Here is a 40,923-nt window from a genome sequence, read left to right as displayed (position 1 = left end):
CCGCTGCTGTTGACGGTGTAGGTGACGGTGCGGACCGAGCCGTCCGAGGCGGTCTGCTTCAGCGTCGTCACATGACCCGACGCATTGGCGTACACGCCGGTGCGCTGACTGGTGGTGCCGCGGGTCGCGATGATCGAGGCCGGCAGGCTGCCGCTGTAGCCGAGTGTGGTGGTGTTGCCGTTGCGGTCGGTGATCTTGGTGAGTTTCCCGGCGGAGTCGAAGGTCTGCTTGGTCTGGCTGGAGTGGTCGGTCAGCGTGTAGGTGCCGTCGCTGTTCTTGACCAGGTCCGCCTTGAAGCCGCCCGGCGCGGTGAAGCTGCTGCCGGTGGACACGAACAGGCCCGTTACACCGGCCTGGCCGCGGTAGGTCACCGATCCTTCCTCATGCACCGTCAGCGAGATGTCGTACGGCGTCAGGAGCCACCCGTACCCCGCGGCGGCCGAGGTCGAGGTGAACCCGGATCCCACCGACTCGCTGTTGTACGACGCGCCGAGACCGACATCGCCGTTGATCCCGGGCAGCGTCAGATCGCTGGTGGACACCAGTACATTCCCCGAGCCCACGTCGACCTGCGCCGAGACATGGTCGCCGGCGGAGAACGACAGCCGCGTCGCACCCGGCCGTGCACCCGCGCCCAGCATCGGCGAGACATGCGTGTCCTGAAGCGTCGTCAACGCCGAGCAGGTGCCGCTTTGGCAGGCCTGCACCTGCCAGTCGAACTCCGTACCGATCGGCATCGACGTCGGCAGCGTCAGCCGGGCCACCGAGCCCGACGCCACCGTGACCGTACCGCCGTTGACCAGGTCCCACGCCCCGTTCGCGGCGTAGGTCCCGGCGAAGAACTTCGCCGTGACCTGCCCGCCCGACGGGCTCGAGACCTTCGCGGTCAACACCGGCTTGACACTGTCGACCAGCGCCACCGCCTGCGTCGGAACGTCCGGCGCGGCAGCCACCGCCGGCGCACCCGCCGCGATGACCACCCCCGTGGTCGCGACGCCGAGCACCGAGCCCCAGCGTCCGAGTATGCGTTTCCGCACTTGCAGTCCACCCCCATCACAGTCCGTGCCGCACCAGTCGGCGGGCACGCCTGAAACATCCTGGAGGGGCCCGGCAGTGGAACGTTGTCCTCCGGCAAACGAATGCGATGCGTGACAGCGATGGCGTTCGGTCACCTCAAGATCTTTCGCGCGATGCACCGCGGTTTCGACGGAGCAATGGTGCTCCAATCCAACATGTCGCAGCGCTAATTGGCGTGTCGACCGAGGATTCGACCGCGTCATCGCCCGGGGTGACGTTCTTCACGGCATAAGCCCACTCAATCCGGGAATCGCACGCGATTGCGATTCTCTTGAGGTTTTGTGCACAGGAGTGGGCTAGTTCAAGAAGAACCCGCCCGGGTGGTACGAGGAGATGCACGAGCGTCAGCGCAAGGCCCATTCTTCACGCCGCATCCGAGTCCAGCACGGCATCGGCCATATGAAGAACTGGAGATCCCTCGCCCGCCACCACGGCCGCCGCGAAGACATGAGCGACATCATCCAAGCCGTCGCCGCACTGCTCTCCCACCAGCAGGCCGCCACGTCGGCGATCAGCACGCAAAGGTGAGCACAACCGCCGACCCACGGTCCTCGACGCGCCACCGCCAACCATGCACGAGCTCGTAAGGGTTGTCCCGCTATTTGTGCGTCCGGCCCATCGTGTGGTGGCGCGGACACTGACCGGGCGGCCGACTGGCCAGATCGGGCTCTAGGAATCCGGTTGGGCCCGCCCGCGGACGATGCGTATCCTCTCGGACCATGTGCTACCACGCGTTCAACGGTGCCTTCCGGCACTACGTATGCATCGCGTGCCGGCTCTCCTTCAAAGGCACCACATGGCCGATCCGGAAGCGCATCTGTCCTGGCTGTCGTGAACAGCTCGTCTTCGCCGGCTACGACTTTGCTGCGCCCCGGCGACGCGACACGAAGGCATGGTCAGTTGTTGCGACTGTGCTCGCGGAGGGGCTGACCTACGATCACCGCCCCGGCTGCGGCTGCTCATGGCTCCCCTCTTTCCGGCCCCGGACCCGAGCTCAGGTGCGTGTCCGGCGCCGCGCAGCCGAGCGGCTGGGCCTGCCTCTGTCGGTGACTCTCGCTCGACGCGACGCCTTCACCTCAGAGAGCCGCGACGAGCAACCGCCCTCTCCGTCGGCCGCGAAGCGCGATACGACCTGAGCGCCGCGGCGACGCGGCAAGCCGCGCTGGCCATGTGAGCGGTCAGGGCGTGGTTCGCCTTGAGAAGATCCCGCTGTGGCTGGAATGATCACGGCAGCGGAGCCGTCCTGGATACCCCCGTTCACCGGGCTGCGCTCGCGCGACTTTCGAAAGCTGGTCACGCTGTTGCGCCGAGAAGGCGCCGATCGAACTCGCCGCGGGCGTCCCTGGTCACTGCCGCTGGAAGAGCGGGTACTCCTGGTCACCGCGTACTGGCGGACCAACCTGACGTTGCGGCAGCTCGCTCCACTGTTCGGTATCTCCAAGTCATCCGCCGACCGGATAGTCGGCCACATCGGGCCGCTGCTGGCACTCAAGCAGCGGCGGCGGTTCCACGCCGGCACCGTGCTCATCGTGGACGGCGCACTGGTGCCTACCCGCGATCACAGCATCGCCGAGCAGTCCAAGAACTACAGGTACTCGACCAATCACCAAGTGGTCGTCGACGCTGACACACGGCTGGTCGTTGCGGTCGGACGACCAGTGCCGGGCAACCGCAACGACTGCAAGGCATGGGCAGAATCGGGTGCGAAGGCAGCCGTCGGCAGGACCACGACCATCGCCGACGGCGGCTACCAGGGCACTGGCCTGGCGGTCCCGCATCGTCGGCCCGCGGGCGGCGAACTGTGCGGATGGAAGCATGAGCACCACCGCTCCCACAAACAGGGCAGGGCTCGCGTAGAGCACGTCTTCGCGCGCATGAAGACCTGGAAGATCCTTCGCGACTGCCGACTCAAGGGTGACGGTGGCCACTACGCGATCTTGGGTATCGCCCACCTGCACAATCTTCGTCAGGCCCGCTGATCGGACGGCCGACCGGCAACCAGGAGCGCACAAGATCAATTGCGGGACAGCCCTTACTCCCTGAGTGTCGGCGTTCCGCCTCGATGCGCGCGATAGGGGCGCTGCTGCTGATGATGGCCGCGGCCCGGGGCAAAGGGCCGGAGAAACTTCCCCTCTTGCGAGTCTTCTTCCCGCTTCCCCCGGGAACGTTGCTGTGCTCATCGGTGTACTCGCGCCCGGTGTTGCGGCGGTCACGGCGTTTGGGAGCGGGTGGAGGTGATCACGATGGATGTGTAGGGCATGGTGGCGTGGCCGCCGAGCTTGTCGATCGCGGTCCCGGCGCTGTCCAGGACCTCCGCCATTTTGTCTGCGGGGAGTTGGGTGAGGCCGCCGAAGGTGGGGAGCTGGTCGAGCCACTCCTCTCGGGAGTAGGTGCGCTCCCAGGCGAAGCGCCACTGTTCGGGCTCGCTGAAGCTGCCAGTCTGCCGGATCCCGTCGGCGATTTTCGCGAACAGCGGCTGGTAGGCGTCCACGGCCGAGCCCCTGAGCAGGCCGGGGTTGAACGGGGAATCGGGGGCGACCCGTTGGAGTGCTTCTGCGAGGGCGTCGATCACCTCGGCCGGGAGCTGGGGGACGTGGTGGAAGGGGGCGAGTCGGCCGCCGGGCTTAAGCACCTGGGCCGCCTTGGCCGCGCCGGCGACGGGGCCCACCCAGTGCCAGGCGGTGCCGGCGATGACCGCGTCGAACTGCCGCCCGGCCGGCTGCCAGTCCTCGAACCTGGCGACCTCGACCTCGATACGGCTGCGTCGTGCGAAGGCGGCCATCCGCTCGTCGGGCTCGACACCGAGCACCGTGCAGCCGGCCGCCTGGAACTGCCGGGCCTCGATGCCGGTCCCGGCTCCGACGTCGAGGACGTGCCGGCCGGGGCTTGCCGCGACGATCCTGTCCACCAGGGCCTGGGGATACGGCGGTCGGGCGCGGTCGTAGCGTTCGGCGTCCACTCCGAACGACTCGGCTGTCTGCCGGTGGCGGTGGGGCTCGGGGCCGGACTCGGCCGACTGTCCCTGCGATAAAGTGGGCATGCGCCCACACTAGTGGGCGCATGCCCACTTGTTAAGGCAGAGCGGCGCGGAGAGGGAGACAATGCCGTCAGGGGTGCACATCCACAACGTGCGCGGTCAGCTGTTCGAAGCCGCCGAGCGTGTCCTGCTTCGGGACGGGCCCTACGCGTTGACCAGCCGGGCGGTCACGGAGGAGGCGAACTGCGCCAAGGGTGTGTTGCACCGGCACTTCACCGATTTCGACGCTTTCCTGGCAGAACTGGTCCTCGACCGCGTCCGCGACATCGAGGACCGGACCACGACTCTGCGCGCGGCCGCCGGCACCGGGAGCGTGGTGGACAACCTCGCCGACGCGCTGCAGGATCTGTTCGGGCCGGTCACGGTGGCGATCGTCGCGCTCATCACTTTCCGTGACGGCCTCCGCGCCCGGCTGCGCGAGGCCGGTCTGACCGGCATCCCACTCGCCATGCAGGGCACCGCCATGATCGCCGCATACCTCACCGCCGAGCGGGAGTCGGGGCGTCTGGCCGGTGACGCCGACATCGACACACTCGCCCCCACCCTCGTCGGGGCCGGGCACCTGCTATTCGCCGACCGGACAAGCGCCCCACCGCAGACCGCCGCCGTCCACAAGATGGTGACCACCGTCATCGCCAGCGCCTTGCGACCACTCCCATCGTGACCTGAGCGCACAGACCGCACGTCGCCGCCAGCGGCAGACAGCTCCCAGAACAGGGCACATAACGGTCAGCTACTAGAGGCTTACCCAATCGTCGTCTCGGTGTCTGACGGGCCGGCTGCGTAGGTGTAGCGCAAGCTGGCCTGGGCGCTGAGGTTGAACATGGTGGCGATGCGGAGGGGATCGGGTCCGGCGGCGGTCGCTTCTTCGAGGGCCCGGTCCTGGCGGAGGCTGTCGGCCGTGGCGGGCAGCCCCTTGAACAGGCGCTTGAGCCAGAAGTCGCTGACCGGACTCTTCCTCTTGGCTGTCTGCTGGGTGCGGACGAGATACGGGCTTGCCATCGCCGCTGGGCGAGGCAGCAGGCCGCAGACCGAGACGCCGTCGATCTGCCGTGCTCGGCGGCCCAGCGGCCCTTCGGGCGCGGTCAGCGTCCAGACGAGAACGGAGCTGTAGAAGGCTGCGCTCACCTGCGCGTCGTCCGTGATGAGCTCGGCCCAGGCGAACGTGCTGGGCTGGTCGCTGCGGCCTGGCTCCGCGGCGTCCCCTGCCTCCCGGAGCGAGAAGCGCGTGCCCGCGGAGTCGGCGACGAGCGCAGTGACGGCGCCGGTGCTGTCGGGGGACGGAGGCAGCAGCACGGATCCGCCGACCGCGGCGACCTCGTCGACCCCGACATGGAGCACCCAGCCGGGTGCGGGCGCGTCTTCGCCGGAGGCCGCGCCGATGGGCGCGACGGGGGCGCTTACCCACTGGGACTTCGGGCCCAACAACCTTCCCGTGGACCGGGTGGCCTTCCAGGTCACTGCCGTGGTCGACTGGGGGTTCGCCCACTTCGGCGGCCCCCTCGAGGACCTGTCCCGATGCGAGCAGATCGTCGGGATGCACCACGCCGAGCACCGCCAGGGGCCCGACCGCCTCTTCCGTGTCTATGGCGGGCGGGTGGCCGGTTCGCCAGGCGGCCGGGTGCGCCGACTTGGAGCGGTTCTGCTGCCAGTGGACGCTCCACGGTCACCCGGGCCGTCCACAAGATCCGCCCGTTGCTGGCCGCTGTAGCCGATCACCCACCGCGCCAGCCAGGCATCGTCGGTACCCGCAACGGACCCGCTCGGACATACAGCTGCAGTCCGAACAAGGAGCCTGCCGTGTCCCGGTCCGCGTAGTGATGGTCACCAGGTCCTGCGTCATGGCCGCCTCCTCCACGGCTACTGGATCCAGGCGGGAAATGGACACGTATGACGACGAACTGAGTCGCAAGGTGGACGCCTGGGTCCGGGAGCAGCTCACTGCCTCGCCGGAGTGGGCACCCGAGCAGTACGTCAGCCTTCGTCGCCATCTGAAGGCTGACCCGCCTTCTGTCGACACAGTGAAACCGCCCGCCGTGTCCCCCTCATCGAAGAAATTCGGCCCATGGTCGCCCGACGCCTGCTGACAATCGGCGACCAACCCGACGCCCGCGTCTTCACCGGCCCCCGCGGCGGACGGATCACCACCGCCGTCCTGCGCGACGCCGCCCACTGGGACGACGTCGTCCAGACCCTCGGCTACGAACACCAGCGCCGACACGACCCGAGACGCACCGGCCCGACCTGGACGGCGGACGCCGGAGTCCCCCTGCACGTCCTCCGGTTGATCGCCGGCCACGGCTCCCTGCAGACCACCCAGCGCTACCTCCACCCCGACCTGCAGTCCGTGATCCACGCCGGCCGCACCCTCAGCAACCACCTGAGCACTACCCCCGGCCTCCCGCCGCCCTCCCCCGGCATGTCCGCGACCCTGCGGAGATTGTAGGAACCAGACAACTCCGCGTAGGGCTGAGATGAACATGGCCCCCGGCGAAATCACGCTGACCTGCGGCTTTTCCACGACCGTGATCCCCAGGTGGTCCCCAGGAACCTGACGCTCCATCACATGGAAACGGTTGCCAAAAACCCGAAGGGCCCGCTGGCCTGGCTAAATGCCAGTCCAGCGGGCCCTTCGTGCACCGTCGGGACGACAGGATTTGAACCTGCGACCCCTTGACCCCCAGTCGCGAAGATCAAGGGGATTTCCCTGCCATTCGGGACCAATACCCCGCGCATAACGCGCCGTTATGAGTGGATCGCTCACCAACGCGCACCGCGTGTGGTCCCCACCTGGTCCCTGACAACCTGGGTCCAATACATCACGAGACGTCTCTCATTCAGTCTGCCTCGCCTGGCGGCATCTGACAATCGAACACTGGGACAGCGAAGCCTTCCCCAAGTGGTGTCGGCGACGGGTGAATGTGGAACGAAGGCGAGAGGGCGCCGGGCTCATGGTGCGCGGGTCACCTCCGCTCGCGCGGAGGTGACCCGCGCATCGGCATGAGGCTCAACCCCGCAGTGATCGGCAACTCCATCAAACGATCGCGTTAGGCGGCGGACGGCGCTAGGTTCGCCGACATGAGTGAGGACAGTGGGGACGATCGAACACCAGTCGACCTGTTCGGCAGCACCTCCCGTGTGGGGATTGCCGGTGAGCTGGTGGTCGGGGCTCAACGGCTGGCTCTTCGGGCCTTGAAGGCGTACGCCCAAGACGACCATGAGGTGTCCGCTCTGCTTGCAGGGGTGAGTGTGGAACGGCTCACCAAGTGGGCGCTCGCCTCCCGGAACCCGGTGCTGATCGTCGACACTCAGCAGAAGGACACGACCTTCAAGCACCTACTCCACCTCAGCGGAATCCGGGAGCAGCCCACAAAGGATCTTCGGACCGTGGGCCTCGGCGGCGCCCTGGACCGGCTCCGGGACCTCGGTGTGTTCACGCCGAAGGAGCGAACTGAGCTGAAGGGGCTGGTGGACCGACGCAACGGCGTCGTTCACACGGCCGCTCTGGATGAGGGCGTGGAACTCGTGATGGCGGAGTTCATCGAGACCGCGGAGCGTCTACTCACCGACCGTGGCGAGAGCCGGACGTGGTTCTGGGGTGACCAGTTGGCATTGGTCGACGAGGTTCGTGCGCAGGCAGACAGAGCCATTGAGAGGGCTGTCCACCTTCGCATCCAGCGGGCGAAGTCGCGATACAGCGACCGGGTGCGGGGGATGGACCAGCTGGTGGTCGCCAGCTTGGCGTCCTCCGCCATGGCGAGGATCGACCGTCTGGTTTTCGCGGGCAAGAAGCTCGGCGTTGTGGTCGCGGCCTGCGAGTGTCCCGCCTGCAACTGCCCGGCTACCATCATCCTGGACCGCGCCTTCCCAGTGACCCTTGAGAATCTCCGGCCCGTTGAGACTTTCCGACAGCTCACGTGCCCAACGTGTGGGCTTGAGATCACTGGGAAGGCTGAGCTGTCCTCGGCTGGGGTCGATCTCGAAAAGCTGGACGTTCCTGGCATCTCCAGACCCGCGCGAGGGACCAGGATGCTCCCCGACGACCTGGCGAAGGCGGAGGTCGACCTGTTCATGATGCTCGTGCCCGACAGGGACGAGGAGATGTTTCCGGACTGGGAGCCCGACTTCGATGCGGCCGAGGGGCCTAACGACGATGAGGCCGAGTCCGAGGGGGAGAGCTACGAGCCGTAGGCCGGCCAGCTTCCAAAAAGGTCGTGCTTTCACTGTCCTCGCGGGCTAACGTCCCGGTATGGCCCGTACCTGCGTCTTTTGTGGCGCGACCCCGCTGACGAAGGAGCACGTCCTTCCTCGCTGGCTCAAGGACGCCTTTGAGCCGTCGATGCTGCCCCGCGTCCGCTACGTGACGATCAGCCAAAAGGGTCGCCGGTTCCGGGAGGCCCCGCTGCTCGATCAACAGGTCCGAGTGGTCTGCGCGACGTGCAACAACGGTTGGATGAACAACCTGGAAGAGGGCGTCCGGCGGTTGCTGCCCGCCGTCATCCGTGGTGAGGTCAGGGTGCTCAGCCTCGACGACCAACGCGCTCTCGTGACGTGGTGGCTCAAGACCATGCTCATGTTCCAGCACACGCACCCTGCTGAGGACCAGACCGCCATTCCTGCCGAGGACTACGCGGCTTTCCACACGGACCGGGCACCGAGCCACCTCATGACCGCCCGCTTGGCCCTCATGCCCTACCTGGCGGACGACTCGATCCCGATCGTGGACACCCGATACCAGGGCTACGGTGACGAGCTGGGACGCGGGTGGGTGGGCACCCTGAAGATCGGTTGCGCGGTGATGCAGGTACTGCGTCTCGGACCGGTGGAGGACGGTCTGAGACCGGCCCCGTTTCCGAACACGGCCAAGGCTCGGGTCGTTTGGCCGCCGGTACGTCCCGTTGGTTGGCCGCTACGGGACACCTTGGCGCACCCGGAGATGGATGACTTCGCCAGGCCGCTGAATCTGGACTGGCCCAAGGTGTTGGCCTGAGTCTGGAATCAGGGTGCGACGGTGACGAATGCGGGGCTACGGTCCTTACATGGATGACTCGCTCTCATACGGGAGCCTCTTCGCGGGCGCCAAGAAGTTTGCGTTCAGTGCCTGGACCTCGCACAACAGGCACAGCGGTGATCGGGAGTTGTTTCTGCTGCATGCGGGTGTCAGCATCGAGCGGCTCGCGAAGGCCACACTGGCGAAGCAGAGTCCCATTCTCCTCATGGAGACGAACGCAAAAGAGGACCTGCTCCTGTACTTCGCTGGAGCCGTGCCGTCCGTTGAGACCCGCATTCGAACCATCGGCGCCTCGGTGGCCATCAGCCGCCTTCGCAAGCTCGGTGTCCTCCGGCCCAAGGACACTGACCTCGACGGCCTAATCGAGCTCCGAAACGGTGTCGCTCACCTGGCAGCGGACACAAGCGAGGAGTTTGACCCGGTCCTGACGTTCGCCAGGACAACAACTGAGCTGCTGCGGCACCTGGGCGAGGCGCCGGGAGACTACTGGGGCCGGATGACCTCGCTCGCCAACGTGGTCCTCAGCGAGGCCAGTTCACAGGTCGAGCGTGAAGTGGCCATCCAGATACGAGGCGCTAGGCACCGGTTCGAGGAGCGCTTCTTGGGGCTTCAAGCGGACGCCATGGAGACCTATCGGGCCGCCGCGAAGGGAATCCTCCCGACACTGAGGCAGCTCGACGACGACGTGTACTTCTCCCAGTCCCGCAGGTGTCCCGGCTGTCGGTGTCCCGGAATTCTGGACGCCAAGGTGCTTCCGCTGAAGGAAGGATCGAAGGAGGAGATCTTCTTCGAGGTGCTGGTTCTTTCCTGCAAGCACTGCGACCTCGTTATTGAAGGACGCGAGCAGCTCGTGGCAGCTGAGGTGGAATACGCCTTCAGCCTTCCACTTGAGAGCATGCAGCGTCGCCAGCTCTTCCACCATCTCACGCGAGAGGACACCCCGAGCGGGATAGAGGTGAGCCTTGCTGCTCACCTCTTCAAGGGACCCTGAAGCGCCTTGCCGCCGTCGGTTCGAGGACTTACCGAGTGACCGTTAGGACCCCTGACCACCCTGCGGGATACTCAGGCTGAGCAGCGACGACGAACTGCCGCGTGGTACGGCCTGCGGCCTGCTGCTCGACCTGGCACGCGGCGAGATCATCGGGGTACCGAAGGCTCGTCGCTCCGGGCAGGACGGCGGCCTGGCCATCGGGATCCAGCAGTCACGGAGACAGCCGGTTGCCGAGGACTCGTACGACGACCTGTACCGGCAGGTGATGACCGCGCACGACCTCTACCACGCCTGCCGGCACGACGGCCTGCGCGACTATGAGGCCATGAGGACCGACGCACAGGCTGGCGTCGGCAGCGCGCTCAATGCAGGCCAGCGCACCCGGCTGCTCGGTATGCTCGCCCAGTTGCCGCCCCCGGCCGATACGGGCAGTCTGCTGGACATTGTCGCCGAAGTACGCGGCCGCCCCACCCAGGGCACCGTGCAGGCCCCGCGCGCCTGGCACGACCCTCGGCTGCTCTACGACATACGGCGCGGCACCGCGAAACTAGAGGCGGTCCTGCGGTACGCGGTGTACGTCGCCAGCACCGGGCCTGGATCACCCGCCGCCGACGGCATCGAACTTGCCCTAGTGCCCAGGCCAGTACCAGCAACCGCTGACCCGAAGAAGGATTAACAGTCCTTGCCGCTTGGCCGCTTACGCCGATCTGTCAGGTGCGGTGTTCAGGTGGGGGAAGGGCGCTCCCTCTGGCCTGGTGCCAGGCGGCCAGCGCCGAGGGCCCGTTCGGTGATGGCAAGGCGGAAGGCGTCCGTTTGCCCAGCGGCATAGATGATCGTCGGCACGCCGTTGACTGTGGCGAACCACGCTTGGGCTCCGTGCGGCATCGGGCCTTCGGCGGGGGCCTCCATCGCATCTACGCCATGGGTAGCCAGCAGCTCGTTGAGGGCATCGTGGGTGGTTGTGTCGACGATCATGCCGACGCCTCGTGCTTGCGGCGAGTCTGCTCGCGTTCGAGAATGCCGAGGATCTGGTGGAAGACACCCTCTGGATTGTCGGTCTCCGCGATTGAGTCCACGACGGCGTCCCAGAAAGCGCGGACGGCGGGCGATCCCTTAGCGTCGCGGACACGTCCGATGTCCGTCAGCCATCGCTGGGTCTCGGGGTTGGGCACTCTGGGGGTGGCAGCGCCGCACGCCTTCATTCCGTCACCAACATTCCCGCTACAGCGGCCGCCAAGTGTGCGCGGACCCGAGTGAGGTCGGCGAGGAGCTTGTCGAGACCGACCAGTTCGAGTTCGGTGTCGTCAATCTCCAGGAACGGTGCTTCGTCGCCCCACTGCGAGAGTCGAAACTGCAGCGAGCTGTCCTTGGGGGTCTCTACATTCAGAACCGCGCTATGGTGAATGACCGTGCCGTCAGCGTCGACGAAGTGGTCGACGCACTGGCTGTTGAGGTGACCGCAGCCCAGGGGTCGAAGGTCAGATGGGGTGGGCGGCGCTGCCGCCCCGAGTTCGATGCCGTGCATGGTCGGACCGGATTCCCTACTTGGTGGGGTGGAGGACTGGTGTGCTGCAGGACATGACGACCCCCTCGGGCAGCGGCCCGGGCCTCGAGGGCAGGGCGATGCTGGTCAGGCCGTGGCCTCTCCGCGTTGCCGTAAGCAGGTCAAGAAGCAGAACGGCTTCAACGGCGCCTACACGGAGACGCAAATCAGGCTGCCCTATGACCGTACAAACGAGTCAGGCAACAACTGGTCACACGTCCGTCAGGATCAATCCTGGGCGAGCAGGGTCGACTCCGCATTTCAGCCGCACTGGGGCCTTCCTGCTCCGTGCGTGCCGAGGTGCTCAGACGACGTCGTGGATGGTCCAGCCTCGTTGATAGAGAGTGTCGACGTAGGGCTCTGCCCGCTCGCGGTGAGTGGCGAATGCGAGGAGGTGGGTGGGGCGGGTCGCGCCGACGAAGACGAGTTGGGCTGCCTTCTTGATCGTGGGCAGTGCCTGAGTCAGCGGGTCTCCCGCGGCCCATCGGCTCAGCACCTCGTGCACGTCAAACTTCTGCCCGGTACTTTCCAGGCAGTCGAGGATGAGTGAGGCGCAGTGTGTTTCGCCCTTGGCTGCCTGGATCGTACCCGCCAGGGCAGGGGTGTGCGTGTAGCCCGCCTCGCGGGCATGGCTTGTTGCGTCTCGGGAGGCCGCCAACGGGCTGGGCCGAAAAACGAAGGATTCATCGGAGAGTGCCGGAGTCCGACCCGGCTCGTGTGCCAGGCGCAAGAGCGCTGCACGAGTCCTGTCGGTCAGCGCTTCCCATCGCGCAGGGTCATCCACGGGGGTGAACAGCAAGTCGCGCAGGACGGATCGCACCTGGGCATCTGGCGTTCCCCCTTGGCGGTCGAGTAGACGCAGGGTTGGGAGAGGTTCGCGAGAGCGGTCCCGGATGAGGCCCCTCAGTGCGTTCCAGACTGCTGTGCCTGCGGAATGGCCGTCTCCCACCGCGAGGTCCTCCTGCGCTTGGCGCACTACGTCGATCAGCAACGCGGGTCCCGCTGCCTTGGGTCGGACGTAGTCGGGCAAGTAGCACTGGAGGGACTGTGGAACGGCCTGCGCGCCACCGCGGCTGGTGCGGGCGGCCAGCACCCGGGGCGGGCGCGCCTTAAGTAGTCCCTCGGGCACGAGCGCGGCCGCCAGGCGTTCGAACGCCGGCACCACGCGCTGGTAGTTGCTCTCGGAGAAGAGCAACAGGGCCAGGGTTCCCTGGGGCCCGGCACCGATGATGTCCTGCGGCCGCTGGAGGGTCAGTGCGCTGGCGAAGTCGGCGATGTCTCTGCCGAGCCTGCGGCTGACGGGCAGTTGAGACGCCAGGGAGTGTGGGAAGGGGAAGGGGTAGCCGGGGTCCTTCGAACCGCCGGGCTCGGTGTAGATGCGCTGGTTGACGTCGCCAACCCGCTGTACCACTGCCGCTCCGGGCGGGAACAGGGCGGCGAGCAGACGCTGCTGGTAGGCGGCGGTGTCCTGCATTTCGTCCAGGAGTACGAACGGAAAGCGATGTGCTGCGGCCTGGGCGAGTTGGGGATGGTGGGCAAGGTGTATCTCGGCGATGGCGAACATGTCGTGGTAGCGGAAGATGCCCTGCTTGGTGAGTCTGTACTTGAGCTCCGCGTACTGCTTGCCGCTGGGCGAATCGTCCTTGAAGGGCAGACGCTGCGTGGCTTGTGCGCGGAGGCTGCCGGCCTCGCACACGTAGGTCGCCTGGGCGACAAGCTCTCGGCCGTTCATCCTCCGGCTCAGGGAGCTACGGAGGGTCCTGTAGGCCGGGTTTCGGTCGAAGTGCCACAGCGCGGCTTCCTCGTAGGCGTCGTTGTCGATGCTTCGGACGTCTATGCCACGGGCGCGCAGGGCCGGCAGGGCGAAGAAGGTGTTGGTGAAAGCCTGGATGGTTCCGATGAAGTGCGGGTACCCCAGGAGGCGTCGTCCCTCGGGGACGCTGCTGAGCCGAGTGATGATCTCGTCTTTGGCAGTGTTGGTGTGGGACAGGACGCACACCCCGCGGGTGGTTGACTCCCAACTGTCGGCGAGCAGCGCGAGCTTGAGGCCGACGAGGCTAGTCTTGCCTGAGCCCGGGGCTGCTTGCAGGTCCATCGAGTGCATGCTCTGCAGGAAGTCCCACTGTTCCTGGTGGGGCAGCGCCAAGCCCATGGGAACGGATAGTCTGTCGATCTTGTCTTTGGACAGGGCGTCGGGTGCGAAGGGTACGGTCACCGGTCAGACCTCGCCACAGAGGTGGTCGAAGGCCCTGGTGAGGTATGTCGGGATGTCCGCTGGATCCACCGGGGTGGTGGCGAGCAGCCGGGCGGCGTGTTGCGCGGCGATGGACTTGCTCGCTTTGTTGAGGCGCAGCGGCTTGTAGATGTCGAGGGCCATGTGTTGCAGCGACTTACCAGCGTCTTGCCAGGAGCGGACCTGCTGTTCTGCCGCTTTCTCGATCTCTTCGAGTCTCCCCGGGGCTGGCCATTTGGTCTCCGCGGCTCTGGCGCAGAGGACTGCCTTGTGCATGAGGGTGGCCATTATCCAGGATGCGGCTGCGAGGTCGTACTCAAGAGTCCAGTGCTCGGAGACGAACGTGCGAACGTGACCGTCGTCTTCTTTCGTGAGCCCGTTCACGTGGCCATCGATCTCGGCTGGTGTCATCTCAGCCGAGCAGCGGAGTTTCTTGCGCATCTCGTCCGACGTGCCTTCGGGAACCAGGTCACGGTCGCGGATGCAGGCCACCGCCACGGGAATCTGGGCTCCGTCGCGTTGGAAGACGCGACTGTAGCGGAAGAGGCCGGTGTGCCCGACGTTGACAACGCTGACACCGCAGGCGTGGAAGGAGCGGCCGATCGCCAGAGCAAGGGCGGGCAGGAAAATCGCTTCGGCGTCACCCTCGACGACGGCCACGGCGCGGGCGAAGAACATGTTCGCCTTGGTAGTGTCGAGGAACCGTGACAGGAAGGCGTAGTCGCCAGCTTCCAGGCGGGTCTGGTCCGGGGAGAGGCTGAACGTGCGGCCGCGGGCCACCATGGTCAGGCAGTACACGGGCAGGGCGGAGGCGAGGTTCGGGCTGTGAGTGGTTAAGATGACCTGCACCGGAGCCGAGTCCACCTGGGCGGCCCCGCTGGCCGCGTCGCCGGCGCGTTCCTTGAGGAGGTCCATTACTCGGGCCTGCAGTTGCGGATGCAGATGCGCCTCTGGCTCTTCGATAAGCAGGAGGGGCGCGGTCACCGCCCCGGAGTTTCCTAAGAGAAGGAGCTCAGCGGCCATGAACAGGGCGTTGTCGTAGCCGAGACCGCGTTTGGTCGGGTCATCGGATCCCGTGACCAGGCGCAGTTCCAGGCGCTCCAATGCTCGCGCCAGCGACGTGTGGCCGTCGGAGACACCGATTTCACCACGAAGCTCGTCGGTGCCGATGGCGAACTTGCTGAGGTAGCCGGTGTTGATAGCGTCTCGGGCGGCGGCAACGGCCTCGTTGTTCCTGATGTGGTGTTCGGCGCGGCGAAGGATGCCGACCAGTGTCTCGGCGGTGTCGGCTTCCTCATCGAAGTCGCTCGTCTCCTGGGCGCGCATCGCCGGGTAGCCGGCCAGGATCTGGGACAGCCGGGATCCGCGCCCGGCCCTCAACTCGGCTTCGGCGTCACGCAGGGGTTTCAGATAGGTCGCCTTGAGGTACTCCCGGGCCGCTCCGTCCAGGGCAGGGCCCGTGCCGTCCGGCCCCGTCCGGGTCGTGACGGAGACGCGTGAGTACTGCAAGGGGTCGAGCAGTTGGGCTTTGAGCGTGACGAAAAGGCAGGGCTTGCCGTCCACCATCGTCAGCATCTCGAGAAAGACGGCTTGCTCCTCCATCGTGAGGTCCTCGAACCCGCAGGTGAGGGTCAGCGTGGTGACCCGTCCCCCAGCCCCCGAGTGGAAGTCGTCCTGGGTGATGCGCGTGTAATCAGCTGCCCTGGTCAGCAGGCACAACCTGATCGCATCAATGATGGCCGTCTTGCCACTGTCGTTCTCCCCGACCAGGACGTTCACGCCCCGCGAGAGACGAACATCCAGGGACGGTTCGTCGGCGACCCCCGCCTCGCCCGACCCACTGTTCGCACCGAAGATCCGGAAATTCTCAGCACGCAACCGCGCCAGGTACATCTAACCCCCACAGCGACGCAGCCCGGATCCGGTCGATCCGAGCTCCAGAACCGCCGTCAAGTACCCCACCCACGCGCGGTTTCGGCCTAGAGCATACGACTACGGCCAGTGAATCCAGGCAGTACGAGGAAGTCAGCTTGTACTAGATTAAGTCATCTCGAACACGTGCTCGGGTACCGTGGCAGGCCCCACCGACCACTGACCGTGACCACGCCAGCGCTGACTTCCACGTCGTTCACTGGACGGGCTCTGGCCAGCCATCGTCGGCTGGTTTCACGCCAACGATCCTTACGCCAAACCTCCTTGGGAGTTCGGTGCAGGTGCCGGGCACTAGTCTCGTTCGCCCGGCAGGGAGCCGGTGAACCGAGAGGGACGAGACCGCCATGCCCAACAACGACACCGGATTCCTGGTCTCCTTCGTCGATGAAGATCCGCTACGCGCCCGCAAGGACGCGCGGGAACTGCTTGCCGTGCTCGGCGAGGTGGACCCCACGGCAAGGCTGGATCTGCCCGAGACCGGCAGCCCAGTGGGAGCCGGCCACAAGGGCGGGCCGTCCGCCGACACCGTAGGGCTGCTGCTGAGCGCCGGTTCGTTCGTCGTCGCGCTGGTACAGACGTGGCTGGCGCGAGTCCCGCAGCGCACCATCGTGGTCAAGCGGCCCGACGGGGCAACCCTACGCATTACCGGCAAGGAAGCCCGCGAAGACGACACGCTGGTCGAACGGTTCCTCGCGGACGACGGCGACGGCGACACGACGGCGACGACGGCGGGCTGAGCAGCGATGACCGACAACGACCGGCACGCGTTACTCGTCGGCGTCTCCTCGTACGACAGCGAGACGTACGCCGATCTCCCGGCGGTGCGCGCCGATCTGCACTACATGCGGGCGGTGCTGGAGAACACCGAGATCGGCATGTACAACGAGTGCGCGGTGGCCGCCGAGCCGACGCGCGCTGAGATGCTGCATGCGGTCGAGACGTTCCTGGAAGTGCGGCAGCCCAGCGAGACCGCGCTGCTCTACTTCAGCGGGCACGGCGAGTACTGCGAGCAGGACGGCCAGTTGTACTTCCTGACCCGGGACACCGACCCGGCCGACCTGCCGGGCACAGCCGTACCGGCGGAGTTCCTGGAGCGGATGCTGCAGTCCTGCCGGGCCGCCTCCAAACTGGTGCTGCTGGACTGCTGCTCCAGCGGGTCCGTGGTCCAGGGTTGGACCGCAAAGGGCCCGTCGGGGGAACCGGACCGGTCCGCGCCGAGCACCCTGCTGCGGCCGACCGGCGTGTACTTCATCACCGCGTCCGACGCCCTGCAGGCGGCCTCCGCGATGGCGCCGCCCGGGTCGGACCTCGGCACCTCCCGGTTCACCGGGGAGATCGTCGAGGGGCTGCGCAACGGCCGGATCAAGGAGGGCGGGTGGATCACCCCGGACGACCTCTTCGACTACCTGACCGCCCAGATGTCCCGCAACGGCGTACCGGAGGAGCAGCGGCCCACCAAGTCCACCATCAGGGCGACGCGGAGCCTCCCCTTCGCACGGTCGGTGGCGCGGCCGGTGCATCTCCCCGCGCACCCTCACGACGCCGCCACCACCGTCCAGCGCTCCCCCGCACTGCTGAAGGCCCGGCAGCTGGCGGAGGCGGACGAACGGGACGGCGTCGACCGCGAGCGGCTGCTGCGGTACTACGCGGACTGCCTCACCGCGCAGGCAGCGGCGGGAATGCGGCCGGACCGGGACGGCGGCCGGAACAAGAAGTACTTCCTGCTGGCCCAGGGCGAGGAGACCATCCAGTCGGGGCGCGGACCGCACATCGTCGCTCCCGGAGCGCTGCTCCGACCGGAGGGACGGAACGGCTCGGACACCGAGGCGGGGACGCGACAGGAGTACTGGTACGGCTACCCGGCGATCACGCTGCCCGCGCGGGACGCCGTCCGGGGGCGGCGCGGGCCGGTGGAGCTGGCGCCGTTGCTCATCCAGCAGATGGAGCTGGCGCCGGACGAAGAGGGTCGGGACGTGCTCCGGCCAAGCGGTGTGCCGTCCCTGCACAGCGGCGTCGTCTCCGAACTCCTGGACGCGGGTGACGCGGCCGACCTGGTCGCGCGCTGGCAGCCGGCCTGGCAGGAGGGCAATGACGCCCAGATGCTGCGTGCCGTCAGGGAGTTGCTGGACGAGCTGGGGCTGCCGGAACTCGAACCGCTGGACCCGTCCGCGCTGAGCGAGCGCACGGTGATGCAGGCGTTGCGGCCCGGCGCGCACAACGCGGCCGTGCTGCTGGTGCCTTCGGGCGCAGAGGCCATGGCCACCCAGGCTCTGGTGGAGAACCTGCTCCAGATATCCACGCGGACCCCGCAGATCGCGGGCACCGCCCTGGACGCGTTGCTGGACAGTGGGGCTCGGCAGGTCCCTGCGCCCACTGCCGTCGCGGCCAGCCCGGTGACGCCCGTCGCTACGGGACCGTGCAACGAGAGCCAGGAGCTTGTGATTTCATCGGCGATGACCCAGCCGCTGACGGTGGCGACCGGGCCACCCGGCACCGGCAAGAGCGAGGTCGTCACGGCGGTCGTCACCACCTGTGTCGCCGCGGGGCAGTCGGTGCTGGTCGCCTCCACGAACAACGAGGCCGTGAACGTCGTCGCCCGGCGCTGCGACGACATCGCGCCCGGGCTGCTGATGCGGACGGGCAACGCGGAGGCACTGGAGCGGGAGGCGGCCAAACTGGAACGGCTGCTCGCCGAACCGGCCGGGGCGCCGCGGCGCGGGTCGGCCACCGTGGGCGGCGAGCTGCGCAACACCAGGGGAACGGCCGACCGACTGCGGGCACAGTCGGCCCACCGCGTCGGCGAGGAAGGACAACTGCTGGAACTGTTCCGCGACCGGGAGGAGCAGGCTGCGGCCCTGGAGCTGCCCCTGTCCCTGCTCGAAGGGTTCTGGGCTGCCGACGCCGACGGCGTGGCAGCGCTGGGCCGGTGGGCGGAGCGGGCGCGGAAGACGGCCCGGGCCCGCTGGTGGCAGCTGGGGCCGTGGCGGCGCGGGCGCGCGCTCGCCGCGCTGGTCGCGGCGGGGGCGGAGCGCCCGGACGGTACCGGACCGGCATGGCCGCAGTGGGCGACGGGACGACCCGTGCCGCCCGATCTGCTGGAGTCCCTCGCCGGGATTATGTCCGTGGAGCGGGAGGTGCGGGAACTCGCCCACCGGCACGGGGAATGGGACGAGGACGGGCTCAAGCGATCCCGGCTAGCGGCGGCGGAGGCACTGTCCGGGCTGTCGGCAGAACTGTCCCGCGCGCTGTCTGTCGAGGCCCTGGGCCGGGCCAGCGGGCTCATGAACCAGCGGCTCCAGGCGCTCCGCCGCCGCTCCGGCTACCAGCGCAGCCAGAAGAACCTCATGACGCACATCAAGGGATGGGCCGTCACCACCCACGCGGTGCGACAACTGGAACTCGCCCCGAAACTGTTCGACCTCGTGGTCATCGACGAGGCCAGCCAGTGCTCCATCCCATCCGTGCTGCCGCTGCTGTTCCGGGCCCGCCGGGCACTGATCATCGGTGACCCCATGCAGCTCGGGCACATCCCCGGCGTGTCACCGCAGCAGGAACGTCAGGCACGCCTACGGGCCGGGCTGAGCGCCGCGCAGCTGGAGCACCACCGCCTCACCTACCACGTGCATTCCTCATACCACGCGGCCGAACAGCATGGCGACAGCGCGCTGCTCCTCGACGAGCACTACCGCTGCCACCCGCGGATCGCGGATGTCGTCAACGGCCACTGCTACGGCGGCCGGTTGCGGGTGCTGACCGACGTGCGACGGCAGGTGCCGGCATGCGACCCGGTGGGAGCGGCGGACCCGGCACCGGTGCTCGGCTGGATCGACGTGCCGTCCGGGGAATCGGCGCGTGGCGGCGACGGGCAGTCCTGGCGGAACGAGGAGGAGGCGAAGGCCGTCCGTCGCGTGGTCGACGGACTGCTGGCGGGACTTCCACCGGACGCGACGGTGGGAGTGGTCACGCCATTCCGGGCTCAGAAGGAGACACTGGCACGGATGTGGCGGGACGACGACCGCGTCCGGGTCGGCACCGTCCACACCTTCCAGGGCGGCCAGCGGGACGTGATGGTGCTCAGCCCGGTGGCGACGCGCAACACACCACCGCGGACGACCCACTGGGTCGCCAGCCAGGTCAATCTGTGGAACGTGGCGGTCACCCGCGCCAAGTCGCAGCTGATCACAGTAGGTGGGCGTAGCTTCTGGCAGGACCAGAGCGGCCTGCCCGCCCTCCTCGCCGCACGGTCAGCGCCGCTTGGAGCGGGCGACGGCGGCTTGGCAGCCGTGGCCTGCGCACACGGCCCGCAGACCGAGACCCTCGACGACCTCGCCGACCGCTTGCAGCAGTACCTGGCCGGACGGGGCATCACCGATCTGGAGCGCGCCGTGCTGGTCGGCGGCCACCCGGTGGACCTTCTGTTCACCGACGCGGGTAAGAACACTGCGGTACTGATCGACCCCGGCCCGGGGCCCGATGCGGACCCCGCACGGCACCTGCGGCTGACCCACGCGCGTAGCGACCTGCTCACCGGGCTGCCCTCCGGAGGCCACGGGGCCAAAGCCTGCCCCGTGAGCCGGACAGTGCGGGTGCCCCACTGGCGGATCGTCGCGGGCGAGAGCGCTCTGGCGCCGCTGTTCGGCTGATCACCCGGCAAGGCGGCCAAGCCCGATGGCCCGACAACTGCCGGGCAACTCTTCACGACGTAGTTCATGACGCGCGGAGGTCTTCTGCCCGCACCACCCGCGGTCGTGGCCTGCCCTCTTAGCACGCAGCTTCTAGGCCCTCGGCAGCGGAGCTGTGCGTGGATCATTGTGCCCTCGGCGGTGGCGGCAGCCCTTAAAGGTGATCACGGCGGTCAGGGTGCACGGATACCGCAGCGTGACGGCAATCTCGATGGCTCAGACGTCGGAGAAGGTCACGGCACAGTCGATCCCGGCGGGTGTGGCCTCACCGCGGTTCTACGACAGTCCGACCTGCCCGTCCGAGCCGTTTCGAGCGCCCCTGCGCACTTGCGTGCGCTCTCACCCGCGGTCGTACGGTGCGGAACCATGTCAGCATCCACGGAAGAGGTACTCGCCCGGCTCAGCACAGAGATCCCCGTCCGCGTCAGCTCGACCGCCTCTCTGATCAGGGACACAGACAAGGCGGCCGCCGCGATCGATCGACAGCGCGCGCGAAAGAACAAGGACGAGAAGGAGCCGAGTTCCCGCAAACCCGTTCTCGGCCCGTTACTAGGCGCCGACGGGCAGGACCTCGTCACCACGCCCTGGGCACTGCTCGGCACCTTCGCACGGGCGACCGCACTCGCCCGCCAGGGACGCGGCAGAGGATTGGCCGAACACTGGCAGGGCCTTAAGTACTGCCAGGCCCTAACGACCGGTCCACGGGGTTACCTGGCCCTCTCAGAGGAGGGCCAGAGTCCGGAACTCTCCTACAGAGCCATGCAAGCACGGGAGTTGGGGCGGGCCTTCGGACTCGCCGTCGCGGAACGCGCCGTGCAGAACCGCTTCCCGGATCACATGATCTCCACCTTGGACGCCGAGGCCGTGCTGCTGGCAGGTTTCGCACGCTCCGGCCCGCGCCCATCTCTGGGCGCCAGACCACGACCCGACTACTTCATCGAAGCGTGGTGCCCAGGCGAGCCATCACATGTCTTCGCCATAACGGTGAACGGTAACCATCAGAAAGCCACCAAACGCACGGCCAAGGCCGACCGCTCAGCGTTCAAGCAGCTAGCCAGAGGAAGCGAGCGCGCCGAGTACTTCCACCTCGCCGATTGGAACACCACGCCATGTCTCTTGATGTCTACCGAACTGCTGGCGCTGGAAGGCATCACCGTCAACGCTCTCCAAGCCCACGGCGAAGGGCTGCTTCCCGTGCGGCCAGCGACAGGGCGTGCGAGCGCCGATGCGATGCTCTCAGAACGGAACCCCAACTACATCGGCGCGGTTACGGTACCCGCGGTCAGCGGCCGTAAGGCACGAGTCCAGGACGGCTTCCTCATTCCCTACAAGGACCTCGGCTGGTACGGCCAACTGCTTGCGCGAACCGGAGCCGCCAGCCAGCTGGCACTCGCTGGAGCGGGCACCGAGATCGCCCAATACCTCACCAACAATCAGGGCCACAAGCACTACAAACAACAGACATTCGCTGGCTCCTCCAGCGTCCGCGACGCACGGCACAAGATAGGCCCGACGGTATTCGTCGGAACCGATCAGGTGTTCCGCGTCAACGGGGTCCGCGTGGAGGCGTTCTCCGGCATCGCCGAAGGCTTGTACGAGCGGCTGGCCAGGGCGCAAGTTGAGGACTACCGGAACCTTGCGTACGACCTGCGCAATACTCACCCGATCAGCACCACGGTCCCATCGTGGGGCCCAGTCTCCTTCGGTAAGGATGGCACCGTAATGGCCCTGCGTGTCCTACCCAAGAAGGACGACGAGATAGGCCCCTAATCAGCGGCCCGTTACCGACCAGCGGTACGCGCTTGGCGGCCCACGGCTGAGAATACCAGCGGGTACGGAAGTGATGCTGGAGGAGCCACCTGAGGCGCACGCGGCGACATCGCGGACGGCAGGAGGATCTGAGGGTCCTCCGCCCCCGCTGGGGCGACGGCGACGCTTACATCGATCAGCGACCACGCTGTCGTCCGGGCGCTGCGGTCCTCCGCCGCCCCGAGGACGGCGGCCACTAAGGTCCGGACGCTATCCATATGACAAGGGAAGCACGCCGGTCCGAATACCGATCGAAGCGCACGTGATGGCACGGTGATGGCCTTCGCCCTCGAACCGCCAGGTCACGCCACCTATCGCACCACTTTGAACTTCCGTCACCTTGGCAGCCATGAAGCAGACTGATGGCAGCGCCGCTGCACATTCCGATCCTGTGATTCCGCTCCGAGGACGCATCTACCGCAGATGCGGGTGCCGCCGACCCAACGGGCGGCAGTTCGGGGCAGCCTGCCCGAAACTTCAGGGCAGAAAGCGTCACGGCTCCTGGGCATTCGCGGTCGATCTACCCTCGGTCGACGGACGGCGCCAGCCCCGCTGCCGCAGCGGCTTCCCCACACGCACCGCGGCGGCAACGGCGCTGCGACAACTGCTCGAAAACGAGGAGAGCGGACTCGAGACGCAGGCCGATCTCACGGTCGCGGCCTATCTCACCGCCTGGCTGCGCTCGAAGCAGGAGCCGCTGCGTCCCACGACCTATGCCCGCTACCGTGACAACGTGCGGCGGGATCTGATTCCCGCATTCGGACCGATGCGTCTGGTCGACCTGCGGTCGCGGCACATCGTGGCGTGGTCGGATCGCGAACTCGCCCTCGGCCGGGGGCGAACGGCCGTCTACCGGGCTGGCGCCGCCCTCTCCAGCGCCTTGGGCGCCGCGGTTCGCACCCGGCTCATCGCCGACAACCCGTGCCGGTACTCGCTCATCCCGCGCCCGGCGGCCGGCGAGCGGATCTGCTGGAATCCCAGTCAGGCTGCCGCCTTCCTGCGCCACAACCACACCCGCTACGCGGACCAGTTCGCCGACCTGTTCGAGGTGCTGCTCGGCACCGGCATGCGCCGCGGCGAGGCGCTCGGACTGCACTGGACTGACGTGCACCTGGCCGAGCACGTGCTGCTGGTCCGGTGGAACCTCACCGCCGTCGACAACAACCAGCTCTTCCTCGGCCACCCCAAGACCAAGGCCAGCCGCAACTGGGTCAGCCTGTCCCCACGCGTCACCGCCGCGTTGGAACGCCAGCAGGCCCAGGCACGCGCGCGCCTGCCGGAAGGGGCCGCTCTGGACGGGCTGGTGTTCTGCCGCGAGGACGGCTCGCCGTTGCGGCCGCAGTCGGTGCTCACGGAACTGCGCCGCCGCTCAGCCGAACTCGGACTGCCCCGGATCGGAGTACACGACCTGCGGCACACCGCAGCCACCATCATGATCAGCTCGAAGGTGCCACTCGCCGTGGTCTCCAAAACGCTGCGGCACTCGACCCTGTCGACGACCGTGAACCTCTACGGTCACCTGCTCCCCCACGCGGCCCGCGAGGCCGTCACCGCATTGGGGGGAAGCCTACAAACAGGCAGATGTGGCAGCCGACAGCGACGGCAGTGACACAGCGGCCTGACAGGCGCACGCAGCGATACTGAGCCGCGCCTACAGTCGGGAGCGAACAGGACTGCCGTCACCGTGCCATCACGTGTACTTCCAACGGATTCAGCGGGCCCGTCGTTGCCGACGAACCCGCTGTTCGCACCGTCGGGACGACAGGATTTGAACCTGCGACCCCTTGACCCCCAGTCAAGTGCGCTACCAAGCTGCGCCACGTCCCGGTGCTTGGTCGGTCGGGGTGGTGGCCCCGGGTGACCGTGCACGAGAACGATACCGCACCTCGGGGGGTGTTTGTGCGCAGAGGGGGTGGGGGCCGGGGCGGGGGGAGTTGAGTAGGGGTACTCATGTGGGGTGGGGCGGGGCGGGGGGAAGGTCGGGGCATGACGAAACCGATTCAGCAGGAGACGACGGCGGCGTATGCGGCGCAGGCGGCGATCTCGTTCGCGGTGGCGCTGGGGGCCATGGTGGTCGGGGTGGCGTATCTGCCGGTGGGGGGATGGGAGCGGGCGTTTCTGGGGCTGGGACTGCTGTATGTGGTGACGGCGGCGTTCACGCTGGCGAAGGTGGTGCGGGACCGGCAGGAGGTCGGGCAGGTCGTGAGCCGGGTGGACCAGGCGCGGCTCGACAAGCTGCTCGCGGAGCACGACCCCTTCAAGATGGAGGGCATCTAGTCGGTGGCCCGCGCGTGACGCGTGCGGGTGAGGAACTTCCGACGGTCGGGGGCCTCCACGGGGATCGCCCCGGCGGGGGCCCTCAGGGCGTAACGGGGGCGTCGGACGCGTCGCACGGGGAGGGCGCGGCAGAAGGAGGGGGCGCGGAAGCCGTTTCGGGAGGCGTGTCGCCCAGCAGATAGCGGGCTCCGGGGCCCGCCGCCCCCGCCGCGTCGTCGACGTTGTAGAGACCGCAGCGCGTCAGGGAGAGGCAGCCGCACCCGACGCAGCTGGTCAACTTGGCCTTGAGGCGTCGCAGCTCGGCGATCTGGTCGTCGATGCGCTGCTCCCAGGACCGGGCCACGCCGTTCCATTCGGCGGTGGTGGGGACGTGGTCGACGGGGAGCCGGGCGAGGGACGCGCCGACCTCGTCGAGCGAGAGCCCGATCCGCTGGGCGGCGCGGATGAAGGCGAGCCGGCGCAGCGTGGAGCGGCGGTAGCGGCGCTGGCCGCCCGAGGTGCGCTCGGAGTGGATCAGCCCGAGGTCCTCGTAATAGCGCAGCGCGGAGGCGGCGATGCCGCTGCGGGCCGAAAGCTCGCCGATGGGCAGCAGGTCACGGGTGGAGAGGGTCACATCGGCCCAGCATACGCTTGACTTCAAGTCGGCTTGAAGTTGCAAGGTCGTCCCATGACGATGACGCACCGCACCGGGCCGTCCGGCCACTCAGAACAGCCCGAGCGCTACGGGTACGACGACCTGCGCCACCTGATGTCGCGGATGACCGGCGACGAGAAGCACGACACCGCCGCCACGTCCACCCTCGACGTCCTGTGGGTGCTGTACGACCGGGTACTGCGGGTCGGGCCCGAGAGCGCCGACGCCCCGGACCGGGACCGCTTCCTGCTGTCGAAGGGCCACGGCCCGATGGCGTACTACGCCGTTCTCGCCGCCAAGGGCTTCATCCCGTACGAGTGGCTGGCCGGTTTCGGGACGTACGACTCCCCGCTCGGCCACCACCCGGACCGCACGCTCGTACCGGGCGTCGAGATCGGTTCCGGGTCGCTCGGGCACGGGCTCGGTCTGGGCGTCGGCAGCGCGCTGGGGCTGCGGGCCCAGGGGCTGGACGAACCGGCGGTATGGGTGCTCGTGGGCGACGCCGAGATGGACGAGGGCAGCAATCACGAGGCCGTGCAGTACGCGGGGGCGGTCGGCCTCGACCGGCTCCACGTCGTCGCGGTCGACAACGCCTCGGCCACGTACGGCTGGCCGGGCGGGCTGGCCTCGCGGTTCGCCGCCGAGGGCTGGTCCGCGGTGACCGTGGACGGCCGGGACCACGCCGCGCTGTACGAGGCGTTCACCGCACCGCATCCGGGGCGGCCGCACGCCGTGGTCGCCCGCGTCGAGCCGAAGTGACGGCCGGGTCCACGGGCGACGACAAGCGACGTCACCCAAACGTCGACACCCGAGCGACAGCGGCCGAGACCGCGACCGACGCCGAGGCCGATGCGGAGACCGAGGCCGAGGACAGGCCGACACCGCGACCGCGACCGAGACCGCAACTGAGGGCAGGCGAAGAAACGACATGACTGGGGATTCCATGGACACCATGCGGGAGCGGTTCGCCGCCGTCACCACCGAACTGCTCGACTCCGATCCGCGGCTGGCCGTCGTCCTCGCCGTGATCTCTTCGGACCGCTTCAGTGACGCCGCCCGCGCCCACCCCGACCGGGTGATCGACGTCGGGATCAGGGAGCAGTTGCTGGTCGGCGCGACGGGCGGACTGGCGCTCGCCGGGCTGCGGCCGATCGCGCACACCTTCGCGAGCTTCCTGACCGAGCGGGCCTTCGAGCAGGTCAAGCTCGACATCGGGCACCAGGGCGTGGGCGCGGTCCTGGTCAGCGCGGGGGCCTCGTACGACGTCGCCGCGGGCGGGCGTACGCATCAGGCGCCGGGCGACGTCGCGCTGCTCGACACGCTCGACGGCTGGACCGTCCATGTGCCGGGGCACCCCGACGAGGCCGACGCGCTGCTGCGGCACGCGGCGGCGGACGGCGACAGCCGCGTCTACGTACGGCTCAGCGATCACTCGAACGTGGCGCCGCGACCCGTCTCGCCCGGCCGCTTCCAGGTGCTGCGCGAAGGGCGCGCCGGGGTCGTCCTGGCCGTCGGGCCCATGCTGGACGCCGTCCTCGACGCGACGGCCGGGCGCGATGTGACGGTGCTGTACGCCTCGACGGTACGGCCGTTCGACGCGGCGACCGTACGGGAGGCGACCGCTCGGACCGATGCGGCCGACCTCGTCGTCGTAGAGCCCTACCTCACCGGTACGTCCTCGGCGCACGCCGCCGAGGCGCTGGCCGACGTCCCGCACCGCGTGCTCGCGCTCGGCACCCGCCGCGCCGAACTGCGCCATTACGGCACCTGGCAGGAGCACGTGGCCGGGCACGGCCTGGACGCGCAGTCGCTACGGACCCGGATCGACGCGTTCCTGCGGGTCTGACCCGCGAGGGGGCGTGGCGGAGGGCGGCACCGCCCGCATGCGGGCCGGGGCCGGAACCGTACGACCGGGGCGCGGGCGGCAAGGCCGGGGGCGCGGTCCGAATGCCTGGAGCTGAGGGCCGTTGACCCCGGCCGCGGTCGGAAAATTCGGGGCCCCGTACCGCCCCGGCCGCGGTCGGGAAAGCCTCGGTGCCCGTACGCGCCCGGCCTCGGTCCCGGGCCAGGCTCCGCTCCCGGCTCCCGGCTCCCGACCTAGAGCCGACTCGGCGAGAACCCCTCAGGCCCCGTGCCCGCCGTCCGGCGCCGGTACGGCCCCCTGCCGCGGTACGCCCGCCGGGTGCGTCGGCTGCGCGGCCGCGGGTCCGCCCTCGAAAGCGCCAGCACCCGCCGGAGCAGCCGGACCGCCAGGAGCCCCGACAGCGCCCGGACCACCAGGCGCGCCCGGCCCCGGCGCGGGCGGCACCGCCCCCTTGCCGCTCCCCCCGGCGGCACCCCCGCCGGAGGCGCCCGGCTTCGGCGGCGCCGCCGAGGACCGCCCCACCTGCCGCCGCGCGTCCTCCGCGCTGTTCTGCGCGCCGAGCGAGCCGAAGTAGAAGCCGGAGACGGTGGCGAGGACGGTCATCAGCGAGGTGACGATGGTCTTACGGAGGTCGCCGGAGTCGGCGCCCGACGACAGCATCGCGACGGCCAGCGCGAAGGCGACGAGCGCGAGGATGAGGACGGCGATGACGCTGCGGGTCAGACCGCGGACGCCGCGCGGCTCGCGGAGGTCGCGCAGCAGGTCGCGTACCTCGTGGTCGCGGGCCGCGTCCTCGAGCAGCCGGTCGGTGATCTGCTGGCGCCAGGCCGTGGCCCGCCGCACATCCATGATCAGCGGTATCACCGCGACCGCTGCGACGGCCACGACCACCACCGAGATGAGGACGAGCGCGGAGCCGCCGTTGAGCCCGCTGATCGGCTCGGCCGCCGCGGCCGGCCCCCGGCCGGTCCCGGCATTCGCCGCCGCGACGTGAACGGTCGTGAAGTCCGTCATGGTGAAGCGCCCCCCTCGTCCGCACCACGGGTCCGCCCCCCGCGCCCCGGGCGGGCATGCTCCCAGCGCCGCCGTACGCCGGTCAAATCGGCAGGTACCGCCAACTCCCTTACGGCGGACGGCAGTACATCACCGCCGCGCCCGGCGCGGAGCCGACCCGCTCCCCCGGACAGGCCCTAGCCACGCGGGCCCTCACCTCAGGAGAATCATCCGTGACCGACCAGGCCACCGGCATGTCCCAACGCCGTTGGGGGCCGCGGAGCCTGGCGGCCATACAGCCCGATACCGCCCCATACCCGTACAGCCGCAAGCGATACAGCGGGCACACCACCAGCATCCTCATGAGGAGCAGCACGATGCGCGACGCGTCACAGTCCGGGGTAGTTCCGTACTACGAGGATGTGTCGCCCGGCACCGGCGCGCTCGCGCCGCGCGCGTGGTGGGCGGTGTCGGACGCGCGGCGGGTGAATCTCGGCGGTGCCTGGCGCTTCCGGCTGTCGGCGACGGCGGACGCGGAGGACGACTCCTTCGCCCAGCCGGGGTTCGACGCGACGCGCTGGGGCGCGGTGACGGTGCCGTCGCACTGGCCGCTCCAGGGGCACACCCATGAGCACGAGTACGGGCGGCCCGCGTACACCGACGTCCGTTTCCCGTTCCCGGTCGACCCGCCGCACGTGCCGACGGAGAATCCGACCGGTGACCATCTGCGCGCCTTCGACCTGCCGGACGACTGGCCGGGCGGCGCGGCGGTGGTGCGTTTCGACGGCGTCGACTCGTGCGCGCGGGTGTGGCTGAACGGGCAGGAGCTGGGGACCTTCAAGGGCAGCAGGCTGCCGGTGGAGTTCGAGGTCGGCGAACTGCTGCGCCCGCGCGGCAATGTGCTGGCGGTCCGGGTCCACCAGTGGTCGTCCGGCAGCTACTTGGAGGACCAGGACCAGTGGTGGCTGCCCGGCATCTTCCGCGATGTGACGCTGATCGAGCGGCCCGAGGGCGCGGTGACCGACTTCTTCGTGCACTGCGGCTACGACCACGCGAGCGGCACGGGCACGCTGCGGGTGGACTGCGAGCCGGGCGGGACGGTGACCGTACCGGAGTTGGGGCTCGACCTGGCGACCGGTGAGGAGGTGACGGTGCCGGTGGAGCCGTGGTCGGCGGAGGTACCGCGGCTGTACGACGCGGAGTTGGCGACCGAGGGCGAGCGGATACCGCTGCGGATCGGCTTCAGGACCGTCGCGGTGGAGGACGGTGTGCTGAAGGTCAACGGCCGCCGGATTCTGCTGCGCGGGGTGAACCGGCACGAGTTCGACCCCGACCACGGCCGGGTGGTGGACGGCGAGACGATGCGCCGCGACCTGCTGCTGATGAAGCGTCACAACATCAACGCGGTCCGCACCAGCCACTATCCGCCGCATCCGGCCTTCCTCGACCTGTGCGACGAGCTGGGCATGTGGGTGATGGACGAGTGCGATCTGGAGACGCACGGTTTCGAGGTGGTCGGCTGGCGCGGCAACCCGGTCGCCGACGAGCGGTGGACGCCCGCGCTGCTGGACCGGGCCGCGCGGATGGTGGAGCGGGACAAGAACCATCCGTCGGTGGTGATGTGGTCGCTGGGCAACGAGTGCGGCACGGGCGCCGGGCTCTCCGCGATGGCGGACTGGATCAGGCGCCGTGACCCGGCCCGGCCGGTCCACTACGAGGGCGACCTCACCTGCGCCGACACCGACGTCTACTCCCGGATGTACGCCAACCACGCCGAGACCGAGCTGATCGGCCGCCGCGAGGAACCGCCGCTGGCGGACGCGGAGTTGGACAAGCACCGGCGCGAACTGCCCCTCATCCTCTGCGAGTACGCGCACGCGATGGGCAACGGGCCCGGCGGACTCAGCGAGTACCAGCGGCTGTTCGAGGCGTACGAGCGCTGCCAGGGCGGCTTCGTCTGGGAGTGGATCGACCACGGGCTGCGGCAGCGCACCGCGGACGGGACGTCGTACTTCGCCTACGGGGGCGACTTCGGCGAGGAGATGCACGACGGGAATTTCGTCTGCGACGGGCTGGTCTTCCCCGACCGCACGCCGTCACCGGGGCTGACCGAGTACAAGAAGGTCGTCGAGCCGGTGAGGATCGAGGGCGACGCGGAGCGCGGCACGGTCACGGTGACCAATCTGCACGACTTCACCGACCTGTCGTATCTGGCGTTCCGCTGGTCGTACGAGGTGGCGGGCGCGCGGAGCGACGTGGGCCGGTTCGAGGTGCCGTCGCTCGGCCCCGGGCAGAGCGCGGTGCTCGAACTGCCGCGGGCGGCGCGGACGGTGGGCCGCGGCGAGGGGTGGTGGACGGTGCGGGCAGTGCTCGCCGAGGACACCGCGTGGGCGCCGTCGGGTCACGAGGTGGCGTGGACGCAGTTCGCGGCCCCCGCGCCGGCGGACGCGGCCACCGCGCGCGTCGGCGATCCGCACTCCCCGCGGCTCGCCGAGGGCGGTCTGATCGTGCTGGGCCCCGGCGTCTTCGACGCGGCGGACGGCACGCTGCGCTATCTGGAGGGCGCGGCGGTCACCGGACCCGTGCTGGACGTGTGGCGTGCCCCGACCGACAACGACCGCGGCGCGGACTGGAATCCCGAGGGTCAACTGGACCGGCTGTGGCGGGAGTTGGGTCTCGATCGGATGCGGCACCGGATCGTCTCCGTGGCCGTCGGCGGTGACGCGCTCACCGTCACCACCCGGGTCGCCCCGGCCTCCTCCGACCTGGCGCTGCGTACCGTCTACACCTGGACGGCCACCGGGGACCGGCTGCGCCTGGGCGTCGAGGTCACGCCCGAGGGCGACTGGACGCTGCCGCTCCCCCGGCTCGGGGTACGGCTCGGGCTGTGCCAGACCCTGGACCGCGTCGAGTGGTACGGCGGCGGGCCCGGCGAGGCGTACCCCGACACGCGCGCCGCGTCCCGGATCGGCCGGTACACCGGCACCGTGGACGGGCTCCAGACGCCGTACGTACGCCCCCAGGAGAACGGCGCACGCGCGGACGTGCGGTGGGCGCGGCTGCGCCGCGCGGACGGCACCGGGCTGCACGTGGAGGGCGAGCCGCCGTTCTGGTTCACCGCCCGTCCGTGGAGCACCCGGGAACTCGACCGGGCCACGCACACCCACGAGTTGACGCGTTCCGAGGTGCTGTGGGTGCACCTCGACCACGCGCTGCACGGCATGGGCAGCGCGGCCTGCGGCCCCGACGTACTCCCCCGGCACCAACTGCGCGCGGCGCCCGCCGCCTTCGCGTTCACCTTCATGAGCCTGCCCGCCGCCGCGGACCCCGAGGAGCCCGCGGACCTCCCGCTTCTGGAGACCGAGTGACCACCGCGATACGCCCGTTCAGGCCGGAGGACCTGCCCGCGCTGTACGACATCTGCCTGCGCACGGCTGACGCGGGCGGGGACGCGAGCGCGCGGTATCCGGAGCGGGACCACGAGCTGCTGGGGGCGATCTTCGCGGCGCCGTACGCCGTGCTGGAGCCGGAGGCGGCCTTCGTGCTGGACGACGGGTGCGGCCGGGCGGTCGGTTACGTGCTGGGCACCGGTGACACGGCGGCCTTCGTCGAGCGCTTCCGCGACGAGTGGCTGCCGACGGTCGCGGACCGCTTCCCCGAGCCGGCCGGGGAGCCGGGGACGCCGAGCGAGGCGATGGCCGTGCTGCTGCACCACCCGGAACGGATGGCGCGGCAGCCGGAGTTGGCCGCGTATCCGGCACATCTGCACATCGATGTGCTGCCGGACTTCCAACGCGGCGGCCACGGGCGGGCGTTGATGGAGGCGTTCCTCGGCGCCCTGGCCGCCAGGGGCGTACCGGCGGTGCATCTGGGGATGCTCACCGCCAACGCTCCCGCGCGGGCCTTCTACGACCGGCTCGGCTTCCACGAGATCGCGGTGCCGGACGCCGGGGAGCTGACCTACTTGGGCCGCGCCACCTCGTAGTCGCCGCTGTCCGTACGACCGGCGTCCTCGGAATCGGAGCCGGAAGCGGACCCGGAAGCGGAGCCAGAACCGGAGCCGGAAGCGGACTCGGACCCGGAGCCGGACTCGGCCGCCGCGTCCCCGTCCACGCTTCCGGCGGCCTCGGGAGCCTCGGCGGTCTCCGACCCGTCCGGTGCGTTGATCCGCTCGGTCCCCTCCGCGTGCTCCGGCCGCTCGGGCCAGCCGCCCGCGGGCGGCATGGCGACGGCCCGCCACCACCAGTCCTCGGGCTGTTCGTCGGCGGGCTCGAAGGGCGCGCCGGGCCGCGGGGTGGCGATCTTCGCCCCGGTCTCGCGCGCGGCGGCGACGCTGCCCTCGGCGGGCACCGCCCAGGAGTGCATGGCCAGGTTGAAGGTGGCCCAGTGGATCGGCAGCATCGTGCCCGCGGGCGTGCCGCCCGACAGGTCGCTGTGCGCCAGCAGCCCCTCGGCCGGGGTCATGTGGATGTCGGGCCAGTACTCGCTGTAGGCACCGATCTGGATCATCGTGGCGTCGAACGGGCCGTGCTGCGCGCCGATGTCCGCGAAGCCGGGGAAGTAGCCGGTGTCGCCGCTGTGGTAGATGCGGTGGGTGCCGTCGGTGACGGCCCAGGACGCCCACAGGGTCTGCTGGCGACCGCGCAGGCCGCGTCCGCAGAAGTGCCGGGCCGGGGTGGCGGTCAGGGTGAGCCCCGCGATCTCCGTGGACTCGTTCCAGTCCAGCTCGCGCAGCCGCTCGGGCGGTACGCCCCAGTGCTCCAGGTGCGCGCCGACGCCCAGCGGCACCGCGAAGACGGCGTCGCTGCGGACCAGCGCGACGATGGAGGGCATGTCCAGGTGGTCGTAGTGGTCGTGCGAGATGACGACCGCGTCCAGGCCGGTCAGCGACTCCAGCGGGACCGGCGCGGGGTGCACGCGCTTGGGGCCCGCGAAGGCGAAGGGCGAACAGCGCTCGCCCCACACCGGGTCGAACAGCACGCGCCTGCCGCCGATCTCGGCGAGCACCGTGGAGTGCCCCATCCAGGTCAGCCGCAGCCCGGAGGCGGGCGGGCGCGCGATGTCGGCGAGCGTGGTGGGATGCAGGGGCACCGGCCCCGCGGGCTTGCGCGGCTGCCTGGCCTCCTTGCGGAAACTGGCCGGAAGCGCCTTGAACATGCTGCCGCTGGGGACGCTGCGGGCGCCGACGGGGTTGACGAAGGCGCCGTCCGCGTAATTCGGTGAGGAAAGGATGCGTTCCAGCCGGGCGCCCGTGGGGTCCGCGCCGAACGACGGGGGGCGCATCTTCACGAGGCGGGACGGCTGTCGGCCGGCGCCGGTCACGGGTCCTCCAGAGCAGATGACGACGAGCGGCGGGGTCCCGCCACCACCCATTATGCGGCGGTCCGCCGCGCCCGCCGGGGCGCCGAGGCCCCGGGCCGGGCCGCCTTCACCGGTTCTCCCCCGTCCCCGGTGTCACATCTGCCGTCATATCCGCTTACGGTGGCCCGGCCGCCGCGACGGCCGTTTCGCGTCACTCCCCCGGTTCGCCGCTCCCGCCGCCGGCCAAGGCCCCGCCGCCCGACACGCCCCCGCCGCCGGCCAGCGCCCCGCCGCCCGACACGTCCCCGTCCCCGTCCCGATCCCCGTCACCGAAGGCCAGCGACACGTGGTCGCGGACCGGCCGGAACCCCAGATGCCGGTACAGCGCGTTGCTGACCGGATTGGCGAGGTCGGCGAAGAGCACGACATCGCGGGCGCCCGCGTCGAGCGCGGCGCGCGAGACGGCCGCGGTGGCGCCGCCCGCGTACCCGTGGCCCCGGTGCGCCGGCGGGGTGTAGACGGCGACCACCCGGACGGTGCCCGACGGGTCCGCCGCGTCGGCGGCCCTCCCGGCCATCGCGACGGGCTCGCCGTCCCGCTCCCACAGGGTGCGTCCGCCGAGCGCGATGGCGTCGTCCATGGCCCGCTCGTCGTCCACGGGCGGCTCGCCGATGTCGACGGTGAAGGCGCGGTGCCAGCGCAGCAGCAGCTCGCGGTCGGCGGGGCCCGCGACCCTGGCGCGGCCGGGCGGCGCGGGCCTGCGCGGGGTGAGGTCCCCGAGCCGGTAGAGCCGCATGGCGCGCTCGACCGTGACCTCGGCGCCGGTCCTCGCGGCCCAGGCCGCGCCGAACGCCTCGGCGCTCTCGCGCTCGCCGCGCACCCCGCCAGGGGCCTCGCCGGGCCAGACCTCGGCCAGCTCACCGGCCGCGGACGGAGGGCCGCCGGTCAGCAGCGGCGGATGCGGCGGCGTACGGAGGAAGGCCGCGGCGACCGCGGCGCCGGGTTCGGGGCGCCACCAGCCGAACAGCGGCGGCTTCCCGCCGTACGCGTCGAGCCCGCGGCGGCGCAGCGCGGCGGTGACGGTGACCGGCACCGAATTCTCCACAGGGCGCTCCCGCAGGAACGGTCCCGCCTCGGTCTCGAACGCGGTCAGGTCCGCGGTGATCGTCCAGCTCATCGGCCCATGGTGGCCCCGCGCCCGGGCGGCGCGCACGCCGTTTTCCGGTGTCGGCCGCGCGGGGCGGTCACGGCGTCAGCAGCCCCCGGCGCTCCAGCAGCGGCTCGGTGCGCGGCGGCCGGCCGCGGAAGGCGGCGAAGGCCGCCATCGGGTCGACGCTGCCGCCCCTGGAGAGCAGCGCGCGGCGGAAGGTGTCGCCGTTGGCGCGGCGCAGGCCGCCGTTGTCCTCGAACCAGGTGACGGTGTCGGCGTCCAGGACCTCGCTCCAGATGTAGGAGTAGTAGCCCGCGCTGTACTGGCTGGCGAAGACGTGCTGGAAGTACGTGGTCCGGTAGCGCGGCGGGATCGCGGGGTGGGCCAGTCCCGCCTTCTTGAGCGCCGCCGCCTCGAACGCCAGCGCGTCGCCGGGGTCGGTGCCCGCGGGCAGGGTGTGCCAGGCCCAGTCGAGCAGGGCGGCGGCGAGGTACTCGACGGTGGTGAAGCCCTGTCCGAACCGGGCGGCGTCCCGCATGCGGTGGACGACGTCGGCGGGCATCGGCTCGCCGGTCTCGTGGTGGACGGCGTAGCGCTCCAGGACCGAGGGCCACAACGACCACATCTCGTTGACCTGGGAGGGGTATTCGACGAAGTCGCTCGGCACGCTGGTGCCGGAGAAGTACGGGTAGCGGACGGCGGAGAACAGGCCGTGCAGCGCGTGCCCGAACTCGTGGAAGAGCGTGTCGACCTGACTGAACGTCAGCAGCGCGGGCTCACCGGCCGCGGGCCTGGCGATGTTGTGGTTGTTGACCACCACCGGTCGCTTGCCGAGCAGTTCCGACTGGCTGACCAGGGAATTCATCCAGGCCCCGCCGCGCTTGGACGCGCGGGCGAAGAAGTCGCCGAGGAAGAGGCCGAGGGGGCTGCCGTCGGCGTCGAAGACCTCGAAGACCCGGACGTCGGGGTGGTAGCCGACCAGGTCGGGGCGTTCGGTGACGGTGATGCCGTAGACCTCGTGGGCGGCGTGGAAGACCCCGTCGTGCAGCACCTTGTCGAGCGCGAAGTACGGGCGCAGCGCGGCCTCGTCGATGTTGTGGCGCTCCTTGCGGACCTTCTCCGCGTAGTACGACCAGTCCCATGCCTCGACGGGCCCGCCCGCCAGTTCCGCGAGGGCGTCCGCCTCACGCTCGGCGTTGGCCAGAGCGGGCGGCACCAGGCGGTCGAGCAGGTCGGTGACGGCCTGCGGGGTGCCCGCGGTGCGGTCGGCGACGACGTACGCGGCGTGGCTGGGGTAGCCGAGCAGCGCGGCGCGTTCGGCCCGCAGGGTGGCGATGGTGACGGCGAGCGGGCCGTTGGTGTCCTGGGCGCGGTTCAGGGACGCGGTGAGCAGGCGGCGGCGCACGTCGCGGTCGTCCAGCGAGCCGAGTTCGAGCTGGTTCGAGAAGTTGCGCAGGCTCAGTACGTAGGAGCCGTCGTGGCCGAGCGCGGTGCCGTTCTCGGCCGCGGCGGCGATCGCGCCCGCGGACAGGCCGGAGAGCTGGGCGGGGTCGTCGAGGACGAGGGCGGCGGCCTTGCTGGCGGCGACGATGTTCTGGCCGAAGGCGGTGGAGGCGGCGGCGATCTCGGCGTTCAGCTCGCGCAGCCTTCGCTGGCCGTCCGCGTCCAGCTCCGCGCCTGAGCGCTGGAAGGCGGTGCGGTAGCGCTCCAGCAGGCGCAGCGACTCGGCGTCGAGGCCGAGGGAGTCGCGGGTTTCGTACAGCGACGTGATCCGGGCGTAGAGGCCGGGGTTGAGGCGGACGGCGTCGTTGTGCGCGGCGAGCAGCGGGCTGATCCGTGACTCGGTCTCCTGCACGGCGGGGGTGATGTGCGCGGACGCCTGGTTGAAGAAGGCGGCACTCACCCGGGCGAGCAGCGCGCCCGAACGCTCCAGCGCGACGAGGGTGTTCTCGAAGGTCGCGGGCTCCGGGTCGGCCGCGATGGCCTCGACCTCCGCGAGGTGCTCCGCCAGGCCCTGCTCGAAGGCGGGCAGGTAGTGCTCGTCCCTGATGTCGGCGAACGGCGGCAGCTCGTACGGCAGCGGACTCGGGCTGAGGAACGGATTCGTCGTCACCCCGTCGACCCTACGCGGCGCCCTGCCCGCCGTCAGGCCGTGACGAGCGCTCGCGCGGATCGTGAAAAGCGCCCGCACAGGTCACTGACCTGTGCGGGCGCCGATGTGATGCCGGTACGGCGGCGGGACGGTGATGTGCTGCCGGTACGACGGTGGGACTGCGGTGCCGTGCGGCTACGGTCCCGGTGTCAGCCGCCACTCTTGCGACGGAATTCCCGCTGTCCTCCGGCCTTGCCGTGCGCGCCATGGATCTTGGACTGGTTGTTGCCGCCCGAGGCGGATCCCTTGCGCGCGCTCTGCTTGCGCTCCAGTGCCTCGCGGAACTTCCGCTTCACCTCGTCCTCGTCCGGCGCCTGCGCCTCGGCGTCCGAATCGGTCTCCGGTTCCGCCGCGGCGTCCTGCGGTGCTGCTTCAGCGGCCACGGTGGCCTCCTGCTCTTGGTCGGTCATGCCACCAGAGTCGCATGCCGGACGGCGTCGGCCCACCCGATATCGCCGGGGCACACGGCGCGTGTACGGTTCCGTTCACCACTTCCGGGGAGGATCAGACTGATGACCTGGCTGTTGTACGGCGCCACCGGCTACACCGGCCGCTTGATCGCCCGCCGCGCCGCAGCACTGGGACAGCGCCCTGTGCTGGCCGGTCGCAACGCCGCGAAACTGGTGCCGCTGGCCGCCGAACTGGGCCTGGAACACCGGGTGTTCGGTCTCGGTGACCCGGCCGCGATACGCCATGGACTGGACGGCGTGGAGACGGTGGCGCACTGCGCGGGCCCCTTCGCGCGCACCGCGCTGCCGATGGCGACCGCCTGTCTCGACTCCGGTACCCACTACGTGGACATCACCGGTGAGATCGATGTCTTCGAGTCGCTGCACGCGCTCGACGCGCGCGCGGAGAAGGCCGGGATCACCCTGCTGCCCGGCGCGGGCTTCGACGTGGTGCCGACCGACTGCGTCGCCGCGCTGCTCGCCGCCCGGCTGCCGGACGCGACCCAGCTCGACCTCGCCTTCCTGATCGGCGGCGGGGCGAGTCCCGGTACCGCGCGGACCGCGCTCGAAGGGATGGGCGTGGGCGGCAGGATCCGTACCGGCGGCGAGATCCGTACGGTGCCGGTCGGCTCCCGACAGGTGCAGGCCGCCTTCCCTTCCGGCACCCGCAAGGTCGTGTCGATCCCGTGGGGCGATGTCAGCACCGCCTACTACTCGACGGGCATTCCCGACGTGACCACGTACACCTATGTGCCCGTGCCGACGCCCGCGCTCGCCGCGAGCAGGCTGCTGCGGGTCGGGCCGCTGCGCGGGGCGCTGGCGGGCGTGGTCGGCAAGCTGGTGCGCGGTCCCGGCGAGCGCGCCCTGAGCGGGAGCCGCAGCGAGGTGTGGGGCCGCGCCCGCGACGCGGCCGGCAACACGGTGACCGCGACCCTCACCGGCCCCGGCCCGTACGGCATGACGGCCGATTCCGTGCTGCGGATCATCGGGCGGCTGCCGGGGCTGCCGACCGGCTTCCAGACGCCGTCGCTGGCGCTGGGCGCGGACTACGCGGGCACGCTGGACGGGGTGACGGTCACGGTGGAGGCGCTGGGCTGAGCGCGGCGCCGGGCGCGGTGTCCTGACGCGGCGCGGTGTGCTCACACGGCGCGGTGTCCTGACGCGGCGGGCGGTCCCACCCCGCAGGGGCCGCTCAGCCGCGGTTGCCGACCAGGAACAGCAGCCAGATGAAGAAGGCCAGCGCGTGGGCGACCACGACGTAGACCAGGACGCGCAGGACGACGCCGCGTTCCTTGCGCTTCTCGCTGCCGTTGGTGGTGCCGACCACCAGCGAGCGGGGCGGGGGCACCTGCTCGGGGGTCGGGGCGGGTGCCGGGTTCTGGCCGCTCATCGCCGGGCTCCTCTGGTCTCGTCGCCCCGGGCGCGTGCGCGGGGCTGATCCGTACGGTCCTGGTGGGTGCCGCGCGTGGGGTCGGCGCGGCCGGTACCGGTGCGCGGGGCGTCGGCGGGCGCGGGGCCCGCGGCGGCGTCCTGCGGGCTGACGCACAGGGCGGAGGTCTCGCTCTGCATGAGGGTGTGGACGAACAGCAGGTCCACTCCCCCGGCGTCCGCCGCCTCCAGCCGGTGCGGCACCAGCGAGTCGAAGTGCGCGGAGTCCCCCGCGCCCAGGGTGTGGCCGCGGTCGCCGAGGCTGAGCAGCAGCGTGCCCCCGGTCACGTACAGCCACTCCTCGCCGGGGTGGACGCGGACGAGCGCGCGCTGGGCGCCCGAGGGTATGTGCACGCGCAGCGCCTGCATCGCGCGGCCGGTGCCGCCCGCCCGCCAGTACGTCCAGCCGCCCGCGGGCACGGCCGTCATACGGTCGCCGCGTACGATGGGATCCGGCTCGGCCTCCGTCTCGCCCAGCAGGTCGGAGACGGTGGTGCCGTAGAGCCGGGCCAGGCCGAGCAGGACTGGCAGCGAGGGCTGGCGCAGGCCGGACTCCAGCCGGGACAGATGGGCCGCGGACAGCTCAAGCCGTCGGGCGGCGGTCTCCAGGGTGAGGCCGCTGGCGCGTCGCCGGTCCCGCAGGCGGGGCGCGAGGACGAGATGGTCCGTGGACAGCGCACCCGGGGGTGGCGCACTGTCCACGGAGTCGAGGATGTCCGTGCCGTGGGTGGCGTCCATGTCTTCCATGGAACAGCACGGCTTGCCTCTCAGGCAAACGAGTTACCTCAGAGGCAAAAACCCGCGGTGATCAGCGCTTGCGGCCGATGCCCCCGTAGACCCCGATCTTGCGCAGCTCGGCGGGCTTGAGCTCCGGGCCCTCCGGGTGCCAGAGCGGGACCTGGACCAGACCGGGCTCGATGAGGTCGTACCCGTCGAAGAAGGCGAGCACGTCGGCGTGGCTGCGGGCGGTCAGCGAGGCGGTGGCCTTCTTGTAGACCTCCATCACCTCGGGCGCCACGTCGGTGTGGAAGTCCGCGGTGGCGTGCGAGAGCACCAGGTAGCTGCCGGCCGGCAGCGCCTCGCGCAGCGTGCCGAGCATGCCCACCGGGTCCTCGGCGTCGGTGACGAAGTGCAGCACCGACACCAGCAGCAGCGCGACCGGCTCGTCGAAGTCGATCAGCTCGCTGATGGTGGGGTGCTCCAGGATCGTGCGCGGATCGCGCATGTCCCCGAGGAAGAAGCCGGTGTTGCCGGTGCCGATCAGGCGCGCCCCGGCGTGGGTGGCCACGATCGGGTCGTTGTCGATGTAGGCGATCCGGACGTCGGGCGAGACCGAGTGCGCGACCTCGTGGGTGTTCGGCGAGGTGGGTATGCCGGTGCCGATGTCGATGATCTGCCGGATTCCGCCCTCCACCAGGTGGCGGACGGCTCTGCTCAGGAACGCGCGGTTGGCGCGGGCGCCCAGGACCACGTCCGGGGCGACGTCGAGGACACGCTGAGCGGCTTCCCGGTCCACCTCGTAGTTGTCCCAACCACCGAGGAAGTAGTCGTACATACGGGCCGGATGCGGTTTGCTGGTGTCTATCTCGTCGACGGGGAATCCCTGGTCGGTCACGCCGTCCTCCGCTTCCTTCGCTTCTGCTGTGCCGCTGTGCTCTGTGCGTCATACGTGGTGCGTCCCGCGTCGTACGCGGCGCTTCGCGCGTGGGTGACACGCGGTCCTTCGTGCGTGGTGCTCATCCGAGGAGGAAATCCGCTTCGCCCGCCTTGGCGCCCTGGATGAAGGTGGTGATCTCGTGATTGGTGTAGATCAGCGCCGGACCGTCGGGGTCGGTCGACTGGCGCAGCGCCACCCGTCCGTCGTTCAGGCGTTTCGCTTCCACGCAGGAGCCGCCGTTGCCGCCGCTCCAGGGTTTGCGCCACCCGTCGGGACCGAGTTCGGTGGCGGGCATTCCGTTGTAGATGCCGTCGTGATGTCTGCCGTGGGCGGCGTCGTGCACGGTGTCGTAGATGTCGCCGTACCCGTACACGCCGTCGTTGCTGACGCGATCCATGGTTCAGATCTCCTTGCGCATGCCATCGAGGATGGCCTTGGTGCTCTGTGCCGGCGCGGCCTGCGCGCACATCCGGTCGAGTGCCTCCAGGAAGGTGGACACGTCGTCCCGCTCGTCGAAGTAGACGCCGCCCACCAGGCTCTCCGCGTAGGCGATGTCCGGGATCTCCTGGAGCTGGAACCGGAAGATGTGGAAGGGCCCGTACATGGCGGGGTGCGGGCCGGAGGCGAACGGGATGACCTGGAGGCGCACGTTCGGCAGCTCGGTCGCCTCGGCGAGGGCGTCGATCTGCTCGCGCATCACCCG

At 69.8% G+C, this 40,923-nt stretch carries 37 protein-coding genes and 1 tRNA gene (1 of these 38 cut by a window edge); 19 read left to right on the top strand and 19 right to left on the bottom strand.

Going from position 1 to position 40,923, the window contains the following annotated elements:
- The coding region (locus ACFZAM_RS33510) for a DUF6531 domain-containing protein (protein WP_391051483.1) at positions 1-1,172 on the bottom strand (1,172 nt) is incomplete at its 3' end.
- Between the two features lie 238 nt (positions 1,173-1,410).
- On the opposite strand from ACFZAM_RS33510, the gene ACFZAM_RS33505 reads away from it, so the two are divergent.
- Positions 1,411-1,605: a hypothetical protein gene (locus ACFZAM_RS33505; protein ID WP_355342756.1), complete on the top strand. Its 195-nt coding sequence runs from the start codon at positions 1,411-1,413 to the stop codon at positions 1,603-1,605.
- Between the two features lie 683 nt (positions 1,606-2,288).
- Complete coding sequence (locus ACFZAM_RS33500) at positions 2,289-3,056, top strand: transposase (RefSeq protein ID WP_391051480.1); 768 nt, start codon at positions 2,289-2,291, stop codon at positions 3,054-3,056.
- A 230-nt stretch (positions 3,057-3,286) separates the two neighbouring features.
- Here the strand turns inward: ACFZAM_RS33500 and ACFZAM_RS33495 are convergent, their stop codons facing one another.
- Positions 3,287-4,117 carry a methyltransferase domain-containing protein gene (locus ACFZAM_RS33495; protein ID WP_391051478.1) on the bottom strand — a complete coding sequence of 277 codons (831 nt, stop codon included), beginning with the start codon at positions 4,115-4,117 and terminating at the stop codon, positions 3,287-3,289.
- Between the two features lie 73 nt (positions 4,118-4,190).
- On the opposite strand from ACFZAM_RS33495, the gene ACFZAM_RS33490 reads away from it, so the two are divergent.
- On the top strand, positions 4,191-4,778 hold the full coding sequence (locus ACFZAM_RS33490; RefSeq protein ID WP_391051476.1) for a TetR family transcriptional regulator: 588 nt from the start codon (positions 4,191-4,193) through the stop codon (positions 4,776-4,778).
- Positions 4,779-4,858: 80 nt separating this feature from the next.
- On the opposite strand, the gene ACFZAM_RS33485 is transcribed toward ACFZAM_RS33490, so the two are convergent.
- On the bottom strand, positions 4,859-5,539 hold the full coding sequence (locus tag ACFZAM_RS33485; RefSeq protein ID WP_391051500.1) for a hypothetical protein: 681 nt from the start codon (positions 5,537-5,539) through the stop codon (positions 4,859-4,861).
- Here ACFZAM_RS33485 and ACFZAM_RS33480 point away from each other — a divergent pair.
- From ACFZAM_RS33480 to ACFZAM_RS33455, 6 genes are all read left to right on the top strand, one after another.
- Positions 5,496-5,825, top strand: a complete 330-nt coding sequence (locus tag ACFZAM_RS33480) for a phosphotransferase (protein WP_391051474.1) — start codon at positions 5,496-5,498, stop codon at positions 5,823-5,825. The genes ACFZAM_RS33485 and ACFZAM_RS33480 overlap by 44 nt on opposite strands.
- A gap of 354 nt (positions 5,826-6,179) precedes the next feature.
- Positions 6,180-6,560 (top strand): tyrosine-type recombinase/integrase, encoded by a 381-nt coding sequence (locus tag ACFZAM_RS33475; RefSeq protein ID WP_391051472.1) that lies wholly within the window; start codon positions 6,180-6,182, stop codon positions 6,558-6,560.
- Positions 6,561-7,192: 632 nt separating this feature from the next.
- On the top strand, positions 7,193-8,305 hold the full coding sequence (locus ACFZAM_RS33470) for a hypothetical protein (RefSeq protein ID WP_391051470.1): 1,113 nt from the start codon (positions 7,193-7,195) through the stop codon (positions 8,303-8,305).
- A 58-nt stretch (positions 8,306-8,363) separates the two neighbouring features.
- Positions 8,364-9,104 carry a hypothetical protein gene (locus tag ACFZAM_RS33465; protein ID WP_391051468.1) on the top strand — a complete coding sequence of 247 codons (741 nt, stop codon included), beginning with the start codon at positions 8,364-8,366 and terminating at the stop codon, positions 9,102-9,104.
- A gap of 49 nt (positions 9,105-9,153) precedes the next feature.
- Positions 9,154-10,116, top strand: a complete 963-nt coding sequence (locus ACFZAM_RS33460; RefSeq protein WP_391051466.1) for a hypothetical protein — start codon at positions 9,154-9,156, stop codon at positions 10,114-10,116.
- Between the two features lie 325 nt (positions 10,117-10,441).
- Positions 10,442-10,792 (top strand): hypothetical protein, encoded by a 351-nt coding sequence (locus tag ACFZAM_RS33455; protein WP_391051464.1) that lies wholly within the window; start codon positions 10,442-10,444, stop codon positions 10,790-10,792.
- 47 nt (positions 10,793-10,839) lie between these two features.
- Here ACFZAM_RS33455 and ACFZAM_RS33450 read toward each other — a convergent pair whose 3' ends face one another.
- The 4 genes from ACFZAM_RS33450 to ACFZAM_RS33435 form a co-directional block, all read right to left on the bottom strand.
- Entirely contained in the window at positions 10,840-11,091 is a 252-nt protein-coding gene (locus tag ACFZAM_RS33450; protein WP_391051462.1) for a hypothetical protein, read from the bottom strand.
- Between the two features lie 223 nt (positions 11,092-11,314).
- Positions 11,315-11,641, bottom strand: a complete 327-nt coding sequence (locus ACFZAM_RS33445) for a hypothetical protein (RefSeq protein ID WP_391051460.1) — start codon at positions 11,639-11,641, stop codon at positions 11,315-11,317.
- A gap of 322 nt (positions 11,642-11,963) precedes the next feature.
- Positions 11,964-13,874 (bottom strand): UvrD-helicase domain-containing protein, encoded by a 1,911-nt coding sequence (locus tag ACFZAM_RS33440; protein ID WP_391051458.1) that lies wholly within the window; start codon positions 13,872-13,874, stop codon positions 11,964-11,966.
- Positions 13,875-13,877: 3 nt separating this feature from the next.
- On the bottom strand, positions 13,878-15,785 hold the full coding sequence (locus ACFZAM_RS33435; protein ID WP_391051456.1) for an AAA family ATPase: 1,908 nt from the start codon (positions 15,783-15,785) through the stop codon (positions 13,878-13,880).
- Between the two features lie 383 nt (positions 15,786-16,168).
- Here ACFZAM_RS33435 and ACFZAM_RS33430 point away from each other — a divergent pair, with 383 nt between their 5' ends.
- The 4 genes from ACFZAM_RS33430 (at position 16,169) to ACFZAM_RS33415 (ending at position 23,924) form a co-directional block, all read left to right on the top strand.
- The gene (locus ACFZAM_RS33430; protein WP_391051454.1) at positions 16,169-16,561 is read left to right on the top strand and encodes a hypothetical protein; all 393 of its coding nucleotides are present in this window, start codon (positions 16,169-16,171) and stop codon (positions 16,559-16,561) included.
- Positions 16,562-16,567: 6 nt separating this feature from the next.
- Complete coding sequence (locus tag ACFZAM_RS33425; RefSeq protein ID WP_391051452.1) at positions 16,568-20,467, top strand: AAA domain-containing protein; 3,900 nt, start codon at positions 16,568-16,570, stop codon at positions 20,465-20,467.
- A gap of 405 nt (positions 20,468-20,872) precedes the next feature.
- On the top strand, positions 20,873-22,276 hold the full coding sequence (locus ACFZAM_RS33420) for a hypothetical protein (RefSeq protein ID WP_391051450.1): 1,404 nt from the start codon (positions 20,873-20,875) through the stop codon (positions 22,274-22,276).
- Between the two features lie 388 nt (positions 22,277-22,664).
- Positions 22,665-23,924 (top strand): tyrosine-type recombinase/integrase, encoded by a 1,260-nt coding sequence (locus ACFZAM_RS33415; RefSeq protein ID WP_391051448.1) that lies wholly within the window; start codon positions 22,665-22,667, stop codon positions 23,922-23,924.
- Between the two features lie 144 nt (positions 23,925-24,068).
- Here the strand turns inward: ACFZAM_RS33415 and ACFZAM_RS33410 are convergent.
- Positions 24,069-24,142 (bottom strand) — tRNA-Pro (locus tag ACFZAM_RS33410).
- Positions 24,143-24,301: 159 nt separating this feature from the next.
- Between ACFZAM_RS33410 and ACFZAM_RS33405 the strand changes: the two genes are divergently transcribed.
- Positions 24,302-24,592 carry a YiaA/YiaB family inner membrane protein gene (locus tag ACFZAM_RS33405; RefSeq protein WP_188280171.1) on the top strand — a complete coding sequence of 97 codons (291 nt, stop codon included), beginning with the start codon at positions 24,302-24,304 and terminating at the stop codon, positions 24,590-24,592.
- Between the two features lie 82 nt (positions 24,593-24,674).
- On the opposite strand, the gene soxR is transcribed toward ACFZAM_RS33405, so the two are convergent.
- Positions 24,675-25,205 carry a redox-sensitive transcriptional activator SoxR gene (gene soxR, locus ACFZAM_RS33400; protein WP_391051446.1) on the bottom strand — a complete coding sequence of 177 codons (531 nt, stop codon included), beginning with the start codon at positions 25,203-25,205 and terminating at the stop codon, positions 24,675-24,677.
- A gap of 60 nt (positions 25,206-25,265) precedes the next feature.
- On the opposite strand from soxR, the gene ACFZAM_RS33395 reads away from it, so the two are divergent.
- The gene (locus tag ACFZAM_RS33395; protein ID WP_391051498.1) at positions 25,266-25,985 is read left to right on the top strand and encodes a transketolase; all 720 of its coding nucleotides are present in this window, start codon (positions 25,266-25,268) and stop codon (positions 25,983-25,985) included.
- 184 nt (positions 25,986-26,169) lie between these two features.
- Entirely contained in the window at positions 26,170-27,072 is a 903-nt protein-coding gene (locus tag ACFZAM_RS33390) for a transketolase C-terminal domain-containing protein (protein ID WP_391051496.1), read from the top strand.
- Positions 27,073-27,348: 276 nt separating this feature from the next.
- Here ACFZAM_RS33390 and ACFZAM_RS33385 read toward each other — a convergent pair whose 3' ends face one another.
- Positions 27,349-28,104 (bottom strand): hypothetical protein, encoded by a 756-nt coding sequence (locus tag ACFZAM_RS33385; RefSeq protein ID WP_391051444.1) that lies wholly within the window; start codon positions 28,102-28,104, stop codon positions 27,349-27,351.
- 356 nt (positions 28,105-28,460) lie between these two features.
- On the opposite strand from ACFZAM_RS33385, the gene ACFZAM_RS33380 reads away from it, so the two are divergent.
- Entirely contained in the window at positions 28,461-31,451 is a 2,991-nt protein-coding gene (locus tag ACFZAM_RS33380) for a glycoside hydrolase family 2 TIM barrel-domain containing protein (protein ID WP_391051442.1), read from the top strand.
- Positions 31,448-32,068: a GNAT family N-acetyltransferase gene (locus ACFZAM_RS33375; protein ID WP_391051440.1), complete on the top strand. Its 621-nt coding sequence runs from the start codon at positions 31,448-31,450 to the stop codon at positions 32,066-32,068. Before ACFZAM_RS33380 ends, ACFZAM_RS33375 begins: the two co-directional genes overlap by 4 nt.
- Here ACFZAM_RS33375 and ACFZAM_RS33370 read toward each other — a convergent pair.
- The 4 genes from ACFZAM_RS33370 to ACFZAM_RS33355 form a co-directional block, all read right to left on the bottom strand.
- On the bottom strand, positions 32,044-33,405 hold the full coding sequence (locus tag ACFZAM_RS33370) for an MBL fold metallo-hydrolase (protein ID WP_391051438.1): 1,362 nt from the start codon (positions 33,403-33,405) through the stop codon (positions 32,044-32,046). The two genes, ACFZAM_RS33375 and ACFZAM_RS33370, sit on opposite strands and share 25 nt — an antisense overlap.
- A gap of 190 nt (positions 33,406-33,595) precedes the next feature.
- Entirely contained in the window at positions 33,596-34,561 is a 966-nt protein-coding gene (locus tag ACFZAM_RS33365; protein WP_391051436.1) for a GNAT family N-acetyltransferase, read from the bottom strand.
- Positions 34,562-34,628: 67 nt separating this feature from the next.
- Positions 34,629-36,647, bottom strand: coding sequence for a M3 family metallopeptidase (locus tag ACFZAM_RS33360; protein ID WP_391051434.1), 2,019 nt, complete (start codon positions 36,645-36,647; stop codon positions 34,629-34,631).
- 188 nt (positions 36,648-36,835) lie between these two features.
- Positions 36,836-37,096 (bottom strand): DUF5302 domain-containing protein, encoded by a 261-nt coding sequence (locus ACFZAM_RS33355; protein WP_355342836.1) that lies wholly within the window; start codon positions 37,094-37,096, stop codon positions 36,836-36,838.
- Positions 37,097-37,198: 102 nt separating this feature from the next.
- Here ACFZAM_RS33355 and ACFZAM_RS33350 point away from each other — a divergent pair, with 102 nt between their 5' ends.
- Positions 37,199-38,233, top strand: a complete 1,035-nt coding sequence (locus ACFZAM_RS33350; RefSeq protein WP_188279675.1) for a trans-acting enoyl reductase family protein — start codon at positions 37,199-37,201, stop codon at positions 38,231-38,233.
- A gap of 94 nt (positions 38,234-38,327) precedes the next feature.
- Here the strand turns inward: ACFZAM_RS33350 and ACFZAM_RS33345 are convergent, their stop codons facing one another.
- The 5 genes from ACFZAM_RS33345 to ACFZAM_RS33325 form a co-directional block, all read right to left on the bottom strand.
- The gene (locus ACFZAM_RS33345) at positions 38,328-38,525 is read right to left on the bottom strand and encodes a DUF6126 family protein (RefSeq protein WP_355342840.1); all 198 of its coding nucleotides are present in this window, start codon (positions 38,523-38,525) and stop codon (positions 38,328-38,330) included.
- Positions 38,522-39,301, bottom strand: a complete 780-nt coding sequence (locus tag ACFZAM_RS33340; RefSeq protein WP_391051431.1) for a helix-turn-helix domain-containing protein — start codon at positions 39,299-39,301, stop codon at positions 38,522-38,524. The genes ACFZAM_RS33345 and ACFZAM_RS33340 overlap by 4 nt, the downstream gene beginning before the upstream one ends.
- 70 nt (positions 39,302-39,371) lie before the next feature.
- Positions 39,372-40,178 carry an SAM-dependent methyltransferase gene (locus ACFZAM_RS33335; RefSeq protein ID WP_391051429.1) on the bottom strand — a complete coding sequence of 269 codons (807 nt, stop codon included), beginning with the start codon at positions 40,176-40,178 and terminating at the stop codon, positions 39,372-39,374.
- A 121-nt stretch (positions 40,179-40,299) separates the two neighbouring features.
- Complete coding sequence (locus tag ACFZAM_RS33330; RefSeq protein WP_355342882.1) at positions 40,300-40,515, bottom strand: DUF397 domain-containing protein; 216 nt, start codon at positions 40,513-40,515, stop codon at positions 40,300-40,302.
- Positions 40,516-40,620: 105 nt separating this feature from the next.
- Positions 40,621-40,923, bottom strand: partial view of a helix-turn-helix transcriptional regulator gene (locus ACFZAM_RS33325; RefSeq protein ID WP_355342885.1) — the 3' end only. It continues 522 nt past the right edge of the window; 303 of the gene's 825 nt are visible here — the last part of the coding sequence; the start codon falls outside the window, past its right edge; it ends in the stop codon at positions 40,621-40,623.

It is taken from the genome of Streptomyces sp. NPDC008079 (genome assembly GCF_042957385.1).
Taxonomy (GTDB): domain Bacteria; phylum Actinomycetota; class Actinomycetes; order Streptomycetales; family Streptomycetaceae; genus Actinacidiphila.
This window is presented reverse-complemented; position numbering and strand designations above follow the sequence as displayed.

Bases quoted from the DNA above. Each gene is read 5' to 3' on its own strand.
- ACFZAM_RS33435 (WP_391051456.1), bottom strand. From the start codon at position 15,785: ATGTACCTGGCGCGGTTGCGTGCTGAGAATTTCCGGATCTTCGGTGCG.
- ACFZAM_RS33455 (WP_391051464.1), top strand. From the start codon at position 10,442: ATGAGGACCGACGCACAGGCTGGCGTCGGCAGCGCGCTCAATGCAGGC.
- ACFZAM_RS33450 (WP_391051462.1), bottom strand. From the start codon at position 11,091: ATGATCGTCGACACAACCACCCACGATGCCCTCAACGAGCTGCTGGCT.
- ACFZAM_RS33495 (WP_391051478.1), bottom strand. From the start codon at position 4,117: ATGCCCACTTTATCGCAGGGACAGTCGGCCGAGTCCGGCCCCGAGCCC.
- ACFZAM_RS33330 (WP_355342882.1), bottom strand. From the start codon at position 40,515: ATGCCCGCCACCGAACTCGGTCCCGACGGGTGGCGCAAACCCTGGAGC.
- ACFZAM_RS33365 (WP_391051436.1), bottom strand. From the start codon at position 34,561: ATGAGCTGGACGATCACCGCGGACCTGACCGCGTTCGAGACCGAGGCG.
- ACFZAM_RS33475 (WP_391051472.1), top strand. From the start codon at position 6,180: ATGGTCGCCCGACGCCTGCTGACAATCGGCGACCAACCCGACGCCCGC.
- ACFZAM_RS33480 (WP_391051474.1), top strand. From the start codon at position 5,496: ATGGGCGCGACGGGGGCGCTTACCCACTGGGACTTCGGGCCCAACAAC.
- ACFZAM_RS33415 (WP_391051448.1), top strand. From the start codon at position 22,665: ATGAAGCAGACTGATGGCAGCGCCGCTGCACATTCCGATCCTGTGATT.
- ACFZAM_RS33405 (WP_188280171.1), top strand. From the start codon at position 24,302: ATGACGAAACCGATTCAGCAGGAGACGACGGCGGCGTATGCGGCGCAG.
- ACFZAM_RS33470 (WP_391051470.1), top strand. From the start codon at position 7,193: ATGAGTGAGGACAGTGGGGACGATCGAACACCAGTCGACCTGTTCGGC.
- ACFZAM_RS33345 (WP_355342840.1), bottom strand. From the start codon at position 38,525: ATGAGCGGCCAGAACCCGGCACCCGCCCCGACCCCCGAGCAGGTGCCC.
- ACFZAM_RS33350 (WP_188279675.1), top strand. From the start codon at position 37,199: ATGACCTGGCTGTTGTACGGCGCCACCGGCTACACCGGCCGCTTGATC.
- ACFZAM_RS33445 (WP_391051460.1), bottom strand. From the start codon at position 11,641: ATGCACGGCATCGAACTCGGGGCGGCAGCGCCGCCCACCCCATCTGAC.
- ACFZAM_RS33420 (WP_391051450.1), top strand. From the start codon at position 20,873: ATGTCAGCATCCACGGAAGAGGTACTCGCCCGGCTCAGCACAGAGATC.
- ACFZAM_RS33355 (WP_355342836.1), bottom strand. From the start codon at position 37,096: ATGACCGACCAAGAGCAGGAGGCCACCGTGGCCGCTGAAGCAGCACCG.
- ACFZAM_RS33390 (WP_391051496.1), top strand. From the start codon at position 26,170: ATGGACACCATGCGGGAGCGGTTCGCCGCCGTCACCACCGAACTGCTC.
- ACFZAM_RS33505 (WP_355342756.1), top strand. From the start codon at position 1,411: ATGCACGAGCGTCAGCGCAAGGCCCATTCTTCACGCCGCATCCGAGTC.
- ACFZAM_RS33395 (WP_391051498.1), top strand. From the start codon at position 25,266: ATGACGCACCGCACCGGGCCGTCCGGCCACTCAGAACAGCCCGAGCGC.
- ACFZAM_RS33340 (WP_391051431.1), bottom strand. From the start codon at position 39,301: ATGGACGCCACCCACGGCACGGACATCCTCGACTCCGTGGACAGTGCG.
- ACFZAM_RS33460 (WP_391051466.1), top strand. From the start codon at position 9,154: ATGGATGACTCGCTCTCATACGGGAGCCTCTTCGCGGGCGCCAAGAAG.
- ACFZAM_RS33385 (WP_391051444.1), bottom strand. From the start codon at position 28,104: ATGACGGACTTCACGACCGTTCACGTCGCGGCGGCGAATGCCGGGACC.
- ACFZAM_RS33425 (WP_391051452.1), top strand. From the start codon at position 16,568: ATGACCGACAACGACCGGCACGCGTTACTCGTCGGCGTCTCCTCGTAC.
- ACFZAM_RS33465 (WP_391051468.1), top strand. From the start codon at position 8,364: ATGGCCCGTACCTGCGTCTTTTGTGGCGCGACCCCGCTGACGAAGGAG.
- ACFZAM_RS33380 (WP_391051442.1), top strand. From the start codon at position 28,461: ATGCGCGACGCGTCACAGTCCGGGGTAGTTCCGTACTACGAGGATGTG.
- ACFZAM_RS33430 (WP_391051454.1), top strand. From the start codon at position 16,169: ATGCCCAACAACGACACCGGATTCCTGGTCTCCTTCGTCGATGAAGAT.